The organism is Variovorax sp. GW821-FHT09D04 (assembly GCF_059416405.1).
This window is the reverse complement of the sequence record NZ_JBWKPA010000004.1, coordinates 336972-392686: the sequence shown is the minus strand read 5'-3', so window position 1 is coordinate 392686 and position 55715 is coordinate 336972. Positions and strand designations below refer to the sequence as shown.

The following is a 55715-nucleotide window of genomic DNA, read 5'->3' as shown; positions in this document are numbered from 1 at the left end:
GCACGCGCGCCCACCAGCAGCAGCGAGGCCACATCGCGCCCGAAGGCATCGGTGCCGAGCCAGTGCGTGGCCGAGGGGCCCTGCATCTTGTTCGCCATGTCCATCGCGTAGGGCGACCAGGGTGTCCAGACCAGGGAGAGCACGGCAGCGATCAACAGCAGCAGGCTCAGCACGCCGCCGATCGCGAAGCTGCGGTGGTGCAGGGCGCGGCGCCAGAAGCCCGGCACCTTGAGAACGACGGCGCTGGGAACGGTGGTCGTGCTCATACGTCGCTCGCCTTGATGCGCGGGTCGATGACGGCGTACAGCACGTCGACCACGAAGTTCACGATGACGACCATGGCCGCGAGCAGCATCACGCAGTTGCGCACCACGATCAGGTCGCGGTTGCTGATGGCCTGGAAGATCAGCCGGCCCAGCCCGGGCAGGTAGAACACGTTCTCCACCACGATGGTGCCGGCCAGCAACTCGGAGAACTGCATGCCCATGACGGTGATCACGGGGATCATCGCGTTGCGCAGCACGTGGGTCCACAGCACCATGCGCTGCGACACGCCCTTGGCGCGCGCGGTGCGAACGAAGTCTTCGCGCATCACCTCGAGCACGGCCGAGCGCGTGATGCGCGCGAGGATGGCCGCTTGCACCACAGCCAGCGACAAGGCCGGCAGCAGCAGCGATTTCAATCCCGCGAAGATGCCTTCACCCCAGCCCTCGAAGCCGCCGGCGGAGAACCACTGCAGTTGCACCGAGAACACGAGGATCAACAGGATCGCGAACCAGAAATTGGGAATGGCGATGCCGACCTGGGCCATGCCCATGAGGCCGACGTCGCCGAGCTTGTTGTGGCGCGCGGCGGCCGTCACGCCCACGAGCAATGCGATGACGACGGTGAGGGCCATGGCCATCACGGCCAGTGGCACGGTGAGCGCTAAGCGTTCCAGGATCAGGTCGATGACGGGCGAGCTGTAGGCATAGCTGTCGCCCAGGTTGCCGGTGAGCAGGCCGCCGATCCAGTGCCAGTAGCGCGTCCACGCGGGCTGGTCGAGGCCGAGCTTGGTGGCCAGGGCGGCGACGGCGTCGGGCGAGGCGTCGGGGCCCATGAGCATCTGCGCGGCATTGCCGGGCAGGATCTCGAGGACGAGGAAAACGATGACCGAGGCGCCGATCAGGGTGCCGATCAGCGTGGCGATGCGCTTGAATAGAAACAGACTCATGGGGCGGGCCGCAGCATAACTGACTGGTGCAACAACCGTGCCTTGGCTGTCAACTTTGTCGCTCCTCGCCGGACCGCCCTGACGCCGGCGGGGGCTCCGCAGGGTCTGCTGGGAGGCCTTCGCCCGGTCCGCCGATAATCGGGGGATGGCCCTCATGATCACCGACGAATGCATCAACTGCGATGTCTGCGAGCCCGAGTGCCCGAACGATGCGATCTACATGGGCGCCGAGTTCTACGAGATCGATCCGCACAAGTGCACCGAGTGCGTCGGCCACTTTGACGAGCCGCAGTGCGTGCAGATCTGCCCGGTGGCTTGCATCCCGGTGAATCCGGACCATGTGGAGACCCGCGAGACGCTGATGCAGAAGTACGTGCGCCTCACGGCGGACAAGGCGGCAGCGCCAGCTTCGGATGCCGCCTCGCCGTCGTCGTCAGCCGGCGCCCTCTGAGCCGGGCTTCTTCTTCATTTTCTTCTTGCCTGTGTCCTTCGGCGCCTCGTCGCCAGTCGAAGGGCTGTTGAAGCGCGCGCTCGTCGGGCGGGGCTCGGCCGTGTGCTTGCGCTGGCGGGCCTGGGCGGCTTGTTCGGCGGGCGTGAGCGGTTGTGCGCCTGAGGCGAAGCGCCCCGCATCGAAGGTCGTTGGATTGCGCCGGCCGAGCGCCTCCCGCTCCTGCGACTCCCGGTTGCGTGCCAGCCGACCCGCGCTGTGTTCGTTGCGGCGCGTGGCGTCTTCCGACGCCCTGCGGTCCGCATCGCTGCGCCGGTCGTCCACCTTCACGGTCCGCCCGCCTTCGCACGGCTGGTCAGAGTAGGTGTTGCCGCATCGCCAAGTCTGGGCTGAGGCGCCCATGCAGGCGGCGGACAGTGCTATTGAAAATATAGCAATTGCCGCTGTGCCTGCTGTCTTCTTGTTCTTCGTCGTCGTTCTTCTTTTTCTCATTTTTTGTTTGCTCTCCCTCCCTGCACTCCCGTGGCCGGCTAGGTGGCGGCAGGCGTCGTGCCTCCGTCGCCGGGCTCCCGCCTCGGCGGCTTGGGCCGCGGCGGTTTGCTCGTGTGAATCATCAGCGTGGCTTTTTCCATCTCGCCGGCCACCAGCGCGGGGGCGGCATGCAAGGTGCGCACGATGGCGTCTTCGATCGCTTCTCGTTGTTCCTTGAGCGGCTTCTTGAGCACCCAGTTGACGACCTCCGACTTCACGCCGGGATGGCCGATGCCCAGGCGCAGGCGCCAGTAGTCGCCGGTGCCGAGTTGCGCGTGGATGTCGCGCAGGCCGTTGTGGCCTGCATGGCTGCCGCCGAACTTGAGCTTGGCCTGGCCGGGCACCACGTCGAGCTCGTCGTGCACCACGAGGATTTCGTCGGGGGCGATCTTGAAGAAGCGCGCCAGTGCGGCCACCGACTTGCCCGACAGGTTCATGAAGGTCTGCGGCTCCAGCAGCCAGATGCTCTGGCCGCCGATGTTCGCGCGCGCCGCGAGGCCGTGGTAGCCGCGCTCGGGCACGAGGTTGAGCTTCCAGTCGCGCGCGAGGGCGTCGATCCACCAGAAGCCGGCGTTGTGGCGCGTGGCTTCGTACTCAGGGCCCGGGTTTCCGAGGCCGACAAACAGCTTGATCATGGCGGGAATTATCTCGCCGCCCCCCAAAGCAAAAGGCCCGCACGGGGCGGGCCTTCTGTTCGCGGACGGAAAGAAAGAGGATTACTTCTTCTTGGCCGTCTTGGCGGCGGGCTTGCCAGCGGCAGCAGCAGCGCCTTCGGCAGCAGCGCCTTCGGCGGCAGGTGCCGGCTCTTCCGAGACCAGCGGCGGCACGGCCGACACGATGACGGGGTTGGTCTTGCCGTGGCTCACGAACTTCACGCCCTTGGGCAGCTTGATGTCGTTGACGTGCAGCGTGGCGTTCTTCTTCAGGCCCGAGAGGTCGATCTCGATGAATTCAGGCAGATCGCTCGGCAGGCAGTTGATTTCCAGCTCGGTCATCACGTGGTTCACGAGGTTGTGATCCAGCTTGACGGCGTCGGACTCTTCTTCACCCTTGAAGTGAAGCGGCACCTTCATGTTCATGCGGGTCTTGGCATCGACGCGTTGGAAGTCGATGTGTTGCACCAGCTGACGGAACGGGTGGTATTGCACGTCGCGCAGCAGCACCTTGGTGACGGCGCCGGCGAGGTCCATTTCGAGGATCGACGAGTGGAAGGCTTCCTTCTTCAGGGCGTGCCACAGCGCGTTGTGATCGATTTCGATCAGTTGCGGCTGGGTGTCACCACCGTAGACGATGCCCGGGGTCTTGCCCGTGATGCGGAGACGGCGGCTCGCACCCGTGCCCTGCTTTGCGCGCTCATAAGCGACGAATTTCATAACTAGCTCCTGTGAGAGTCCACCGCGACCAGTGCGACTCCGGTTCAAAAAGGCCTCCGAAGGAGGCCTGCTTTTTCGTTCTCAGCTCAGAACAGGTTGTCCTGGTCCGAGAACAAACTCATCACCGACTCGCCCTTGGCAATGCGCTGGATCGTTTCGGCGATCAGCGGTGCCACGGAGAGCTGGCGGATCTTTCCGCACGCGACGGCCGCGTCGGAAAGAGGGATGGTGTTGGTGACGACCACTTCGTCCAGGGCCGTGCCCTTGGAGAGGCGCTCGATGGCCGGGCCCGAGAAGATCGGGTGCGTGCAGTAGGCGTACACGCTCTTGGCGCCGCGCTCTTTCAGCACTTCGGCCGCTTTGACCAGCGTGCCGGCCGTGTCGATCATGTCGTCCATGATCACGCAGTTGCGGCCGTCGATCTCGCCGATCACGTTCATGACTTCGCTGACGTTGGCCTTCGGGCGGCGCTTGTCGATGATGGCGAGGTCGCAGTTCAGTTGCTTGGCCAGCGCACGGGCGCGCACCACGCCGCCGACGTCGGGCGAGACCACGATCAGGTCTTCGTAGTTCTTCTGGCGCAGGTCGCCCAGCAGCACGGGCGAGGCGTAGATGTTGTCGACCGGAATGTCGAAGAAGCCCTGGATTTGGTCGGCGTGCAGGTCCATGGTGAGCACGCGCTCGACGCCCACGGTTTCCAGCAGGTTGGCGACCACCTTGGCCGAGATCGGCACGCGGCTCGAGCGCGGGCGGCGGTCCTGGCGGGCGTAGCCGAAGTAGGGAATCACGGCGCTGATCCGCTCGGCCGAGGCGCGCTTGAGCGCGTCGACCATGATCAGCAGTTCCATCAGGTTTTCGTTGGTCGGCGCGCAGGTCGACTGCACCACGAACACGTCGCGCGCACGGACGTTCTGGTTGATCTCGACGGTGACTTCGCCGTCGGAGAAGCGACCGACGCGTGCTGCGCCCAGCGAGGTGCCGAGGTTGTGCGCGATTTCTGCAGCAAGGCCGGGATTGGCGTTGCCGGTGAAAACCAAGAAGTCAGGGTGATTGGCCTGCATGAGCGCGTCCGGGCAGTGCAAATGGGCTTGCGGGAAAGCCGCCAAAGGTTTCGAGTCGTGGCGGCCTGTGTGGGCCGCCGATTATTGCAGCCGGTGGACTGCAAAAGAAGCACTGCGGCCATCAGGCCGCAGTTTGAGAGATTTGGCAGGGGAGAAAGGATTCGAACCTTTGCATGCTGGAATCAAAATCCAGTGCCTTAACCAGCTTGGCGACTCCCCTACACAGGTTGATGGTTTGCACCACCCACCGATATATGTCGCATCGAACCGCAGAGCGTTCCGATTATCTCTTCAGGCTGCCCATCCCCAGAGTGGATGAACTGCCAGATTGTCGCATTGTCGAACCTGCCATCCCCGGGGGGCTTCGAGCAGTTCCGCTTCCTGCGGCAATTGCGGCATCTTCGCGAACACCGAACTTCCGGAGCCGGTCATCCGGGCCTTCAATCCTTGCAGTCCGAGCCATTCGATGGCGTCGGTGACTGCGGGGCAAAGCCGTTGGGCAACCGGCTGCAGGTCGTTGTGACCGAAGTCGTAAACCCCGTTGCCGAGGTTTGTGGCTTCTAGCTGTTCGCTATCTGCAGCAAAGCCTGAGATTATAGCAACAGGAGTCGCCCGTTCCAAATCATCCGCAGAAAAAATTAATCGGGTATCGAGTCCCTCGGGTGGCTTGGCCACCACGAAGCGTGCCGGCGGCAGGTTCACGGGGGTGATTTCCTCGCCGATGCCCTCGACCCAGGCGTTGCGTCCGCCGAGGAAGAAAGGCACGTCCGCGCCCAGCTTCAACCCGATCTGCGCCAGGCGCGACAGCGGCAGGTTCAGGTTCCAGAGGCGGTTGAGCGCGAGCAGGCAGGTGGCCGCGTCCGACGACCCTCCGCCCATGCCCGCCTGCGCCGGCACGTGCTTGGCAATGCCGATGTGCGCGCCCTGGCCCGGCGCGGCGTGCGCCTGCAGCGCGCGGGCGGCGCGCAGCACGAGGTCGTCGGCCGGCAGCGGCGTGGTGAGGTCCTCGCGGCTGAGCTGGCCATCGTTGCGCAGTTCGACGTGGAGCGTGTCGCACCAGTCGATCAGCATGAAGACCGACTGCAGCAGGTGGTAGCCGTCGTCGCGCCGCCCGGTGATGTGCAGGAACAGGTTCAGCTTGGCCGGCGCGGGAAGGTCGTAGATCGCCTTCATGAGCGTTCGAACACGATGCGCAGGTCTGCCCGGGGCGCCGGGGATTCGCGGGTGGCCTGCAGGCGGCCGTTCGACAGCTGGCCCAGGTCGGCGCGCCAGCCGGGGACCGGGTCGGCGCGGCCATCGAGCCAGCCGAACAGGGCGCCCACCGGAATGGCGGCGCCGGTGGCGGCTTCGATCAGCGCGTCGACGGAGTCGTAGCGGCGGGTCTCGCTGCCGTTCTTCAGCAGGGCTTCACCCGGCGCCCAGTGCAGTTGCGCCAGCGTGCTGCCGATGGGCGTGGTCAGTGTCAGGTCGCCGGTCTCGGCCGAGCCGCGCAGCTCGAACAGGGCGGCAAAGGTCTGGACCGGTTCGCTGTCGATGCGCAGCGACATTCGCCCGCTCCAGCTGGCCGAACGTCCGGGCGCGGCAGCGGTGCCGCCCGAGAGCTGGGCGCAGCCCGCGAGCCACAGCAGCAGTGCGCTGCCGCCCGCGCCGAGCGCCGCGCGGCGGGTGAGGGACCCATCGCCCCGCGCGGGAGCCGTGTGCGTGATCGATGCCATTCAGGGTTTGACGCGCAGGCGCTTGAGGGTTTCCTGCAGCGTCTCGTTTTCGGCGTCCGTCAGCAGCGATTCTTTCCAGATCGCGACCGCGCGGTCCTTCTGGCCGACCGACCACAGGACTTCGCCGAAATGCGCGCCGATCTCGGGGTCGGGCCGAGTCTTGTAGGCCGCCTCGAGGATGCGGATCGCCTCCGCCGTGTTGCCGAGCCGGAACTCGACCCAGCCCAGGCTGTCGGCAATGAACGGGTCTTCGGGCGCGAGCTGCACTGCCTTCTGGATGAGCGTGCGGGCCTCGTCGAGCCGGATCTTGCGATCGGCAAAGGAGTAGCCCAGCGCGTTGTACGCGTTCTGGCTCTCGGGCTTGAGCGTCATCAGGCGGCGCAGCAGCCGCTCCATGTCGTCCAGGCGGTTGAGCTTCTCGGCCATCATGGCCTGGTCGTAGACGAGGTCGCCATCGTCCGGCGCGGCGGCCGAAGCCTGGGCCAGCAGGTCGTAGGCGGCCTGGTATTGCTTGGCTTCGCGCAGCAGCTGGGTTTCGGCGAGCAGTTTCTGCTTGCGTTCCTCCGCCGTGCGCTCGGGCAGCGCGCGCAGCAGCTCGCGGGCCTGGGGCAGCTTGCCCTGCTTCGCGAGCAGGCTGGCGCGGCGGCCCTGGATGGCGCTTTGGTTGTCAGTGCTGTCGATGCGCGTGATCCAGCGGTCGGCCGCCTGGAAATCCTTGCGCCGCTCGGCCAGCTGCGACAGCACGAGGTACGCCTGCGTCAGCCCGCGCTTGCGGTCGGCGACGTCACCGGCGTCCTGGCTCTGGCCCGGCGCCGTCATCAGGTCGACGTAGCGCTTGAGCGAGGTTTCGGCCGCCGCTTCCTGGCGGGCCTGCATCTGCAGGCTGCCGAGCAGCAGCCAGGGCTCGGCCAGCTCGGGGCGCGCGGCGGTCAGGGTCTGCAGCTGCGTGGTGGCGTCGCTGAAGCGGCGGTTCTCGACCAGCGTGCGCGCATAGGCGATGCGCAGGTCGGGCGAGGCCTTGGGGTTGTTCGCGAGGTAGCGCGTGACGATCGGCTCGGCCAGCGGCTGGCCCGGGTCGATGAGCTCGAGCGCCAGCGCCGAGGGCGCCTCGGACGACGGATCGATGGCTTGCCCCTTGCGCGCGGCGTCCAGCGCCCCCGAGGGGTCGCCGGCGTTCAGTCGCAGCCGGCCCACGGTGGCCCAGGCCAGTCCGCCGGTCGTCGGGCTCTTGAGTTCGTCGACCAGTGCCTGCTCGACCACCGAGGCGGCCAGCTTCTTGTCGGCGGCGCGGCCGTAGGTGCGTGCGATCACCGCCATCAGCAGGGGGCGCTCGATCTGCGAGGTGGCAGCCACTTCGGCGCGCAGCGGTTCGACGGTTTCGCTGATGCGGTTCAGTGCGATCAGGATCTGCAGCTCGATGCGCCGGGCATCGCGCGAATTGGGCAGTGCTTCCTGCCAGGCGCGTGCCGCGGAAATGGCGGCGTCGCCGGAGCGCGACTGCAGCGCGATTTCGACCGCGCGCTGGAACAGCTTGCCATCGCGCAGGCGCCGGGCGGCGTCGAGCACCAGCGAATAGCCGGAGCCGGGATCGCCGGAGCGGGCGGTGATCTCGCCCATGAGGATTTCGTAGAACAGGTCAGCCGTCAGCGCCGACGGCTGCGCGGCTTCGGCGGCCGGCTTGGCGGCAGCAGGGGTCGTCCGGGGGCGCACCGGCGGCTTCGGCGGTGCCGTGCGCTCAATGGCGGGAGGCGGGTTGCCGGCGGCGGTGGGTTCAAGAGACTGTGCGTGCGTTGTGTAGGCAAGCAGCACGAGAGACGCGGCCGCCGCAAGGCGGTGACGGCGGGGCGATGGGTTCATCTGACCATAATAATCCAGCCATTTGAACGAGCGCCGCATGGGGCTTCGTCGCTGCCGGAGTTTTACTTTTCATGCCTGAACTACCCGAAGTCGAAGTCACCCGACGCGGCTTTGCCGACCGCATCGCCGGTGCGCGCATCGAGTCCGTGCGCATCGGCAAGCCGCTGCGCTGGGCGCTGATGGTGGTGCCGCAGGCGCTGGTCGGGCGCCGCGTGCGCGAGGTGCGCCGTCGCGGCAAGTACCTGCTGATCGACCTGGACCGCGGGCTGCTGCTGCTGCACCTGGGCATGTCGGGCAGCCTGCGTTTCGACATCCACCTGCCGGAACCCGGCGTGCACGACCACTTCGACCTCGTCACCGAGCTTGGCACCCTGCGGCTGAACGACCCGCGCCGCTTCGGTGCCGTGGTCTACGTGGACGATGAAGAGGCGCCCTGGGCGCTGAAGCTGCTCGGCGGGCTGGGCATGGAGCCGCTGGGCGATGCCTTCGACCTCGACGCCTTCCATGCTGGACTGAAGAAACGCCGCACGGCCATCAAGCAGGTGCTGCTCGCGGGCGACGTGGTGGTGGGCGTGGGCAACATCTACGCGTCGGAGGCGCTGTTCATGGCCGGCATCCGGCCGACCCTGTCGGCGGCGCGCATCAGCCGGCCGCGCGCGGCCAAGCTGCATGCGGCGGTGCGCGACATCCTGGCGCGGGCGGTGGAGAAGGGCGGCAGCACCCTGCGCGACTTCTCGAACGTGGACGGGCAAAGCGGTTACTTCCAGCTCGAAGCGACCGTCTACGGCCGCGCGGGCGAGCCGTGCCGGGTGTGCGGCACGCCGATCCGGCAGCTGAAACAGGGGCAGCGCTCTACTTATTACTGCCCCCATTGCCAGAAATCCTAGGGAAGGCGGGCCCCGTGGCGGCTGCTTCGGGGCAAACTCCTGTTGGTACCCCGTTCGCCATGTGGCGATGTTATATTTGTAAATTCTTACTTACATCTTCCCCTTGAGCCGCTCTTTCAACCAACAGCTCGATCAGCACGGCGCCTGGCGGAGCAACTTCGCACGCCGCCTTCAGTGGCTGTCCCGTTGGCTGACCGACAACGAGCTGCTCGACCAGGCCGTGGCCGAACGGCTGCGCGCACTCGAAGACCAGATCCGCACCAGCAAGGTCATGGTGGCCTTCGTGGCCGAGTTCTCGCGCGGCAAGTCGGAGCTGATCAACGCGATCTTCTTTGCCGGCTACGGCCGGCGGATCATGCCGGCCAGCGCCGGGCGCACCACGATGTGCCCGACCGAGCTGGGCTACGACGCCGCCCTGGCGCCCAAGCTGCGCCTGCTGCCCATCGAAACCCGCCTGGAACCGCATTCGCTCGCCCACTGGCGCGAGCGGCCCACGCGCTGGACCGAGTTGCCCATCGAGGTGGGCGACGCCGAGCAACTGGCCCGCGCCATGGGCAAGGTGGCCGAAGTCCGCTGGGTGAGCAAGGACGAAGCCCGCGCGCTCGGCTTCTGGAACCCCGAGACGCCCGACGACAACCCGGTGCAGGACGCCGAAGGCCGCGTCGAGATTCCGCGCTGGCGCCATGCGGTGCTCAACATGCCGCATCCGCTGCTCGAGCAGGGCCTCGTGATCCTCGACACGCCCGGTCTGAACGCGATCGGCGCCGAGCCCGAACTCACCGTGAGCCTGATCCCGCAGGCGCATGCCGTCGTCTTCATCCTGGGCGCCGAAACCGGCGTGACCCGCTCTGACCTGTCGATCTGGCGCGAGCACCTGATCACGGGCGACGAGAGCCACGACACGCGTTTCGTGGTGCTCAACAAGATCGACACGCTGTGGGACACGCTGAGCACCCCGGCGCAGATCGCGCAACAGATCGAGCGCCAGCGCGAAGGCGCGGCCCGGCTGCTCGAGGTGCCGCTGGCGCAGGTGCTGCCGGTGTCGGCGCAGAAGGGGCTGCAGGCCAAGATCGGTCACGACGCGGCCCTGCTCGACGCCAGCCGGCTGCCGGCGCTCGAGGCGCTGCTCGGCGAAGGCGTGCTCGGCAAGCGAGAGACCATGCTGCGGCTCGCCGTCGATGCCGGCATGACCGCGCTGCGCACCGAGGCCGAGCGCCTGCTGAAGGTGCGCCAGCGCGACCTGTCGGAGCAGGCGCTCGAGCTGCAGGGCCTGCGCGGCAAGAACGTGTCGGTGATCCGCCACATGCGTGCGCGCATCGACCAGGAACACGCTGAATTCGAGGGCAGCAACACCCGCATCCTGGCGCTGCGCTCGGTACAGGGCAAGCTGCTGCGCGAGGTGTACGCGGTGCTCGGGCGCACGGCGCTCAAGGCCGACATGGTCAAGCTGGCCGCGGCGCTCAAGCGCCCCGGCGTCAAGTTCAACGTGCGCAAGGTGTACGGCGAAACCTTCGATGCGCTGCGCAACAACCTGCGCGAAGTGCAGGCGACCACGGCCGAGATCCAGTCGATGCTGCACGCCACCTTCCGCCAGCTCAACGCCGAGCAGGGCTTCACGCTGCAGGCGCCGGCCGAGCCCGACCTGAGCGGCTTCGAGCAGGAGCTGGGCCAGATCGAGCGCAGCCACATCCACTACCTGGGCGTGGGCAACCTGATCAAGCTCGCGCAGGCCGACTTCTGCGACAAGCTCGTGCGCGCGCTGGCCAGCCGGTTGCGGCTCGTCAACGAAGCCGCCATGACCGAGGTCGAGCGCTGGAGCAAGGGCGCCAGCGCGCAGATCGATGCGCAGCTCAAGGAGCGCCGCCGCAATTTCAGCAAGCGCATCGAGGCGATCGAACGCATCCAGAACGCCGCGGGCAGCCTCGACGACCGGCTGGCCGAGATCGCCGCGCAAGAAAGCCACCTGGCCGCGCTGCAGGAGCGGCTGCACGAGTTCACCTCGCTGATCGCGCAGCACGGCAGCCAGCCGCCTGCTGCGGCCGCCGCCATCGCGGGCGAGCAACTGCGTGCGGCCTGAGCGCAACGCCGCGCGGGCGGCCGTCTCTCCTTCCCTGTCGCTGCCCCCCGATTTTGCGGCACAGGTCGTGCGCTGGCAGCGCAGCCATGGGCGCAGCGAGCTACCGTGGCAGAACACGCGCGATCCGTACCGCGTCTGGCTTTCGGAGGTGATGCTCCAGCAGACCCAGGTCACGACCGTGTTGGGCTACTTTGCGCGCTTTCTCGAGCGTTTCCCGGACGTGGCGGCGCTGGCCGCCGGCACCGAGGACGAGGTGTTCGGCCTGTGGAGCGGCCTCGGCTACTACAGCCGCGCGCGCAACATGCACCGCTGTGCGCAGGAGGTGGTTGCGCGCTTCGGCGGCGCCTTTCCGCACACCGCCGCCGAACTCGTGACCCTGCCCGGCATCGGTCGTTCGACGGCGGCCGCCATCGCGGCCTTCTGTTTCGGCGAGCGCGTGGCCATCCTCGACGGCAACGTGAAGCGCGTGCTGACGCGCGTGCTCGGCTTCGACGGCGATATGTCGTCGGCGGCGCAGGAGCGCGCGCTGTGGGACCTCGCCACGCAGCTGCTCCCGCCCGACGGGCAGCGCGAGGCGGTGGCGCACTACACGCAGGGCCTGATGGACCTGGGCGCCACGGTCTGCCTGCCGCGCAAGCCCAGTTGCATGATCTGCCCGGTGAACGCGAGCTGCGTGGGCCTGCGCCAGGGCGCGCCCGAGCGCTACCCGGTGAAGACGCGCAAGCTCAAGCGCAGCGCCCAGTCGCTGTGGGTGCTGCTGGCGCGCGACGCGCAAGGGCGCGTGTGGCTGGAGAAGCGGTCGGCCAAGGGCATCTGGGCGGGGCTGCATTGCCTGCCGGTGTTCGACAGCCACGACGACCTGCTCGCGGCCCTGCCGTCGGGCGCGGCGCACGACATGCAAGACCTGTCGCCCTTCGTGCACGTGTTGACCCACAAGGACCTGCACCTGCACCCCGTGCTGCTGCAGGGCGTCCAGCCGCAAGGCGAGGGCGCGCGCTGGGTCGAGGCGCAGGAGTGGAGCCGGCTGGGGCTGCCCGCCCCGATGCGCAAGCTGCTGGAAACCGCCGAGGCCTGAGCGGCCTCCGTCGTCAGGCGTCGAGTTCGCGGTGGCGCTTGAGCGCGCCCCAGCGCGCACCGAAGGCGCGTGCCAGTTGCTCGACCAGGAATACCGACCGGTGCTGCCCGCCCGTGCAGCCGATGGCCACCGTCACGTAGCTGCGGTGGTCGCGCGCCAGCGCGTCGAGCCAGTGCGTCAGGAACTGCTCGATGTCGTCGAACATGCGTGCCACGTCGTCGTGCTCGCGCAGCCATTCGATCACCGGCTCGTCGCGGCCCGTCAGTGCGCGCAGCGCCGGCACGTAGTGCGGGTTGGGCAGCATGCGCACGTCGAACACGTAGTCGGCATCGAGCGGCACGCCGCGCTTGAAGGCGAAGGATTCGAACACCAGCGTCAGCGCGTTCTGCGGCGCCGAGATCAGCCCCTTGATGTAGCTCTGCAGCTGCGCGGGGCGGATGAGGCTGGTGTCGATCACGTCGGCGCCATCGCGCAGGTCGGCCAGCAGCTCGCGTTCGAGTTCGATGGCCTGCACCAGCACGCGGTGCTGCTCAGGTACGTCGGTGCGGCTTTCCTGGCGCGAGAGCGGGTGGCGCCGGCGCGTTTCCGAATAGCGGCGCAGCAGCGCGTCGGTGGTCGCGTCGAGGAACAGCGAGCGCAGCGAGACGCCGTCGGCGCGCAGCGCTTCGAGCTGCTGCGGAACGATCGGCAGCGACACGCCGCTGCGCACGTCCATCGCGATCGCCACGCGCGTGGCTTGCTGTTCGTGCTGCAGCGCGATGAAAGCGGTGAGCAGTTCGGGCGGCAGGTTGTCGACGCAGTAGTAGCCGGCGTCTTCCAGCGCGTGCAGCGCCACCGACTTGCCGGAGCCCGACATGCCGGTGATGAGGACGAGGTCGAGATTCATGTTCATGGGGCGGTCGCCGGCGTCTTGTGGCCCAGCATTTCGCGCGCATGGGCCAACGAGGTGGCCGACACCTTTTCGCCGCCCAGCATGCGGGCGATTTCGCGGGCGCGGTCGTCGGCTGCCAGGCGCGACACGCCGCTTTCGGTGCGCGGGCCGTCCGTGCCGGCCGCCGTCGTCTGGCGCTTGGCGACCACGAGGTGGTGGTCGGCGCAGGCCGCCACCTGCGGCAGGTGGGTCACGGCGAGCACCTGGCGATCGCGGCCGAGCTGCTTCATGAGGCGGCCCACGGTTTCGGCCACCGCGCCGCCCACGCCGGCATCGACCTCGTCGAAGATCAGCGTCTGCGCGGCGCCCAGTTCGCTGGTCGTCACGGCGATGGCCAGTGCGATGCGCGAGAGCTCGCCGCCCGAGGCCACCTTGCCGATGGCGCGCGGCGTGCTGCCGGCGTGGCCGGCCACCAGGAACGAGATTTCTTCGAGGCCGGCGCGGCCGGGCTGTGCCAGCGGCTGTAGTTCGACGTCGAAGCGCCCGCCCTGCATGCCCAGGCCCTGCATCGCCTGCGTGACCGCCTGGGCCAGGCGCGGCGCCGCCTGCTTGCGGATCTTGCCGAGGGCCTTGGCTTCCTTCATGTAGGCCTGTTGCGTGTTCTGCTCGGCGCGCTCCAGACCTTCGAGGTCGCTTTGCGCGTCGAGCGCCTGCAACTCGGCCTGCCAGCCGGCCAGCAGCGCGGGCAGCTCGGCCGGCGTGCGCTTGTAGCGGCGCGCGAGCGACATCCACAGGCCCATGCGTTCGTCGAGTTCGGCGAGGGTCTTGGGATCGGTGTCGGTGTCGCGCAGGTAGCCGTGCAGCGAGTGGGCCGCGTCCGAGGCCTGCGCCACGCAGGAGGCCAGCACCTCGCCCAGCGTGCGGAATTCGGGCTCGATGTGCTCGCAGTTCTGCAGCAGCGTCGCGGCGCGCGTGAGGGCGGCGAGGGCGCCGTTGTCGTCGTCTTCGAGCGCCTGGCTCGCGCCCTGGGCGGCGTCGATGAGCGCCTGCGCGTTCGAGATGCGCGAGTGGTGGGCCGAGAGTTCTTCCCATTCGTCGGCGCCCGGCGCCAGCTTCGCGACTTCGGAAATCTGCCACTGCAGCCGCTCGCGCTCGCGCTGCAGCGAGTCTTGCGCCGAGCGTGCGTGCTCGAGCGCCGAGAGCGCCTGGCGCCAGCTCTGCCAGGCGGCGTCGAGCGCGTCGGTGCGCGCGCCCGCGTAGGCGTCGAGCAGGCCGCGCACGGCCTCGGGGCGGGTCAGGCTCTGCCAGGCGTGCTGGCCGTGGATGTCGAGCAGGCGGTCGCCGAGTTCGCGCAGCTGCGTGGCGGTGGCGGGGCTGCCGTTGATCCAGCCGCGGCTGCGTCCCTGCAGGTCGACCGTGCGGCGCAGCAGCAGGCCGTCGCCGGCCTCGAAACCGCCTTCGTCGAGCCAGCCGGCCAGGGCCGGGTCGGCGTCGAACTCGGCGCTCACGTCGAGCCGCTCGGCGCCTTCGCGCACGGCACCGGCATCGGCGCGGTTGCCCAGCGCCAGCTGCAGCGCGTCGATCAGGATGGACTTGCCGGCGCCGGTTTCCCCGGTCAGCACCGTGAAGCCGGCGGACAGGTCGAGTTCAAGGGACCGCACGATCACGAAGTCGCGCAGTGCGATGCGTCGCAAAGCCATCTCAGTTCGTCCTCAAGCTGGGGGCGTGGTCCTTCATTCAGGAGCCCCCTTCGTTCCAATGGAGTTTTTTCCGCAGCGTGTCGAAGTAGCTCCAGCCGCGCGGGTGCAGGAAGCGCACCCGGAAGTCGGAGCGGCGCACCACCACGCGGTCGCCGATAGCGAGCGAGGCGAGCGACTGCATGTCGAAATTGGCGCTGGCGTCGCGCCCGCTCACCAGCTCGATCACGATCTCGTCGGCGTCGGGCAGCAGCACGGGGCGGTTGGACAGCGTGTGCGGCGCGATCGGCACCATCACCCAGCCCGGCACCGCCGGATGCAGCAGCGGCCCGCCGGCCGACAGCGCGTAGGCCGTCGAGCCCGTGGGCGACGCGATGATCAGCCCGTCGGCGCGCTGGTTGGCCACGAAATGGCGGCCCACCGACACGCGCATCTCGACCATGCCCGAGGTGGCGCCGCGGTTGACCACCACGTCGTTCATCGCGAGCGCGTCGAACACCAGGGCCTCATCGCGGATCACCTGCGCGTGCATCAGGCTGCGGTGGTCTTCTTCGTATTCGCCGGCCAGCATCGGGATCAGCGTGGCCTGGTAGTTGTCCAGCGGGATGTCGGTGATGAAGCCGAGCCGCCCGCGGTTGATGCCGATGAGCGGGATGCCGTAGCACGCGAGCTGCCGGCCGATGCCGAGCATGGTGCCGTCACCGCCGACCACGAGGCCGAGGTCGCAGCGCTGGCCGATTTCTTCGACCGACAGCGCCTGGTAGCGCGGGTGGGGCGGTGCGTCGGTGTCCTCGCAGGACGAACGCTCCACGAACACCGTGCAACCCTGCGATTCGAGGAAGGCGCCGATGCCCTCCATCACGCCGTCGCGCGCATCGGCTTGCGCCCGGGCGCCGGAAGCCTGGTATTTGCCGATCAGGGCGACGTGACGAAAGCGTGAGGTCATAGCTCACAAATTACAACACTAAAATCTTGCAATGCTGGACGACCGTGCCAAGTTGCTGTTGAAGACGCTGGTCGAGCGTTACATCGCCGATGGGCAACCCGTCGGATCGCGCACGCTCTCGCGTTCGGCGGGGCTGGATCTCTCGCCTGCGACCATCCGCAACGTCATGTCCGACCTCGAGGCGCTGGGGCTCATCGCCAGCCCTCACACCTCGGCCGGACGCGTGCCGACCACGCGCGGCTACCGGCTCTTCGTCGACACCATGCTGACCGCGCAGCGCGAGCAGATGAGCACGCCGAGCCTGGCGGCCGACCAGCCGCAGAAGGTGATCGCCAACGCCGCGCACCTGCTGTCGAACCTGTCGCAGTTCGTGGGCGTCGTGATGGCGCCGCGCCGCGCCTCGGTGTTCAAGCAGATCGAATTCCTGCGCCTGTCGGAGCGGCGGCTGCTGGTGATCATCGTCTCGCCCGACGGCGACGTGCAGAACCGCGTGATCTTTCCGGAATCCGACTACTCGCAGTCGCAACTGGTCGAGGCCTCGAACTATATCAACGCGCACTTCGCGGGCCTGACGATCGAGCAGGTGCGCGACCGCCTGCAGTCCGAGGTCGAGAAGCTGCGCGGTGAAATCGCCGCGTTGATGCAGGCCGCGGTGCAGGTCAGCTCCGAAGTGCTCACCGATGCGCAGGCTGACGACGTCGTGATTTCGGGCGAGCGCAACCTGCTGTCGGTGACCGATTTTTCCAGCGACATGGGGCAGCTGCGGCGCGCCTTCGATCTTTTTGAAGAGAAGGCGCAGCTGATGCGGCTGCTCGACGTGTCGAGCAAGGCCGAGGGCGTGCGCATCTTCATCGGTGGCGAAAGCCAGGTCGTGCCCTTCGAGGAGCTGTCGATCGTCAGCGCCAACTACGAGGTGGACGGCCAGGTGGTCGGTACGCTGGGCGTGATCGGCCCGACCCGCATGCCGTACGACCGCATGATCCAGATCGTCGACATCACGTCGCGGCTGGTGAGCAACGCGCTGAGCCACCGCAAGTAAGCGGCTGCGCGCGGCGCATAGAATCGGGCCCGCGTGGGCCGTTAGCTCAGTTGGTTAGAGCAGCGGACTCATAATCCGTTGGTCGAGTGTTCAAGCCACTCACGGCCTACCACCACACATTCCCCCTCTGTAGACACTCCGACGAAGGCCGCATTGCGCGGCCTTTTTCCTTGCAACTGCGAGGGCGCGAGCGAGGCCTGTGGCCGCCGCCGATTTCACCTACGGCAAACACAGGATTCCTTCAGGTTGCAATGCAACATCGAAGGCAGAATGCACCATTTGAGTGCAAATGTAACGAGCCGGGTGATCCCTGCGCGCGCCGCACTGCGATTCCCGATGGCCATGACCCCGCTTTTCAAGCTCCTGCTTCCGATGTCCCTGCTCGCGCTCGCTGCATGCGGCGCCAAGCAGGCTTCCACCACCGATGACGCGCCGCCCGAAGTCGGCGTGGTGGCGCTGCACGCCAGCGACGTGGCCGTGCATACCGAGCTCGCGGGCCGCACAGCCGCCTACCGCGTCTCCGAGGTGAGGCCACAGGTCAACGGCATCGTGCGCAAGCGGCTGTTCGAAGAGGGCGGCATGGTCCGCGCGGGCCAGGTGCTGTACGAGATCGAGCCCGGCCCGTTCGAGGCCGCGCACGAGCAGGCGCAGGCCACGCTGGCCACCTCGCAGGCCACCATCGCCAGCCTGCGCGGCAAGGCCGATCGCTTTGGCGAACTGGTCAAGGCCAATGCCGTGAGCAGGCAGGAACACGAAGAGGCGCAGGCGGCGCTGGTGCAGGCGCAAGCCGGCGTGAAGGCCGCGCAGGCGGCCGTGAAGGCGGCGCGCATCAACCTCGACTTCACGCGCATCACCGCACCCATCGCGGGACGCATCGGCCGTTCCGCCGTGACCGAAGGCGCGCTCGTGGTGCCGGGCCAGGCGATGGCACTGGCGACGATCCAGCGGCTCGATCCGATCTATGTCGACGTGGTGCAGTCGAGCCTGGAACTGACGAAGCTCAAGCGTCGCTTCATCTCGGGCGACATGGCGCCGGCCAGCACCCAGGTCCGCCTGCGCATGGAAGACGGCCTGCCTTACCCGCATGCCGGCACGCTGAAGTTCTCCGAAGTGGCCGTCGACGAGGCCACCGGCTCGGTCACGTTGCGCGCGGAATTCCCGAACCCGCAAGGGCTGCTGCTGCCGGGCATGTACGTGCGCGCGCAGGTCGAGTCTGGCGTGGAGCGTCAGGCCATCCTGGCACCGCAGCGCGGCGTGGCGCGCAACGAGAAGGGCGAGCCGACCGCGCTGGTGGTGGCGCCCGACAACAAGGTCGAGCTGCGCGCGCTCGAAGTGCGCAGCACCGAGGGCGAGCACTGGGTCGTGACCCGGGGCCTGCGCGAGGGCGACCGCCTGGTGGTCGATGGCCTGCAGCGCGCACGCCCGGGCGAAAAAGTGAAGCCGGTGTCGGTGTCCACGGCGGGTGCATCGTCCGCCGCCGCGCCTTCCCCGGCCGATTGACGAGAAACCGCAACCTTCCGTGATCGCTCATTTCTTCATCCAGCGGCCCGTCTTCGCCTGGGTCATCGCCATCCTCATCATGCTGGCCGGCGGCGTGGCCATTCGCACGCTGCCGGTGTCGCAGTACCCGGACATCGCGCCGCCGACCGTGGTCGTGTCGGCCAACTACCCCGGTGCCTCGGCGCAGGCGGTGGAAAACAGCGTCACGCAGGTGCTCGAGCAGCAGCTCAAGGGCATCGACGGCCTGATGTACTTCAAGTCGACCAGCAGCGCCGCCGGCTGGGCCGAGATCAACGTCACCTTCCGCCAGGGCATCGACCCCGACACCGCGCAGGTGCAGGTGCAGAACAAGGTCAGTCAGGCCACCAGCCGGCTGCCGCAGGCGGTGCAGCAGCAGGGCGTGACGGTCGCCAAGTCGCAGAACAACTTCCTGCTGATCGTGGCGCTCTACGACGAGACCGGCCAGCGCACCGACACCGACATCGCTGACTGGATGGCCAGCAACCTGCGCGACCCGATCAGCCGTGTCGACGGCGTGGGCTCGGTGCAGGCCTTTGGCGCGGCGTACGCCATGCGCATCTGGCTCGACCCGCACCGGCTGGCGAGCTACCAGCTGATGCCGTCCGACGTCACGGCCGCCATCACCGCGCAGAACACGCAGGTGTCGGTGGGCGAGATCGGCGCGCGGCCGTCGGCGCCGACGCAGCACCTGAACGCCACCGTCACCGCGATGTCGCGGCTGCAGACGCCCGACCAGTTCAAGGCCATCGTGCTCAAGACGCAGGCCGACGGCGCCGTGGTGCGGCTGGGCGACGTGGCGCGCGTGGAGATCGGCAGCGAGTCGTATGCCGAGACCACGCGCCTGAACGGCCACCCGGCCGCGGGCTCGGCCGTGATGCTGGCGCCCGGCGCCAACGCGCTGACCACCGCCCGCGCGGTGAAGGCGCGCATCGCCGAACTCGAACGCTCGCTGCCTGCCGGCCTGCGCGTGGCCTACGCGGAAGACACCACGCGCTTCGTCAAGATCTCGATCCAGTCGGTCATCCGGACGCTGCTGGAGGCCATCGCGCTGGTGGTGGTCGTGATGTTCCTCTTCCTGCAGAACTGGCGCGCCACGGTGATCCCCGCGATCACCGTGCCGGTGGTGCTGCTGGGCACCTTCGGCGTGCTGGCGGCCTTCGGCTATTCGATCAACGTGCTCACGCTGTTCGGCATGGTGCTGGCCATCGGCCTGCTGGTGGACGACGCGATCGTGGTGGTGGAGAACGTCGAGCGCGTCATGCACGAAGAGGGGCTCGATGCGAAGGCCGCCACGATCAAGTCGATGAAGGAAATCACCGGCGCGCTGGTCGGCATCGCGGTGGTGGTGTCGGCGGTGTTCCTGCCCATGGCCTTCTTCGGCGGCTCGGTGGGCGTGATCTACCGGCAGTTCTCGGTGACCATCATCGCGTCGATGGTGCTGTCGGTGGTGGTGGCCATCGTGCTCATCCCGGCGCTGTGCGCGCGCTTCCTGAAAGCCGGCGTGCCGCCGCGCACGCGCGGCTTCCTGGGCGCGTTCGACCGCCGCTTCGACGCCGCGCAGGGCCGCTACGTGGGCGTGCTGGGCCGCATCCTGCGCAAGCCGCTGCGTTTCACGGCGGTGTACGTCGCCATCGTGGCCGGCATGGGCCTGCTGTACCTCAGCCTGCCCGGCGGCTTCCTGCCGGAAGAGGACCAGGGCAGCGTGATGGTGATCGCGACGCTGCCGGCCGGCGCCACTTCGGGCCGCACCGACGAAGTGAACCGCGCGATCGAAAAGCACTTTCTCGAGACCGAGAAGGACACGACCGACACCATCTTCACGCTCACCGGCTGGAGCTACAGCGGCTCGGGGCAGAACATGGGCATGGCGTTTGTCTCGCTGAAGGACTGGTCCGAACGCGCCAGTGCGGACAAGCGTGCGCACGCCATCGTCGAGCGTGCCGGCAAGGCGCTGGCCAAGCAGCAGCGCGACGCCGAGGTCTTCGGCATAGTGCCGCCGCCCATCGAGGGGCTGGGTGAGTCGAACGGCTTCGAGTTCTGGCTGCAGGACATCTCGGGCATGGGCGCCGAGCGGCTGTTGCAGGCGCGCGAAAAGCTGGTGCGCGAGGCCAACAAGGACCCGCGCCTGCAGTCGGTGCGCGCCAACAGCGTGGCCGGCACGCCGCAGCTGCAGGTCGACATCGACCAGCTGAAGGCCTCGGCCCTGCGGCTGTCGCTGGACGACGTGAACACCACGCTGGGCATTGCCTGGGGCGGCAGCTACGTCAACGACTTCATCGACCGCGGCCGCGTGAAACGCGTGTACGTGCAGGCCGATGCGCCGTACCGCTCGGCGCCGGACGACATCGGCCAGTGGTTCGTGCGCGGCAGCACGGGCGCGATGACGCCGTTCTCGGCCTTTGCCACCACGCGCTGGTCGCAGGGCGCGTCGCAGCTGGAGCGCTACAACGGCCTGCCCGCGGTGCAGATCCAGGGCGCGGCCGCGCAGGGTACGAGCTCGGGCACGGCCATGGCGGCCATCGAGACCCTCGCGAAGAAGCAGCGCGGCACGGGCCAGGCCTGGAGCGGCCTGTCGTACCAGGAGCGGCTGTCGGGCGGGCAGGCGCCGCTGCTGTTCGCGCTGTCGATCCTCGTGGTCTTCCTGTGCCTGGCGGCGCTGTACGAGAGCTGGTCGGTGCCGGTGTCGGTGATGCTGGTGATTCCGCTGGGCGTGCTCGGCGCGGTGATCGCGGCGGCGCTGCGCGGGTTGTCGAACGACATCTACTTCCAGGTCGGCCTGCTCGCGACCATCGGCCTGTCGGCCAAGAACGCGATCCTGATCATCGAGTTCGCGGAGGCCGCGCTGCGCCGTGGCGTGCCGCTGCTCGAAGCGGTGGCCGAAGGCGCGCGCCTGCGGCTGCGGCCGATCCTGATGACCTCGCTGGCCTTCCTGGCGGGCGTGATCCCGCTGGCGGTGGCCACCGGCGCGGGCTCGGGCAGCCAGGTCGCGATCGGCACCGGTGTGTTCGGCGGCGTGCTTGCGGCGACAGCACTGGGCATCTTCTTCGTGCCGCTGTTCTACCTGCTGGTGAAGCGCGTGGCCGCAAGGCTGATGGGGCGCAAGGCGGAGGAGGGCGGCGAACAAGTGGCCTGAGGCCGTCGCATCACAAGGCCGTGAAGCTTTTTTGAAGGCCTCGCCGGAACAGCGCTTTCGGCGGGGTAGAATTCAAGGCTGCGCGGCTGTAGCTCAGTTGGATAGAGTACTTGGCTACGAACCAAGGGGTCGTGGGTTCAATTCCTGCCAGCCGCACCATCTCTCGAATAGCCTGGAAGAGTTTCTCTTCCAGGCTATTTTCGTTTGGGCGCCTCGCAAAGAGGGGTTCGCTGCCCGCACTCGCTGCGCGGCAGGCACCCACAAAAAAAGCCGCCCGAGGGCGGCTTTTTGACGTCGATACGGACAGCTGCCAGGCCAGGCCTGTGCAGCGTCGCACCATGCGTCTTACTTCTTCTTGGCGACGGCCTTCTTGGCGGGAGCCTTGGCGACGACTGCCTTCGTGACAGCAGCCTTGGTGACAGCTGCCTTCTTCGGAGCGGCGGCCTTCTTGGCGGCGGGTGCAGCAGCGGCCTTTTCAGCCTTGCGCTTGGCGGCCTTGGGGTCGATGGCGGCCTTGAAGGCAGCGCCGGCGACGAACTTCGGCACCTTGGTGGCGGCGATCTTGATCTTGGTGCCGGCCTGGGGGTTGAAGCCCGAGCGTGCAGCGCGTGCGACTTGCTTGAAAGTACCGAAGCCGACCAGCTGGACCGAATCGCCCTTCTTCACGGCAGCGACGACGCTGCTGGTGATCGTTTCGAGGACGCGTGCGGCCTCGGCCTTGCTCAGGTTGTGGGTGGTGGCGATCTTCTCGACCAGTTCGATGCGGTTCATTCAGTATTCCTTGGATGGTATGGCGCCGTGTTGCCTACGGCGGCCCAGGCTTATTCCGGGCGGGGCGGAGTGTACCGGGTCGGAAGGGCCTCTTTGGAACGGCACGGGCCGGATGCGTTGCAACAGACCCCATGGCAGGCTGCCGTCGTCCGTATTTTCAGCTTTCGATCACAAAGGTTGGGACGGGAGAAAAAACACGCTATAATCGAAAGCTGTGCGGCTGTAGCTCAGTTGGATAGAGTACTTGGCTACGAACCAAGGGGTCGTGGGTTCAATTCCTGCCAGCCGCACCACTCTTCAAGGGTTAGCTCGTTTTTCGAGCTAACCCTTTTTCTTTGGCCGGTCATTGCGGCGTGCCCGCATCAAGGACGTGCCGGCCGTGCGTCCTTCCAGAGGCCGGCCCGCTTGGCCTTCGCTTCTTCCTCCGCAAATTCGTACTGCCCGCGCTCCTGGGGCGACAGGCGCTGCGCCTGCGCGGGCTGCCAGCGTGCCAATCCGACGGTCAGCAATGCCAAGCCTGCGTCGAGCGTCCTCGGGCCATTGGGGGCTGAATCCGGCGTGACCATCACGCGGCAGACGCGTTCGTGGGCGTGGGATGTGGGATCGTCGCAGTCGACGTCTGCCGGCTTCAGGCGAACCATGTCGTGCATCCTCTGCCGGGCCTGCTCGGCGAAGGGCTGCCCCGGCTTCGGCGCCTCGATGCCCTGCAGGCGCACGCGGCGCCACGCATCGGCGCTGGCTGCGTCGCCGCAGCGGGCGGTCATGGTGTCGCCGCTGTGGATGCTCACGACGAAGCAGGTCTGCGTCCTGGCGCGGGTGTCGAAGGGAAGAAAGCCCAGTACGGCAGCAAAGACCGCGAGAGCGTACAAATGAAGCCCCGCCGAGGCATGGCGACGGCAGGGGAAATGTCCGGTGGCGATCACGGGGGCTCCTGTCTCCTGGGCATGGAGGTTGCGGCAAACTCACCGGCTTGTAGGGCGCGGCAAGGGCGCCCAGTATTTCCGATTTGAAGGGCTCTGCATTGAACAAGGCATTCACCAAGGAGTCGGACGCCGATGCGGACGACGACGATGACGGCGCAGGCGGCGCCGCACCCGCGCTGCCGGCGGGCAGCAAGAACTACATCACGCCCGAGGGCTACGCGCGCCTGCGCGACGAACTGCTGCAGTTGATGGACGAGGAGCGCCCCAAGGTCGTCGAGGCCGTGCACTGGGCCGCGAAGAACGGCGACCGCTCCGAGAACGGCGACTACCTCTACGGCAAGAAGCGTCTGCGCGAGATCGACCGGCGCATCCGCTTCCTCGGCAAGCGGCTCGAGATCGCGGAGATCACCGACCCGTCGGTGCACCACGGGCGCGACCAGGTCTTCTTCGGCGCCACCGTCCGCTATGTCGACGAGACCGGCGAGGAGCGCAGCGTCACCATCCTCGGCATCGACGAGGCCGAGAGCGCCAAGTCGGAAGTCAGCTGGATTTCCCCGATCGCACGCGCGCTGCTCAAGGCGCGCGAAGGCGATGTGGTGAAGCTCGTGACGCCCGGCGGGGCGCACGAGGTGGAGATCCTGTCGGTGAGCTACCCGGCGCCACGCACGCCGGCGAACTGACGGGCGAGCGAACTCAGGGCGCCGGAATCGTCCGCGCCGCGGTCAGCACCGATGCGGTCCGGCGCGCAGCGCGCAGCACGGCATCGAGGTGCGTGCGGTCGCGCACCGCGATCACGAAGCGCAGGTCGGTCGAATCCTGCGGGGTCTCGTCGGCCATTTCCACGTGCGTGATGTCGGCCTCGGCGTCGGCCAGCGTGGCCGCCACGCGGGCCAGCACGCCCTTGTCGTTGCGCACGGTGATGACCACGCCGGTCTCGAAGGCACGCGTGGGCTCGTCGGCCCATTCGACTGCGAAGAAGCGCTCGCTGTCCTTGTTGCGCAGGCGCTGGCCGACGCCGCAGTCGTCGGTGTGCACCACCAGCCCTTCGCCGTGCCCGAGGTAACCGACGATCTGGTCGCCGGGAATGGGTCGGCAGCACTGCGCAAAGCGCACGGAAGAGTTCTCGCTGCCGTCGAGCGTCACCGCGCCTTGCGACACGGCCTCGTGCGAGGTGAAGCGCTCGCGGCTCAGGAGGAGGGCGTCGGGGCGCTCGCCGATCTCGGCCAGCAGCGCCATGAGCCGCTTGGCGACGATGCTCGCGATGCGCTTGCCCAGGCCGATGTCGGTCAGCAGCTCGGCGCGGGTGCGGTTGCCGGTGAAGCGCAGTAGCTTTTCCCACAGCGCCTGGTGTTCGTCGTCTTCCTCGGGCAGTTTGCCCAGGCCTTCGGCGCGCAGCGCCTGCGCCAGCAGTTTCTCGCCCAGGCCTTCGGACTCGGCATGCGCCAGCGTCTTCAGGTAGTGGCGGATCTTGGAGCGTGCCCGGCCGGTGCGCACGAAGCCCAGCCACGCGGGGTTGGGTGTGGACACGGGCGCGGTGATCACTTCGACCACATCACCGTTCTTCAGCTCGGTGCGCAGCGGCACCTGGTCGCCGTTGATGCGCGCGGCCGAGGTGTGGTCGCCGATGTTGCTGTGGATGGCATACGCGAAGTCGACCACCGTGGCGCCGCGCGGCAGCGCCATGATCTGGCTCTTGGGCGTGAAGACGTAGACGGCGTCGGGGAACAGGTCGACCTTGACGTGGTCCCAGAACTCGGCGGCGTCGCGTGTCTCGTCCTGGATGTCGAGCAGCGACTGCAGCCACTTGGTGCCCAGGCGGTCGTTGCTCGCGGCGTTGGGCTCGGCGGCCTTGTAAAGCCAGTGCGCCGCCACGCCCGATTCGGCCACGACGTGCATGGCCTCGGTGCGCAGCTGGAACTCCACGCTCACGCCGGCAGGGCCCACCAGCGTAGTGTGCAGCGACTGGTAGCCGTTGAGCTTGGCGATCGCGATGTGGTCCTTGAACTTGCCCGGCAGCGGCTTGTACATCTGGTGCAGGATGCCCAGGCCGGTGTAGCAGGCGATCACGTTCGGCACGATGAGCCGGAAGCCGTAGATGTCGGTGACCTGCGCGAAGCTCAGGTGCTTTTCTTCCATCTTGCGGTAGATGGAATAGAGCGTTTTCTCGCGGCCCGCGATGCGCAGCGTCATGCTGGCGGCGGAGAAGGCCGTCTCGACCTCTTTCTGCACCTTCTGGATCAGGTCGCGTCGTCGTCCGCGGGCCTTGGCGACGGCCTTGGCCAGCGTGGCGTAGCGCCAGGGCTTGAGGTGGCGGAACGACAGGTCCTGCAGCTCGCGGTAGGTCTGGTTCAGGCCCAGCCGGTGCGCGATGGGGGCGTAGATCTCGAGCGTTTCACGCGAGATGCGGGCCCACTTCTCGCGCGGCGCATCGGCCAGCGTGCGCATGTTGTGCGTGCGGTCGGCCAGCTTGACCAGGATGACGCGCACGTCGCGCGCCATGGCCAGCAGCATCTTGCGGAAGGACTCGGCCTGGTTTTCTTCGCGTGTGTTGAACTGCAGCTTGTCGAGCTTGGTGAGCCCGTCGACCAGCTCGGCAACCGGGGCGCCGAAGCGCTCGATGAGTTCCGGCTTGGTGACCCCGCAGTCTTCGATGGCGTCGTGCAGCAGCGCGGCCATGAGCGCCTGGGCGTCGAGCTTCCATTCGGCGCACTGCGCCGCCACGGCGATGGGGTGGGTGATGTACGGCTCGCCGCTGTTGCGCAGCTGCCCGAGGTGGGCTTCGTCGGCAAAGCGGTAGGCCCGGCGCACCAGCTCGGTGTCTTCGGGGCTCAGGTAGTCGAGGCGGGCCGTCAGCGCGGCAAAACTCGCGGCGGCCGCGTTCAGCGCCGCCGGACTCGGTTTCGGCGTGGGGGACGTAGGTTTGGCGACCGCGCTCATGGCTACCACTTTAGCGTGACCGCTCTGTGGGCGCGTCCAGACGTAAAAAAAGCACCGCAATGCGGTGCCTTTTCGTTGCAGGGCTGCGTCAGAAGATCAGCCCGGCACTTTCTTGAGCATTTCGATGCCGATCTTGCCTTCGGCGATTTCGCGCAGGGCCGTGACGGCGGGCTTGTTCTTGCTCTCGATCTTGGGGGCGTGGCCTTGGCTCAGCATGCGCGCACGGTACGTGGCGGCGAGAACGAGCTGGAAACGGTTCGGGATCTGAACGAGACAATCTTCGACGGTGATGCGGGCCATGATGAATTCTTTCGGTCGGTGAGCGGGGATTTCAAGGGATGTTCAGTGCGGCGAACGTATCGGCACGGGCTCTGCGCTGTGCGGAATACCGCAGCCGCTGCGCGTGGACGATCGCCTTGAGATCGAAAAGCGCGCGCTCAAATAACTCGTTGATTATAACGAAATCGAATTTCCCGGCCTGGGCCATCTCTTCGGCCGCGTTCTTCAGGCGCAGTTCGATCACCGCCGCGCTGTCCTCGCCGCGCCGTTCCAGGCGGGAGCGCAGCTCTTCCCAGCTGGGCGGGAGGATGAAGATCATGACTGCGTTGGCAAAGGTCTTGCGGATCTGCAGCGCGCCCTGGAAGTCGATTTCGAGGATCACGTCGGTGCCCAGCGCCACCCGCTCCTCGACCGCCTTCTTCGACGTGCCGTAGCGGTGGCCGTGCACGTGGGCCCATTCGACGAAGCCGTCGGCTGCGATGAGGGCGTCGAACTCGCTCGGGGAGGCGAAAAAGTACTCCCGGCCGTGCTTTTCCTGCCCGCGGGGGGGGCGCGTGGTGTGGGACACCGAGGGTTGAACGGCCGAGTCGAGCTCCATGAGCGCCTTGACCAGGCTCGATTTGCCAGCGCCGCTGGGCGCGGCGACCACGAAGATATTGCCGGGGTAGTCCATGGGGAGGCTCGTCGTCATTCGATGTTCTGCACCTGCTCGCGCATCTGTTCGATGAGGACCTTCATGTCCACGCCGATGCGCGTGAGTTCCAGGGCTGCCGACTTGGAGCCCAGGGTGTTGGCTTCGCGGTGCAGTTCCTGGATCAGGAAATCCAGCCGCTTGCCGATCTCGCCGCCCTTCTTGAGCAGCCGCTCGATCTCGTCGAGGTGCGAATTCAGCCGCGTGAGCTCTTCCGCCACGTCGATGCGGATCGCGAAGGCGGTGGCCTCGGTCAGGGCGCGGTCCTGGGCGGCTTCGGGCAGCGTGCCGCCCGTGCCGGCGGTCAGGCCCATGGCCTCCTGCCAGCGCTCCAGGAAGCGGTTGCGCTGCTGTTCGACCAGCTGCGGCACCAGCGGGCCAGCCTGCTGCACCAGGGTGCGCAGCTGCGCCAGGTGCGCTTCGAGCATCTTGGCCAGCCGGGCGCCTTCGCGCTGGCGGGCGGAGATCAGGGCTTCCAGGGCCTTGCCTGCCACGTCGAGCAGGTCGGGGCCCCAGTCGCCGCGCGTGGCGCCGTCGCTGCCGGCCAGGCGCAGCACGTCGGCAACGCTCAGCTCGCGGGCGTCGGGCAGCCAGGCACGGATGCCGTCCTGCACGCCGTTCAGCCGCTGAAGCAGCTTGACGGAGGGCTCGACCACGCCCGCCTGGGACGTGTTCTCGATGGCCGCGCGCACCTCGACCTTGCCGCGCTTGAGCTTGCCCGTGAGCAGCTCGCGCAGCGCGGTCTCATGCTGGCGCAGCTCCTCGGGGAGCTTGAAGGTGAGGTCGAGAAAGCGGCTGTTGACCGAGCGGATTTCGACCCCGAGTCGGCCCGCGGCGGAGGGCCGTGCATCGGCTTCGGAGTGGCTGCCTGCGGGGCCGTTCTGGCCGCTGGCGTAGCCGGTCATGCTGTAAACTGGCATTGCGCCTCACTGTGGTTTTGCTTGCAAGCACCGAGGCGTCGGTACAGCGTTCGCTTGCCGCACCATCGCCTTCGGGCGAAACTCCCGGATTATGTCAAAGGTCAAGCCTACGCCCCTGTTGCCCGATACGGTCATTGGCGGATATCGCGTTGTTCGCCGGCTTTCCGCGGGCGGTTTCGGCGTGGTCTACCTCGCCATCGACCCGAACGGCCAGCAGGTCGCCGTCAAGGAATACCTGCCTTCGTCGCTCGCCACGCGGGGCCCCGGCGAGCTGGCGCCGCAGGTGCCGCCCGAGAAGCTGTCGCTGTACCGCCTGGGGCTCAAGAGCTTCTTCGAAGAAGGCCGCTCGCTCGCGCAGATTTCGCATGCCTCGGTGGTCAGCGTGCTCAATTTCTTCCGCGAAAACGAGACCGTCTACATGGTCATGAACTACCTGGAGGGCGCGACCCTGCAGGATTTCGTGGTCACGGCACGCGACCTGAAGCGGCAGAAGGTGTTCCGCGAATCGACCATCCGTTCGCTGTTCGACGAAATCCTGCGCGGCCTGCGCATCGTCCACCAGTACAAGATGCTGCACCTGGACATCAAGCCCGCCAACATCTTCGTCACCGACGACGACCGCGCCGTGCTGATCGACTTCGGCGCCGCGCGCGAAGTGCTCAGCAAGGAGGGCATCTTCATCCGCCCCATGTACACGCCCGGCTTCGCCGCCCCCGAGATGTACCGGCGCGATTCGTCGATGGGCCCCTGGACCGACATCTACGCCATCGGCGCCTGCATTTACGCCTGCATGCAGGGCTATCCGCCCAACGACGCACCCCGTCGCATCGAGAAAGACCGCCTGAGCCTGTCGCTCTCGCGCCTGCGCGGTGTGTATTCCGACAACCTCATCGAGGTGGTCGAGTGGTGCATGTCGCTCGATCCGCTCTCGCGTCCGCAGTCGGTGTTTGCGCTGCAAAAAGAACTCAGCCGCGAAGGCGAGCGCCGCTACACCAAGCTCACGGTCGGCGAAAAGGTGCGCCTGTCGATCGACAACATCCGCTCCTTCGACAAGAAGAGCCTGCCGCGCGCCGCCGCGCCCACCACCCGTCCGGCCTGATCGACATGAAGTTCTCCGTGTTTCAGGTCAGCCGCAAGGGCGGCCGTCTCAAGAACGAAGACCGCATGGGCTACTGCTACACGCGGGAGTCGGGTCTGTTCGTGCTCGCCGACGGCATGGGCGGCCACCCTGAAGGCGAGGTGGCGGCCCAGCTGGCGCTGCAGACCATCGCCGCGCTGTACCAGCGCGAGGCCCGCCCCACCGTGAAGGACGTGAAGGCCTTCCTGGCCGAGTCGGCCATGTCGGCGCACCAGCAGATCATGCGGTACGCCAGCCACAAGGCGATGCTCGACACGCCCCGCACCACCGTGGTCGCGGCCGTGCTGCAGAACGCCACCGCCACCTGGCTGCATTGCGGTGACTCGCGCCTGTACGTCGTGCGCGACGGCCGCCTGCTGACCCGCACGCGCGACCACTCGCACGCCGAGCGCCCCAAGCCCCACGGTGCCACCGATGCGCCCGTCAACCGCAACCTGCTGCTGACCTGCCTGGGCTCGCCCACCACGCCGCTGTTCGACGTGTCGGCACCGCTGCCGCTGCAGCGCGGCGACCGCCTCATGCTGTGCTCCGACGGCGTCTGGGGCGTGCTCGACGACGCCGTCATCGTGCACACCCTGTCGTCCGGCAAGCCCGTGTCCGATGCCGCGCCCGACCTCGCCGAAATGGCGCTGCGCAAGGGCGGCGCCCACAGTGACAACGTGACGCTGATCGCGCTCGAGTGGGAAATGCCCGAGACGCCCGGCGACGACCGCGGCGTGTCCACCGAAACCATCGACGACGGCGTGTTCGCCTCGACCATCCAGGCCGGCATGCCGTCCGACAGCGAGATCGACGACCTCGACGAAGACGCCATCGAGCGCTCCATCGCCGAGATCAACGAAGCCATTCGCCGCTCTGCCGCCCGCAAGACCTGATCTCCTGATCGGGTCTCGCGGTTTTTCTTTTTCTTTTTCGGTTTCCTCCAGACACATGACTGCTTTCACACGAAGCGGCGGCCGCGCCGCCGACCAGCTGCGCCCCGTGCGCATCACCCGCGGCTTCACCATCCATGCCGAGGGCTCCGTGCTCATCGAGTTCGGCCAGACCCGCGTGCTGTGCACCGCCTCGGTCGAAGAAAAAGTGCCGCCGCACAAGAAGGGCAGCGGCGAAGGCTGGGTGACGGCCGAATACGGCATGCTGCCGCGCGCCACCCACACCCGCAGCAGCCGCGAAGCCGCCAAGGGCAAGCAGACCGGTCGCACGCAGGAAATCCAACGCCTCATCGGCCGCTCGATGCGCGCTGTGTTCGACCTCGCCGCGCTCGGCGAACGCACCATCCACCTCGACTGCGACGTGCTGCAGGCCGACGGCGGCACGCGCACCGCGGCCATCACCGGCGCCTTCGTGGCCGCACAGGACGCCGTCGACAAGCTGCTGGCCTCCGGCGCGCTCAAGACCTCGCCCATCAAGGGCCACGTGGCCGCCATCTCGGTGGGCATCGTCGACGGCACGCCGCTGCTCGACCTCGAGTACACCGAAGACTCGGCCTGCGACACCGACATGAACGTCGTCATGACCGGCGCCGGCCACTTCGTCGAAGTGCAGGGCACGGCCGAAGGCGTGGCCTTCACGCGCGACGAAATGAACCTGCTGCTCGGCCTGGCCGAGAAGGGCATCGGTGAACTCGTGAGCCTGCAGCAGCAGGCCCTGCTTTCGAACTGAACGACCGACGACCACAACCACTAGCTACTGGCGCCCGTTCATTCATCGGGCATCACAGCCATCTTTGACTTTCCATGAAACTGGTTCTGGCTTCCAACAACGCGGGCAAGCTCGCCGAACTCCAGCAGCTGTTTGCCGAGCTGTCCGTCACCCTGGTGCCGCAGTCGGCACTCGGCGTGGGCGAGGCTGAAGAACCCTTCCGCACCTTCGTCGAGAACGCGCTCACCAAGGCGCGCCACGCCAGCGCCGCCACCGGCCTGCCGGCCATCGCCGACGACGCCGGCCTGTGCGTCGACGCCTTCGGCGGCCTGCCGGGGGTCGACACCGCGTACTACGCCACGCAGTTCGGCTACGCCAAGGGCGACGCCAACAACGTGAAGGCGCTGCTCGAACAGCTCGACGGCGTGGTCAACCGCCGCGCCGCGCTCGTCAGCACGCTCGTCGCGCTGCGTCGCCACGACGACCCCGAGCCGCTCATTGCCGTCGGCCGCGTGGTTGGCGAGATCGCAAGCGCGCCCATCGGCGACAACGGCTTCGGCTTCGACCCCGTCATGTTCCTGCCGACCTTCGGCAAGACCTTCGCCCAGCTGCCGCCCGACGTGAAGAACGCCAACAGCCACCGCGGCCGCGCCGCGCAGGCCATGCTCGCCCTGATGCGCGAGCGCTGGTTCTGACCCATGGCCACCGTCTTCCCGATCCAGCCCGCCCAAGCCGGCGGCGCCCCCCAGGCCAATGACGTGCTGCACTGGATGCGCCCCGGCCCGTTGCAACTTGCCGCGCTGCCGCCGCTGTCGCTGTACATCCACCTGCCGTGGTGCCTGCGCAAGTGCCCCTATTGCGACTTCAACTCGCACGAGTGGCGCGCCACCAGTGAGGCCGACATCGACGGCCTTCCCGAAGCCGCCTACATCGACGCGCTGATCGCCGACCTCGACGCCGCGCTGCCGTTGATCTGGGGTCGCACCGTCCACACCATCTTCATCGGCGGCGGCACGCCCAGCCTGTTCTCGCCGCAGGCCATCGACCGGTTGCTCGGCGACGTGCGCGCGCGCCTCAAACTCGCGCCCGAGTGCGAGATCACGCTCGAGGCCAACCCCGGCACCTTCGAGCGCAACCGCTTCCGCGCCTACCGCGCGGCCGGCGTCACGCGCCTGTCGGTGGGCGTGCAGAGCTTCAACGACGAACACCTGACGGCGCTGGGCCGCGTCCACGACCGCGCGCAGGCCATCGCCGCGGTGGAAGAAGCCGCGAGCGCCTTCGACACGTTCAACCTCGATTTGATGTACGCCCTGCCGGGCCAGACCATGGAAGGCCTCGACGCCGATCTGACCCAGGCCCTGGCGCTCGCGCCGCCGCACATCTCGATCTACCACCTCACCATCGAGCCCAACACCTGGTTCGCCAAGTTCCCGCCCACGCTGCCCGAGGACGACATCGCCTACGCCATGCTCGACCGCATCACCGAGCGCACGGGTGCGAGCGGCATGTCGCGCTACGAGGTCTCGGCCTATGCGCGCGACGGGCACCAGTGCGCGCACAACCTCAACTACTGGCAGTTCGGCGACTACCTCGGCATCGGCGCCGGCGCGCACAGCAAGCTGAGCTTTGCGCACCGCATCGTGCGGCAGGTGCGCTATCGCGAACCGCGCCTCTACATGGAGAACGCACGCGCCGGTGCGGCCGTGTCGCAGAGCGACGAAGTGGCACTGGCCGACCTGCCGTTCGAGTTCATGCTCAACGCGCTGCGACTGAAGCAGGGCTTCACGCTGCCCCAGTTCAGCGAGCGCACGGGCCTGGCGATGACGTCGATCCAGCGCGGCCTGGAAGAGGCCGAACGCAAGGGGCTCGTCGCGCGCGACCTGTTCCGCGTGTGGCCCACCGAGCGCGGACTCGACTTCCTGAGCGACCTGCAGACGCTGTTCCTGCCCGACGACGAGTAAGGCCGCGCCGTCAGCTTAAAATCGACGGTTCCGGAGAGTTGGGTGAGTGGTTTAAACCAGCAGTCTTGAAAACTGCCGACGTGAAAGCGTCCGTGAGTTCGAATCTCACACTCTCCGCCAAGAATCAGTCTGAGCAAGTTTCAAGAAGTCCCGCGCAGTCCATGCGACGGGACTTTTTCGTTGGAAGAGGCGTCGCTTTGAGTCCGATGCTATCGGCCGCGGACTGCCCCTAGCCAGGTGCCAAACATGGCATTAGTCGTGGTATTTCCGAGCCAATGCCGTGGACCCTCACAGTTAAAGCTGCAAACCGCGCGAAAAGGCCTACAGGCTGACCGACGCGGCCGGCCTATATTTGTTCGCCTCTACGGCTAGCGCGAAGAGCTGGCGAACGAACGAACGACACCGTCGGCGGAAAGCAAAAGACGAAGACCTACGGCCAGTATCCTGCGGTGAACTTGGCAGATGCTCGAAAGGCTCACGCGCCTGCTCGTGAGAGACCGCCGGCCGCAGCCATGGCGCCGATCTTCGAGGCGGTAACGCGACTGGCTCAAGGCGAAGCTGCCGACCCTCTCCAATGGGAAGCACCAGATTCAGATGGAGAACACCTTAGAGCGCGATGCGTTCCCGGAGCTCGGGTCGCGGCCTATCAATGCCATACCGCGTTCGGAGTTGGTCACGTTGATGCGCGCCATTGATGGCGACGAAGACTCGGCGACTCGATTCGGCCTGCTGTTCCTAGCTGACACCTTCGTTCGTGTTGACGAACTGCGCGGGATGCTGTGGGGCGAGCTGAAAGAAAAGGGGATGGTGTGGGGGCCGGAGGTGCGCATGAAAAAAAGAGGGGCGCTAAGGGATCATGCAACTGGTGTTCAAGAGATACTCATGCTTCCATATTGCAGAGCGCACACAAATGTTCTATCAAGTACAAATCGAGACGAATGAAAAAGTCGGCAAGGCAGGAAAGTTTAGGCAGCTCTTTGAACTAGACAAGAATGATCTCAAGGATATTGAAGAGCGAGTTGTCGCTCCCTTTATCCGCGGCGATGATTTCCAGTTTGACGGTTACTTTCTTACCAAGAAGGAGGTCAAGCGTCTTGCAATCAAATCGACAGAGAAAACAACGGCCGAGCTGTCGAGTTTTGAGAATCAAAATATGCCTCGCGGCGTCATCATGTTCATATCGCCGAGTGACATAGTCAGCTACAAGAAGCATACAAAGGACATTACAAACGAGGTCTTTGACCGAGTGAAGGCCTCGATGGTCAGTGCTTCGGCGGCACCCGTGCCAGATAAAGCAGCCTCGAAGCTGGATCGCTCAAAGGTCTTTATCGTTCATGGGCGCGATGATTTGGCGAAGGTTTCTGCAGCTAGATTTATTGAAAGGCTTGGTCTGTCTGCGATCATCCTGCATGAGCAAGTTAGCGCAGGACAGACGATCATCGAGAAAATTGAAGAGCACACGAACGTAGGATTTGCTCTTATTCTGTACACGCCTTGCGACACTGGAAGCTTGGTTGGTGAGTCTCCAAGGCCGCGCGCAAGGCAAAACGTTGTGTTTGAACATGGCTACTTGGTCGCAAAGCTAGGACGACAAAACGTCTGCGCGCTAGTCAGGAATGGCGTGGAGGTCCCGAATGACATGAGCGGTGTCGTCTACGTTTCCCTCGACGATCATGGAGCTTGGCAAATCGCTATTGCGAAAGAATTGCGAGCCGCCGGCTTCATGATTGATATGAACAAAGTCGTGTAGGACAGCGACGAGCGGCCGCAGTGCCTTTGTCCCGAGGGGGATTCGGATCCAAGTCGGCTCTGTTGCAACTCTTTTAGCCGTCCTCCCATTTTCCAATGACCGTCCCCAACGTGCGGAGCGATTCGCGGATGGGTTCATTTGACGGATCTAGTGGCTGGAGCCGCCGTGGGTCATCTTCGCGAACGGGTGTCGATCTGGTCACCGCACGCTCGTTGGGCGATGCATTCACCGATGCTTGCCCCATCTACAACACCTTGAGACGGGGCGGGCCGATCGCGGCGACCGTCGCACTTCGCTGAGGAATCCTGATGAAAATCGAAGCTGCGATGCGGCCCGATTTTTTCGTACAGGGGGCTGGCGCGGCTGTCCGCCGAGCTCGGCGCCGCGTCGAAGCTACCTCCCCGACCCATACCGCCGCACCAGAATGCGCGTCCCACTCGCAGCCTCAAACTGCTGCCAAACCAGCACCGCATCCCCCACTTCATTCATCGCCAGATCAGGCGCCGCAGCAATTTCGTCCGTGCCCTCCTGAGCCACCGGCGTCCCCCAGCCATCCGCCAGCGTGTGCCGAGTCGCATAGAGATCGCTCGTCCCCACCCCATTGCCCTGCGCCCACGCCACCAGCGCATTGGTCGCATCGTCCACGCCTAATGCAGGCAAGCTCGCCAACGCCTGTGAAGCCGCTGCCCGCACCACACGGTCCGCGCCGAAAGCCGCCCCCGGTGCCGACGTCGCCGCCATGAGCGCGTTGTCCAGCCGCCCCCAGCTCACGACCGCCGCGCCCGCTGCATTCATGCGCAGCACGGGCGTGCTCAGCAATGCCTGCGTGGCGACGAACGGTGCACCCACCCGCGCGGTGCTGCTCTGCCACGCACCCGCCGAGAAGCGCTTGAACCACACGGCGCTCTCCCACTGGTTGCTACCGCCGGGCAGGTCGGCCTGGCCCCAGGCGAGCAGGGCGTTGCCGGCGGCGTCGATCGCCAGGTCGTGGGCACCGATCGAGTGGCCGGTGCCGGTGTCGGGCACGAGTTCGGTGGCCGTGGTCCAGGTGCCGCTTGCGTTGGCGCGGTTGGTCCAGAGCGAGGCGCTGCTGCCGTCGGAGCGCTTCCACACGGCGACCGATTCGCCCGCCCCCGCGACCACGACGGCTGGGTCGCCGTCGACGCTGCCGACGACCTCGTTGGTCTCGATGAGGGCGGCGGTGCCCCAGCCGCTGGCCGGGGTGTAGCGGTTGGCGTAGATGCTGAAGCGCGTGCTCGGCCCGATCTGCGACCACACGGCGACGGCGTTGCCGTTGGCGTCGATGCCCACGCTGGCGTTGCCGACGATGCCGGTGCCGGTTTCCAGCAGCGCGGGGCTGCCCCAGCCGCCCGCGGGGTCGACGGGCAGCGCCCACAGGTCGTAGCCGGTCACGGAGCTCAGCTGGGTCCACAGCACGACGGCGCGGCCGCTGGGCTTGTCGATGGCGATGCGGATGTCGCGCACGCCGCCGGCGTTGGCCTCGAGGCGCTGCGGCGCGGTCCAGCCGCTGCCGGGCAGGTAGCGGCTGCCCCACAGGCGGTCCACCTGCGGGTTGCCTTCGATCTGGCGCCACACGACCAGCGCGCGCCCCTGCGCATCGATCGCGGTCTTCGGCAGGCTGGCGCCGCCGGCCGACAGCGCCGACGCATCGCCCCAGCCGATCACCGGCGGTGCGGCGACGAAGGTGGCCGTCACGCCGAGCGCTGCGTCCATCCGCACGGTGCAGGTGCCGGCGTTGCCGCTGCATGCGCCGCCCCAACTGCCGAGCACCTGTCCTGCGGCCGGTGTGGCTGCGAGGACGACCTCGGTGCCCGCGTTGAAATCCGCACTGCAGCGGTCGGTGCAGTCGATGCCCGCGGGCTGCGATCCGACGCGGCCGTTGCCGGTGATGCCGACCTCCAGGCGATGGGTCACTGCCGCCGGCGGGGGCGCGGGCGGGAAGATGCCCAGCGGCGGCAGCGCGCCGCCGCCCGATCCCCCGCCACCACCGCCACAGGCCGCCAACAGGGCCAGCGCGCCTGTCCACACCATCCACCGTCCGTAGCTGCTCGTTTTCGTCATCTCCGTGTTCCTCCTCGTCCGCTGGCGCCGGGGCCCGGCGCCTTCTGTGCTTGTTCGTTCAAGAGGGCCGGATCGTAGGGACGGCCCCGCGTGCGGCCCATAGCACCTTCGGGCACCTGCCCTAAGGTGCTATGGGCTGGCGCAAGGTGTCCCGATAGGCTCCTTGCATGACCTCTTCACGAACGCGCCTGTGCTCGCCTTTGCTTCTCATCGCTGCCGCTCTGGCAGGCGGATGCGCTTCGCATGCCGTGACCGACGACGCCATCGTCACGAGCACCTCGCGTGCGTTGGGCCTGCCGCCGCAGGCCTTCACGATCTCGAATCGGGCCGACAGCGGCGTGCAGACGACCTTCCAGGCCCGCACCGACGGCGGGCGGGTCTACAGCTGCTACGTGGAGGGTTCGGTGTCGGTGGTGGGCCGGGTGGTCAGCGACGCCATCTGCCAGGAGATGCGCCAGAGCGACGCCCCCGCGTCCGCACGCCGCTCCGCCACGCGGCCGACGACCGCACCTGCGCCGGCCTGCAATGCGCTGCTGCGCGCCGCCGGCCGTTGCAACTGAGGCTTCGCGAAAGCCGGTGCGGCACCGATGCGCCGGCGTGGACAACAATGGCGCCCTACGAGGAGAGGGCGCGGGCCGGGCCCGCACCCGAGGATCACGGCACCATGAAACTCCTGCTTGTCGACGATCACCCGCTGTTCGGAGTCGGCTTTGCGCATGCGCTGACGCACGCCCGCCCCGAGTTCGAAGTGCAGACCGCGCTCTCGCTGGCCGAGGGCGTGGCGCGCGCCTCGCAGTGTGCGCCCGACATCGTGCTGATCGACTACCGCCTGGGCGGTGAAGACGGCCTCGAAGGCCTGCGCCTCTTCGGTGCCCGGCATCCGCTCGTGTCGCGACTGATGATCTCGGGCGACGAAGAGCCGGCACTCGCCGCACGCGCACGCGCCGCGGGTGCGGCCGGCTTCATCGGCAAGTCGCGCTCGGTGGCACACATCGCGGCGGCGCTGGACGAGGTGGCCGCGGGTGGCGAGTCTTTCGACGTGTTGACCTCGCGCACCGGCCTGCCGGTCGCGAGCCTCACGCCGCGTCAGCTCGAAGTGCTGCTGCTGGTGGCGCAAGGCCGCCAGAACAAGCAGATCGCCGCCGAGTTGGCGATCGCGGAGCGCACGGTCAAGCTCCACATCACGGCGCTGCTCGACACGATGGACGCGCGCAACCGCACCCACCTGCTGGTCCAGGCGCGGCGCGCAGGGCTGCTGCTGGAGCCGCGATGAAGCCTTCGGTGCCTGCCGACCTCGCATCGCCGCTGAAAGCGCCGCCTGTCCTCAGTGTTCCCGGTGTGCACGGCCGCATCGCCGCATGCCTGCGCTTCTCGGACCTCCAGCTGCAGCAGGTCGAGCAGATGATCCGCACCACGCCCTGGGCGTGGATGTTGGCCGCGCTCGGCGGGTACCTGTGCTACCGCGAATACGCGACGGGCGTGGACGGCGCGCGCATGCAGGCGTGGTTCGCCGTTTACTGCTTTCTCGTGGCCGTGCGGGGCGGCATCTGGGTGGCATGGGCGCTGCGGCCCGGCCTTCGATCGAACCTCGCGGCGATGGCGCTGCCCCTCATGGCCAGCAGCCAGAGCCTCGCCTTGTCGTGGGGCGTCTTGTGCGTCCTGCTGCAGAACGACGGGCCGGCGCAGGCCGAGGCCATCCTTCACATCACGATGGTCACCGTCTCGCTCGGTGGGGCGATCCGGCTCTCGACGATGGAGCGGTCGGCCATCGTCTATGTGGGTCTCATCCTCGGCCCGCTGGTGCTGCGCGACATCTGGTTCGGCGGCAGCTACCACCTGGCCATGGCAATGATCGTGACGCTCATCGGCGTCTACACGCTGCTGAGTTCCCGGGAGCTCTCGCGCGCGCTGCACGAGATTCAGACGCAGCGTCGGCGCAATGCCGAACTGGTGACCGCGCTGAGCGCCGAAAACGAGCGCAGCCGCTCGGCCCGCCAGACTGCCGAGGAAGCCGTCGCGGCGCGCATGCGCTTCTTCGCTTCGGCCAACCACGACTTGCGCCAGCCGCTCAACGCGATGGCGCTGCTGGCGCAGACGCTGCACACGGTCAGCACGCAACCGCAGGTGCAGGCGCTCTCGGAGCAGCTGGTGGCCTGCGCCGACGGCGTGACCGACGTGGTGGACGACCTGCTCGACATCACGCGCGCCGATGCCGGATCGATCAGCCCGCAGTGGTCGCGCTTCGCCATCGACGAGTTGCTGCGCGACTGCTGCCGGCCGCACCAGGCCGTGGCCGCGGCCAAGGGGCTGACGTTCGAGCTGGCCATCGACCCCGCCACCGTCCGCAGCGACCGCGCCTTGCTCACGCGTGTCGTCACCAACCTGCTGGCGAACGCCATCCGCTACACGCGCAAGGGCTCGGTGCGGATCGGCGGCCGGGTCGACAACGGCCGGCTGCGGCTGGCCATCGAAGACACGGGCATCGGCATCGCGCCCGAGCATTTGCCGCACATCTTCGACGAGTTCTATCAAATCGATAACCCCGCGCGCGACCGCCGCCTGGGCTACGGCCTGGGCCTTGCGACCGTGAAGCGATTGAGCGAACTGCTCGACCTGCGCGTGACCGTGCGCTCGCAGCCGGGGCAGGGCAGCGTGTTCGACGTGCAGGTGCCGTTGGCCGATGCGGCCGAGAGCGATCGGGCGGACGATGCCGAACGGCTCGCCGCGTCACCGACCGCCGCATTGGCCGCGCGCGTGCTCGTGCTCGACGACGACCAGAGTTCGTTGCAGGCGCTGCAAGGGCTGCTGGCCTCCTGGGGCGCGGAGGTCCGCGCCGCGAGCGACATGGCGGGTGCGCTGGGCTGCCTGCAGGCGGGCTTCCGGCCCGATGCGCTGGTGGTGGACCTGCGGCTCGGCCTGCAGGCGAGCGGCCTCCAGGCCATCGCGGACCTGCGCCTTGCGTTGAACGAAGTCGACCTGCCCGCGTTGATCGTGACCGGCGACGTCGGAGGCGATTCGCTGGCCGCGGCACGCGAGGCCGGCCTGCCGGTGCTCGTCAAGCCGGTGCGGCCTTCGCAGCTTCGCGCCTTCCTGGGCCATGCGCAGGCGTGGAGGCGGACTGGCGTCTCGAGCGAGTAGCTGAAAGCCCCGGGGCAACTCGCTTCGCGCCGGGTCTCATCCTCCCCATCCATTGCCCCGCCCGGTCAAGGCGCGGCGTGTGCGGTGGCGCGGGAAAACACCGAGAGCGCGTTCGTTGACTGGCCCACCCGCAATCCCTAAAGTTCATCCATATGATCAATTGAGCAGTTGAAGATCAAATGTTCACAAAATACACGACATGGACCCCGAACTGAGTCTTTCCATCCGCGCCGCATGGCTGGCCTACGTGGGCGGCCACACGCAGGAGCAGATCGCCGAGCGCCTCGGCGTGTCGCGCGTCAAGGTGCAGCGGCTGATCGCCTCGGCCATGCAGAGCGGGTTGATCAAGTTCTTCGTGGAAGGTGTGCCTGCCGAGTGCATGGCGCTCGAAGACAAGCTGGTGGAAGCCTTCGGCCTGAAGCGCTGCGTGGTCGTCCCGACCACCCAGGCCGACCTGGACGATGCGACCGATGCGATCCCCGCGCTGGCAGTGGCTGCCGCACGCCAGCTGACCCGTGTCCTCGACGCCGGCGAGGTGCGCACCATCGGTGTGGGCCACGGTCGCACGCTGGCCGCGATGGTCGAGCGGATGCCCGCGGCGAATCGCAAGGACACGCGCTTCATCTCGCTCCTGGGCAGCCTGACGCGCCGCTCCGCCGCCAACCCGTTCGACCTGATTGCCAAGCTGGCCGAACGCACGGGTGGCGAGTGCTACTTCATGCCGGTGCCGTTCCTGGCCGACAGCCGGGCCGACGCGCAGGTGCTGCGCGCCCAGCGTGGCGTGCAGCACGTGCTCGAGCTCGTGCGCGAGTGCCAGCTGTGCGTCGTCGGTGTCGGCGACCTGGGGCCGGACACCCATCTGCTGCGCACCCAGTCGGTCACGGCCAAGGAGCTGGCGGCACTGCGCAAGGCGGGGGCGGTGGGCGAACTCGCCGGCTGTTTCGTGGCGTCGAACGGCGAACCGGTGAAGTGCGAGATGAACGAACGCGCGGTCGGTGCGTCGCTGGACGACCTGCGCGGGCGCGACGTGCTCGCGGTGGCCGGCGGCACGTACAAGGCCGAGGCGATCTGCGCGGTGCTCAACACCGGCCTGATCACCGAACTCATCGTCGACGAGGCGACCGCGCAGCTGTGCCTGCGCCATCAGGCCGGTCAGCGCCGCTGACCGGGCCGCCATCTTCCGGCCGTCGGAGTCGGTGCCCGTAGAGCGCCAACGTCGACCGGAACACACAGGTTCAAGAAGATCAACAGGGAGGAGGTTCGCATGGGCGCCCAGCTCGAAATTTCCGCGCGCAGACCGTTCCGTCTGCGGACGTCGGTCTGCGTGTGGACGGCGGTGCTCCTGTTGCTGTTCGTGGCGATGGCGCTGGACACCAAGGCGGTCCGCATCGGCTCCAGCGAAGACGCGCGGGTCGACGCGTTCTCGGCCGAGGCCTACGGCAAGAAGGCATTCGCACCCATTCGGGCCCTGATCGAAAAGGCTGCCGTCGACGCCCCGGTGCTGGCGCAGGCCCTCGCAGCGGACAAGGCGGCCGCGGGCGACATGTACGGCAAGCCCGGAAGCGTCGGGCCGATCTTCCCGGTCCGGTTCACCGGGACCGTCGGCGAGGGCCGTGCGGGCATCTTCACGGTGGCGGTCGACGGCCTGCCGCAGGGGCTGCAGCTTCGCGTGCAGACCGGGCCGGCCCTCAACGGCACCGAGATGCGCGACGCCACGGGCACGGTGGCCTTCGGCCAGTTCACCAACCAGATCGACTACCAGGACGCGGGCTCGGCACTGAACAACGAGGTCAAGGCGCAGGTGCTCGGCACGCTCGACCGCGACACGCTCACCGGCAAGAAGGTCGACGTCGTCGGTGTGTTCCAGTTCATCAATCCGTCGAGCTGGCTCGTCACGCCCGTGCGGCTGGGCGTGCAATGAGCGCCGCTGGCATCGCCCGTCCTCCCGACAGCGCGATCGTGCTGTCGGCGCGGAACATCGCCAAGTCGTACGGCAGCGTGCAGGCGCTCAAGGGCGTGAACTTCGACATCCACCGCGGGCAGGTCACGACGCTGTTCGGTGAAAACGGCGCCGGCAAGTCCACGCTGATGAAGATCCTCTCGGGCGTGGTCACGCCCACGTCGGGCGACATCGTGCTCGATGGCGTGCCGGTCGTCCTGGCGTCGGCCGCGGACGCACGCGAACGCGGCATCTCGATCATCCACCAGGAGCTGAGCCTGGCACCGAACCTCTCGGTGCGCGACAACGTCTTCATGGGCCGCGAGCTGCGCGGCGCCACCGGTGTCGACTTTGCCGAAGAGGCGAGGCGCACGCGGGCGCTGATGGCGGAACTCGAGGAAGCGATCGATCCGTTGACCTTGGTCGAAGACCTGCGCCTCGGGCAGCAGCAGATCGTCGAGATCGCGCGTGCGCTGTCGGTCAACAGCCGCATCCTGATCATGGACGAGCCCACGTCGGCGCTCTCGGCGGCGGAGGTGAAAGCGCTGTTCAAGGTGATCCGCGACCTCACGGCGCGAGGGGTGTCCATCGTCTACATCTCGCACCACCTGGAGGAGGCGCTGCAGATCACCGACCACGCGGTGGTGCTGCGCGACGGTGCCATGACCGCCAGGGCGCCGCGCGCCGAGATCGATCTTGAGTGGATCGTGCGCCACATGGTCGGCGAGAACTTCGATCTCGGCAGCCCACCTGGCGGCTACGACTTCGGCGAAGTCGCGCTGGCCATCGAGGACGCCGTCCTCACCGAAAGCTCCGGCGCCGACGTCGTCGACCATGTGTCGCTCGACGTGCGGGCGGGCGAAATCGTCTGCATCTACGGGTTGATGGGCGCGGGGCGCACCGAGTTGCTGGAGGCCGTGGCCGGCCGGTGCGCACTCGACGGCGGGCGCGTGCTGCTCGAAGGACAGGACGTGTCGAGGCTGAGCATCGCGCAGCGCATCGCCAAGGGCCTGGCGCTGGTGCCCGAAGACCGCCAGCGCGACGGCCTCGTGCAGACGATGACCGTCGGCCAGAACCTCTCGCTGGCCAGCATCGGCGCCTTCGTTCGCGGGTGCTTCACATCGCCGGCCCGGGAACGTGCATGCGTCGACGAATCGATCCGGCGCGTCACCGTCAAGACCCGCGGCGGCCAGGCGGCCATCGGATCGCTGTCGGGCGGCAACCAGCAGAAGGTGGTCATCGGAAAGATGCTCGCCACGCACCCGAAGGTCCTGCTGCTCGATGAGCCGAGTCGGGGAATCGACGTCGGCGCCAAGGCCGAGGTGTTCCGCCTGCTCGCCGAGCGCGCGCGGCAGGGCCTCGCGGTCGTGTTCTCGACCTCGGAGGTGAGCGAATGCCTGGGTGTCGCGCACCGGATCGTCGTCATGCGACGGGGACGGATCTCGGCCCAGTTCGGCGCCGACGCCACCAAAGAAATGATCATGGCCGCCTCGGGCGAAGCCATGGTTGCCTGAATGAAGCCCTTCGAGCGGACATCACCATGAGCGAAGCCCCATCCCCAGCCCTGCCTTCCGGTCCTGCCAACGGCGGAGGCGGCGGCGGCATCGACATCGTCCGCCTCCTGCTCGAAGGGCGCGCCTTCTTCGCGTTGATCGCGATCGTGGCCGTGTTCTCGTTGCTGTCGCCCGTGTACTTCTCGACCGGCAACTTCCTGATCATGTCGTCGCACGTCGCCATCTTCGGGCTGCTGGCCATCGGCATGCTGATCGTGATCCTCACCGGTGGCATCGATTTGTCGGTCGGATCGACCCTCGGCCTGTGCGGGGTCGTCGCCGGCTACCTGATGCAGGGCGTCACGATCGACGCGCTCGGCCTGGTGCTCTACCCGCCGGTCTGGGTCGTGGTGCTGCTGACCTGCGCGCTGGGTGCCTTCGTCGGGGCCGTCAACGGCGTGCTGATCGCCTTCTTCAAGGTGCCGGCCTTCGTGGCCACGCTGGGCGTGCTGTACGTCGCGCGCGGCGTGGCGCTGCTGATCACCAACGGGTTGACCTTCAACAACCTCGGCGGCCGGCCCGAGTTGGGCAACACGGGCTTCAACTGGCTCGGCTTCGACCAGGTCCTGGGCATGCCGGTCGGCGTGCTGGTCCTTGCCATGGTCGCGGTGGTGGCGGCCGTGCTGCTCAACCGCACGGCCTTCGGGCGCTGGGTGTATGCGAGCGGCGGCAACGCGCGGGCGGCCGAGCTGTCGGGCGTGCCCGTGCGATTCACGACCGTCACCGTCTACGTGCTGTCCGGTGTCTGCGCCGCCATTGCGGGGCTGGTCCTGTCGTCGCAACTGACTTCGGCCGGCCCGACGGCGGGCAGCACCTACGAGCTCACCGCGATCGCCGCCGTCGTGGTGGGCGGCGCTGCGCTCACCGGAGGGCGCGGCAACGTGCGCGGCACGCTGCTCGGCGCCTTCGTCATCGGCTTCCTGTCCGACGGGCTCGTGATCATCGGCGTGTCTTCCTACTGGCAGACCGTCTTCACGGGCGCCGTGATCGTGCTCGCGGTGCTGCTGAACGCCATCCGGTACGGCCGTCGGCCTGCGCGTGCCGCGACCCCGACCGTGTCCGGCGTGTCCGGCACGCCCGCCCAGCCACGGCCCACGGCCTGAAAGATTCCCGTCCGCCGCAGCCGCGGCATCTGTCCAGAAGAAACCACCAAGGAGACGAAGTCATGTTGAACACCACCCGCCGCACGCTGCTTGCTGCACTCTCGCTCACGCCCCTGATGGCCAGCCCGGCATGGGCCCAAGGCAAGGGCAAGGGGCTGATCACGATCATCGTGAACGATCCCGCCAACCCCTACTGGTTCACCGAAGGCGAAGTGGCCAAGGCCACGGCGCAGAAACTGGGCTACACCGCGGTCGTCGCCGCGCACACCGGCGACACCAACACCGAGAGCCGTCTGATCGACACGGCCATCACCAACAAGTCGGTCGCCATCATCCTCGACCCGGCGAACGCGAGCGGCTCGGTGGGTGCCGTGCAGAAGGCGGTGGCCGCGAAGATCCCCGTGATCCTCGTCAATGCCGAGATCAACAAGGAGGGCCTGGCGCAGGCGCAGCTCGTGTCGAACAACGCCCAGGGTGCCGCCCTCGGGGCCCAGCACTGGGCCGAGCTGATGGGCAACAAGGGCAAGTACGTCGAGCTCGTCGGCGCCCCCTCCGACAACAACGCCGCGACCCGGTCGAACGGTTTCAAGACCGTGCTGAGCCAGTACCCGGACCTGGCCAAGGCCGGCTCGGAGGTCGCCAACTGGAACCGGACGCAAGGGCACAACAAGATGCAGTCGCTGATGCAGGCACACCCCGACATCAAGGGCGTCATCAGCGGCAACGACGAGATGGCCCTCGGCGCGATCGCCGCGCTCAAGAAGGCGGGCAAGTTCAACGGGGTCGTCGTCGGCGGGTTCGACGGTTCGCCGGACTCGGTGGCCTCGGTCAAGGCCGGCGAGCTGGCCTACACGGTGCTCCAGCCCGTCGCGGTGTTCGCCGCCGCTGCCGTGCAGCAAGCCGACTCGTTCATCCGAACCGGCAAGACCGGTGCCAAGACCGAGAAGCAGCTGTTCGACTGCATGCTGATCACCAAGGGCAATGCCGCCAAGTACTCCTCGCCGTTCGTCCTGGACAAGTAAGCCCACGCAACGTCACGACACCCCGGCATCGCAAGGTTCCGGTGGCGCTCGCCACGCGACGCCGCCGGTTGCGCAGCCGGTTCGAAGAAATGGAATGCACATGAAGATTGCCATTGCCGCGGACACCGCGGGCGCACCCCTTGCAGAGGTTCTGGCCAGGCACTTCGCCGGCCGGGAGGGCCTCGAGGTGACCCACATCGGCCTGCCCGAGGAGGACGCCGACTTCTTCTATGCCGATCTCTCCGACCGGGTCTGCCAGGGCATCCTCAGCGGCCTCTACGACCGCGCGATCCTGGTGTGCGGAACCGGCATCGGTGTCTGCCTCTCGGCCAACAAGGTGCCCGGCATCCGCGCGGCGCAGACGCACGACACCTACTCGGCAGAGCGCGCCGCGCTCTCCAACAACGCGCAGGTCATCACCATGGGGGCGCGGGTGATCGGGGCCGAACTGGCCAAGGCGGTGGCGCAGGCCTACCTGTCCTCCCACTTCGACCCCCACGGCACGTCGGCGCGCAACGTCCGCGCCATCGATGCGCTGGACGAGAAGTACCACGCGAAACACCGATGAACGCAACCCGTTCGTTCGACGGCCGGCACTGACGCGCATGGCACGCGACCTCATCATCGGCGTGGACGCCGGAACCTCGGTCATCAAGGCCGTGGCCTTCGACCTGCAGGGCCGGCAGGTGGCGGTGGCCAGCACGCCGAACCGCGTGCTGCTCGGCCCCGACGGCGCAGCCGAGCAGGACCTCGACGGGACCTGGACCGACACGGCCGCCACGCTGCGCGCGCTGGCCGCGCGCGTCCCTGGCCTGGCGGCGCGCGTGGTGGCCCTGGCGGCCACCGGCCAGGGCGACGGAACGTGGCTCGTCGATGCCGATGGCCGTCCGGTCGGGCCCGCGATGCTGTGGCTCGACGCGCGCGCCGGCCGTCACGTGCAGGCGCTGCGGGAGACACCGGCCTCGCGGCTCGTCGCCGCGCGCACCGGCAACGCGCTCAACCCATCGATGCAAAGCGGCCAGCTGCTGTGGCTGCAGGCGCACCAGCCCGAGCGCCTGGCACGGGCCGCATCGGCCATGCATTGCAAGGACTGGCTCTTCTTCCAGGCCACGGGCGTGCGTGCGACCAGCCCCTGCGAAGGCGTCTACACCTTCGGCAACTTCCGAAGCCTGGCCTACGACGACGAGACCCTGGCACTGCTCGGCCTGGGCGCCATCAAGCACCTCCTGCCGCCGATCGTCGACGGCACCCGCAGTCATGCGACGCTGACCCGCACTGCCGCCACCGAGACGGGGCTACCCGAAGGCCTGCCGGTGGTGCTGCCGCTCATGGACGTGCCGCTGTGCGTGCTCGGCGCCGGCGGCATGGCGTTCGATGCGCAGGGCGGGCTGCGGCACGTCGGCTGCTCGGTGCTCGGCAGCACCGGCATGCACGGCTGGGTCACCGACAACACGGCGGCCATCGAACCCAGCGCCGAAGCCGGCTACACCATCGCGATGCCCGCGCCGGGCCTGCGGGTCCGCCTGGTCTCGCACATGGCGGCGACGCTGAACATCGACTGGTTGCTCCGGCTGCTCGGCAGCGCGGCCGAACTGGCCGGCGGCGCGGCGTTGCCGCATGCGCAGATGCTGGAGCGGCTCGATGCGCTGGTGCTGTCCACCGCACCCGCACAGGCGGTCTACCACCCCTACATCGCGCAAAGCGGCGAGCGCGGCCCCTTTGTCGATGCGAGCGCCCGTGCGCAGCTCAGCGGCTTCAGTGCCACGCTGGGCGTGGCGGGCCTGTCGCGCGCGGTCTTCGAAGGCATCGCGATGGCCACGCGCGACTGCTACACCGCGCTCGGCACGCTGCCCGAAGAGATCCGCCTGTCCGGCGGCGCGGCACGCAGTCTGGCGCTGCGGCAGATGATCGCGTCGGTCACCGGGCGCCCGGTGCGCGTGTCGAACCGCGAGGAGTGCGGCGCCGCAGGCGCGGCCATCACCGCCGCGCTGTCGATCGACAGCCACGCCAGCCTTCACCAGATGCTGCCCCAGTGGGTCGATGCTTACCTCGACGAAGCGGTCACCTTGCCGGACCCGGGCCAGACCGCACTCTACGACCAGATCTACGGGCAGTACCGCGAGACCGCACAGCAGGCGAGGGCGCCCTGGCAGGCCCTGGCCGACATCCGGCGTGCCCACCTCGATGCCGCCGTGCAGGAGATTCGATGAACGACTTCGTCCCGCCCGCCATCCTGGCGCGGGCCTTCGAGCCGGCCGACGCGACCTGGCTCCATCCCGCGCAGCGGCGGCGCGACCTGGCCGAAGCCTCGCGCAGCGTGGCCGACGTGCTCGTGATCGGCGCGGGCGTGACCGGCGCGGGCGCCGCGCTCGATGCCATCGCGCGCGGACTCTCGGTGGTGCTGGTCGAGGCGGGCGACATCGCCACCGGCACCTCGTCGCGTTCGGGCAAGACCTTTCACGGCGGCCTGCGCTACCTCGAGCAGCTCAACTTCAAGCTGGTGGCGCACGCGATCGAGGAGCGCGACCTGATGGTCAAGGTCCTGTGCCCGCACATTGCCCGCCCGGAGTCTTTTCTCTATCCGCTCACCCGCGCCTGGTGGGAGCGGCCCTATGTCGGCGCCGGCGTGCTGCTCTACGACCTCTTCGGCCTGAAGGGCGGTGCCGTCCCGCGCCAGCGCCATTTCGGCCGGGCGGCGCTCAAGCGGCACATCCCGTCGATCGATGCGCGGCGCGTGGTCGGCGGTGTCCAGTTCCATGACGCGCTGATGGACGATGCGCGCCACACGCTCGCGGTCGTGCGCACGGCGGCCGGTCGCGGCGCCCGGGTCATCACGCGGGCGCCCATGGTCGAGTTCATCAAGGACGGCGAGCGGGTCGCGGGCGTCGTGGTGCAAGACACCCTGACCGGCGAACGGCATCGCCTGGCCGCCCGCGCGGTGATCAGCGCCACCGGCATCTGGGCCGACGACATCCAGCAGCGCGCGGGCGCCAACAGCTTCCGGGTGCAACCCGCGAAGGGCGTGCACATCCTGCTGCGGCCGGAGGCACTGCAGTCCGACACCGGCATCCTCGCCCGCGCCACCGACTCCGTCATCATCGCGCGCCGCTGGTACGGCTACTGGCTCGTCGGCACCACCGACACGCCGTGGCACGGCGACAAGTCGCAGCCGGTCGCCGAAGCGGCCGATGTCGACTACCTGCTCGACAACCTCAACGCCTACCTCGAACGCAAGGTCGGCCGTGCCGACGTGCTCGGCACCTTCGCCGGCCTGCGCCCGCTGCTGAAGTCGGTCGGCGCCACCGATTCGACGTCGGCACTGCTGCGCGACCACGCGGTGATCGACGGGCCGCCCGGCCTCACCACCGTCGTCGGCGGCAAGTACACGACCTACCGCCGCATGGCGGCCGACGCGGTCGATGCCGCGGTGCGGCCCCTGGGGGTGGGCACGCCATCGTCCACGGCCTCGCTGCCGCTGGTCGGGGCCGGCGACTGGGCCGCGGTGCGCGACAGCGCCGGCGACCTGGCGCGGCACTTCGGCATGGGCATCGGCGATGCGGGCCGCCTGCTGCAGCGGCACGGCGACCGGGTGCGCGACCTGCGGGCGCTCGCGCGGGCCAGGCCCGCGCTGCGCGCAACGCTGCCCGGCGCACCGCACTACCTGGTCGCCGAACTCGTGCATGCCGTCGTCGCCGAGGGCGCACACACGCTGACCGACGTGATGACGCGCCGCACCCACCTGTCGATCGAACTCGCCGATGGCGGGCTGGCCCTGGCCCCGTTCGTGGCCGGGTGCATCGCGCCGTACCTGGGCTGGTCGAGCGACGACATCCGCCGGCAGCTTGCGGCCTACCGCGAACTCATCGCGGCGGAGCGTGCGGCGCTGGGCCCCGCCGGGGCTGTTTCGTTGGCTGCGTCGCCTGCCGCTGCTTCTCTCGCTGCGGCCCTGTAGAGCCACATCTTCGCGCACGCCTTCGCGGGTCGCATTCGGCCCCGCCCTTACCCAGGAGACCTGCTTTATGTCCATGAACCGTGTCGTCAACCATCCCGATCGCGTCGTCGAGGACATGCTCGGGGGCTGGTTGCTGGCCCACGGCGACAGCGTCGAGGCACTGCCGGCCAACCCGCGTGTCGTCAAGCGCGCCCGGGCGCCCGAGCGCGGCAAGGTCGGTGTCGTGACCGGCGGCGGGTCGGGGCACGAGCCGGCGTTCCTCGGCTACGTGGGAGACGGCATGGTCGATGCCGTGGCCGTCGGGGAAATCTTTTCCTCGCCCACGGCCAAAAGCTTCCTGGACGCGATCCGCACCGCCGACGGCGGCGCGGGCGTGGCCTGCCTCTACGGCAACTACGCCGGCGACAACATGAACGTCGGCATGGCCCGCCAGATGGCCGAGCGCGAGGGCATCGTGGTCAGGACCGTGGTCGCCAACGACGACGTGCCCTCGGCCGCGAAGGGCGACGAAGCACGGCGCCGCGGTGTCGCGGGAGAGATCTTCATGTGGAAGGTCGGCGCCGCCAAGGCCGCGCTCGGCGCTTCCCTCGACGAGGTGATCGCCGCGGCGCAGAAGGCCATCGCGAACACGCGCAGCATCGGCGTGGGCCTGTCCGCCTGCGTGATCCCCGCAGTCGGCAAGGCCAACTTCCACATCGAGCCCGGCACGATGGAAGTCGGCATCGGACACCACGGCGAACCCGGCATCGACGTGCGGGCGACGGCGAGCGCCGCCGAGATGGCGCAGCTCATGCTCGATGTCGTGCTGCCCGACCTGCCGTTCAGCGCCGGCGACCGGGTCGCGGTGCTGATCTCGGGGCTCGGCGCCACGCCGGTGATGGAGCAGTACATCCTCTACGGAGAGATCGCGCAGCGTCTGCTGGCCAAAGGCATCACGGTGGCGTTCAACCAGGTCGGCAACCTCTTCACCTCGCTCGAGATGATGGGCGTGACGCTGACCCTCATGAGGCTCGACGACGAACTCGAGGCCTGCCTGAAGCATCCCTGCCGCAGCGTCGGGCTGAGCGTGCCCGGCGACGCCGCGCAGGGCCGCACCTACAGCGGGAGCGCCCGCATGAACCCTGCCGTGGCCACGGCGGCCGCGTCTTCGGGCGCCGGCGCGCGCGCACGCACGGTGAGCGGGGCCACGCTGGCCCTCGCGGAGGCGGGGCCCGTGGTGCGCGACCTCATCGACGCCATCGTCGCGAACCGGCAGCACCTGAGCGAGATCGACGGCCTGATCGGCGACGGCGACCACGGCATCAACATGGCCAAGGGCTTCACCGGCTGCGGCACGCGCCTGGACGCGCTCGGCCCGCGCGCCGCGTCGCTGCCCGGTGCCCTCGAGCAGCTGTCGCAGGCGCTGATGGACGACATCGGCGGCTCGATGGGGCCGCTCTATGGCCGCTTCTTTCTCGGCTTTGTCGACACCCTGGCGCCGCATGAACAACTCGATGCGGCGCTGTTCGGCGAGGCGCTGGCCGTGGCCGTGGCCAACGTGCAGGCGATGGGCAATGCCCAGGTCGGCGACAAGACGCTGATCGACGCGCTCGTGCCGGCGCGCGAGGCCTACGCCGCCGCGCTCGCCAGCGGCGCAGGCTTCGCTGCCTGCCTGCAGGCCATGGGCGCTGCCGCGCAGCAGGGGCGCGACGCCACCAAGGACCTGCAGGCCCGCATCGGCCGTTCGGCGCGGCTGGGTGCGCGCTCGATCGGCGTGCTCGACGCCGGCGCCACCTCGTGCTGCCTGATCCTGCAGACGCTGGCGGCTTCGCTGCAGCGCCGGCTGGCCCCCTGAATTCGACTGTCACACGCAAGGAAAGCCTTTTCATGACCACCATCCAAGCCGTCGTCTTCGACATGGACGGCATCCTCATCGACTCCGAAGTGCTCTGGCGCCAGGCCCGCGAGGAGTTCGCCGCAGAGCACGGCATGACCTGGAGCGCCGAGGACCAGGAAGCCACCATGGGCTGCAACACCCGCATGTGGTCGCGTCTCATGGTCGAGCGGCTCGACCTGCGCGCCAGGCTCGGCATGGACGAGGCCGCGATCGCCCGCGAAATCAAGGCGCGCCTGCTGGCGAAGTACGAGGTGCACCTGCCCGAGCGCGAAGGTGCGATGGCCGCGGTGCGCCTGGCGGCGACCCGCTACAAGGTCGCGCTGGCCTCCGGCTCACCGAACGAATTGGCGGCGCACGTGATGAAGGTGACGGGCCTCGACAAGGTCTTCCTGGCCACCACGTATGGCGACGATGTCGCGCACGGCAAGCCCGCGCCCGACATCTACCTCGACGTGCTGCAGAAGATCGGCGTGAAGCCCGAGCATGCCGTCGGCGTCGAGGATTCCGGCAACGGCATTCGTTCGTTGCATGCGGCCGGCATGGGCATCATCGCGGCGCCCGGGCCGGAGTTCCCGCTCGGGCCCGAGGTGCTTGCCCTGGCCGACGTGCGCATCGCCGAGCTGACGGCGTTCGACCTCGACCTCGTCGAGCGCGCCGGCGCGGCGCACCGGGCGCGCATGCGCTGACGGGCCGGGCAGCCCGAGGCCCGAAAGAAATCAGCGGCCCGCGACCGCGTGCCCCGCAATCGCATCGATCACCGGCGCCCACGTCACCTTCGGCAGCGCGTGGCCCATGCCCTCGATGGTCACCATCCGCGCACCGGGCACGTGGCGCGCCACGTCCTTCCCGCATTCGATCGGCACCAGCGGATCGACATCCCCATGGATCACCAGCGTCGGCGCCTTCAGCGACGCCAGCCGCTCCCTGCGGCTGCCGGACGCGATGATGGCCGCGAGCTGGCGTGCATAGCCGGCCGGGTGCAGGCCGCGTTCGAAACTGCGTTCCGCGCGCGCGGCATCGAGCGCCTCTTCGTCCGGATGCGAACCGGCGCGCAGCACCTTCATCACCTGCTGCTGGCGCGCGATGTAGCCGTCGCGGTCCAGCGGCGTGGGCGTGAGCAGCACCTGCAGCGCCTGCGGTTGGGGCGGCGGCAGGTCGGGGGCGCCGCTGGTGGCCATGATCGACACCAGCGTGCGCACGCGCGCCGGATGGCGCAGCGCGATCTCCTGGCCGATGGCGCCGCCCATCGAGGCGCCGACGATGTGGGCGCGATCGATGCCCAGTGCGTCGAGCAGGCCGACCGCATCGTCGGCCATGTGGGCCAGCGTGTACGGCACCTGGCTCGCGCTCACCGGCACGCCGGCCAGCGCCTGCCCGAGCAGCTTGGCCACGTCGGGAATACCCGCGGCGCTCAGGCGCGTGGACTGTCCGATGTCGCGGTTGTCGAAGCGGATGACGCGGTAGCCGCGACCGGCCAGGCGTTCGCAAAAAGCTTCGTCCCACGCAATCATCTGCGTGCCCAGGCCCATGATGAGCAGCAGCGGTGGCGCCGCCGGATCGCCGAAGCAGTCGTAGGCCAGCTCGATGCCGTTGGACGAAGCGAACGAAGGGGAAGAGGGGTCGCGTTGCATGGGGCGTGGCGGTGAAAAGGAAGGGGAGAGAAAGGAAGAGAAGCGAAAGGCAACCGTCGCGCGTTGCGCTTTGTGCCCTGCGGCCGGGACGGTGTTTCGTGGACGATCTTTCCGTGGGGCACCAGCGTGAGAAAGGTTCGTTCAGACCAACCGGGAGTGACTTCGGGACAATTTGGCGCTATCGGGAAACTCCGAGTCTGCGCGTGCAGAACGCTTCGATATCCTGCGACGACCTTGGAGTGCGAGGCCAGTGGCGGCCTCGCCATCGAAGGCATGTGTTCTGAAGGGATTGATCGTCGTGCATCGTTCGCCACCCGACTTCGCGTCACGCGTCTACGGACCCCAGCGCGTCGCAGCCATCGTCGCCACCCTGGTCGAAGAAGGCATCGCACCGGAACAAACCCTGAGCGGAAGTGGCCTGACGGAAGACCAGCTGCGCGCACCGGCGACGCGGATTTCCTACGAGCAGGCGGCCGTGGTCTTCCGCAACGCGGTGCGTCTGGCGCCCGGTCCCTCTATCGCCTTTCGCGCGGGCATCCGCATGCACCTCACGGCCTACGGCATGTACGGCTACGGGCTGCTCAGCAGCCCCACGCACGCCGACCTGATGGACTTCACCATCAAGTACAACCGCGTCATGGGCCCCGTGGCCGGGCCGGTGTCGTACACCTGCAGCGGCGGCACCGCGGTGCTGCCCTACGAGGTGCTGCTGTCGTCCGACCCGCAAGACCCGCTGTACCGCTTCGCGCTCGAGTTCGCCTTTGCGGTGCACCTGCGGCTGGGGCGCGATCTCTTCGGTTCGTCGTTCGGTCTTTCCGCACTGCACGTGCGCTTTGCCGAGCCCGAGGATTTGAGCGCCTACCGCACGCTGTTCTGCTGCCCCGTGGCGTTCGGCCAGCCGCGCGACGAACTGCATGTGGGCTCGCCGTGGGTGGGCCATCCCTCGCGGCTGCCCGACTCGGTCACGCATGCGATGGTGAGCGAGATGTGCCAGCAGGTGCTGGCCGACCTGCCGCGCTCGGGCGGTGTCTCGTCGGTGGTGCGGCGCACGCTGATCGACCACATGCCGTGGCGCTTTCCGACCATCGAGCCGATGGCTTCGGAGCTGTCGATCCATCCGCGCACCTTGCGCCGTCGGCTCGAAACCGAAGGCACGACCTACCGCGGCATCCTGGCCGACGTGCGCCGCGTGCTGGCCATCGAGTACCTGCGCACCACGCGCATGACCACCGAGGAAATCGCCGAGCGGCTGGGCTACAGCGACGCCTCGAACTTCCGCCACGCCTTCGTGCGCTGGACCGGCCGCAGCCCGCAGGACTACCGCGCGGCGAAGGCCTGAGCCGCGCTTTGGCGATGCCGCATCGGGCATCGTGAACCACCGCTGATTCGTATGCGCGCGCCTGCGTGCGGCGTTCGCGTGGCCGTCGATCCACACATCTGTTCGCAGTTGTGAGTCGCGCCTGCGCGGCGTTCGAACACACGTCCCGAAATCACCGCGAAGTGGTCGCATCGCACCTTTCCTTGTCGACGTCGCCGCGAAAAGATGGCGCCCAGAGCAACGACAACAAAGTGCCCGATCCGAGCCTCGCTGAAGGCCCGGACGAGGCCGACAGGAGACAACACATGGATGCACCTCGCGCGTGCCGGCATGCTCGGCACGGACTGGACGTACGCGGCGGGTTCACACCATGCATGCGTGCTGCCGCACAGGCCGGGCGCCGCCGTTGCGCGGCGCCGTCAACCCTTTTCCCCGACCTCGATCCTCTCTCGAACGACCGCCCGACCGGGTAGCCGTGTGCATCGCGTCTGCACGTCGGGCTTTTTCTTCGCCTCTCCTTTTTTCTCTTTCCCTTTCCCTCCACTCCCGAGATGACCATGACCGAATCTTCTTCGATGGCCCCGCCGTCCCGCCGCCTGCTGATGCTCGAGTGGCGCGCCGTGGCGGAGCTGTCCGCGTTCTTCACCATGGCCCCGATGCTGCGCATGGCGCCCGCGGGCGACGGGCATCCCGTGCTCGTGCTGCCCGGCCTCTCGGCGAGCGATGCCTCGACGCAGCCGCTGCGCGCTTTCCTGCGCGACCGCGGCTACCGCGCGCACGGATGGAAGCTCGGCCCCAACTTCGGCCCGCGCCCCGGCGTGGAAGACCAGATGCAGGAGCGCCTGGCCGAGCTGCACGAGCGCTACCAGCGCAAGGTGAGCATCGTCGGCTGGAGCCTGGGCGGCGTGTTCGCACGCGAGCTGGCACGGCGCGCGCCTTCGCAGGTGCGCAGCGTCATCACGCTGGGCAGCCCGTTCGCCGGCGAGCCGCGCGCGAGCAACGCGTGGCGGCTGTACGAGATGGTGAGCGAGCGCAAGGTCGAGGACTGGCCCGAGCGCGAACGCATGCGCACGCCGCCGCCCGTGCCGGCCAGCGCCATCTACAGCCGCAGCGACGGCATCGTGGCCTGGCAGGGCTGCCGCGAACGCGAGACCGCGACCTCGGAAAACATCGAGGTCGAGGGCAGCCACTGCGGCCTCGGCCACAACCCCGTGGTGCTCTACGCCATCGCCGACCGGCTCGCGCAGCCCGAGGGCGAGTGGAAGCCGTTCCGCCGCGAAGGCCTGCGCCGCCTGCTGTACCTCGATCCGCACCGCGACGTGCGCAAGGCCGCCTGACGCGCTTCGTCAGTCAGTCATTCACCCACCCGTTCACTTCCTGGAGACGCACATGAACAGCAAGCCCTGGCTGGCTTCCTACCCCGAAGGCGTGGCGTGGGACCACGCGATCACGCCCACCTCGGTCCAGCAGATCCTGGCCGACGCCGTGGCCGGTTTTCCCGACCGGCCGGCCATCGACTTCATGGGCAAACGCCTGAACTACCGCGAACTCGGCGCGCTGGTCGATCGTGCCGCCAAGGGCTTGCAGGCCCTGGGCGTGCGCCCCGGCGTGCATGTGGGCCTGTTCCTGCCCAACACGCCGCACTA

50 protein-coding genes, 5 tRNA genes and 1 pseudogene (2 of these 56 cut by a window edge) are annotated in these 55715 nt (G+C 68.1%); 35 read left to right on the top strand and 21 right to left on the bottom strand.

The features are described 5' to 3' along the window. A protein-coding gene (locus tag AC07O4_RS16155; RefSeq protein ID WP_495305090.1) for an ABC transporter permease crosses the window boundary here: on the bottom strand, positions 1-266 show its 5' end (the start). The gene continues 610 nt to the left of window position 1, outside the view; the window shows 266 of its 876 coding nt (coding positions 1-266); the start codon lies at positions 264-266; its stop codon lies beyond the left edge, outside the window. Beyond that, on the bottom strand, positions 263-1213 hold the full coding sequence (locus AC07O4_RS16150) for an ABC transporter permease (RefSeq protein ID WP_095746670.1): 951 nt from the start codon (positions 1211-1213) through the stop codon (positions 263-265). The genes AC07O4_RS16155 and AC07O4_RS16150 overlap by 4 nt, the downstream gene beginning before the upstream one ends. 145 nt (positions 1214-1358) lie before the next feature. Here AC07O4_RS16150 and AC07O4_RS16145 point away from each other — a divergent pair, with 145 nt between their 5' ends. Beyond that, entirely contained in the window at positions 1359-1664 is a 306-nt protein-coding gene (locus AC07O4_RS16145; RefSeq protein ID WP_095949170.1) for a YfhL family 4Fe-4S dicluster ferredoxin, read from the top strand. Here AC07O4_RS16145 and AC07O4_RS16140 read toward each other — a convergent pair. The 8 genes from AC07O4_RS16140 to AC07O4_RS16105 all read right to left on the bottom strand — a co-directional run bounded on the left by AC07O4_RS16140 (position 1647) and on the right by AC07O4_RS16105 (position 8198). Further along, positions 1647-2153, bottom strand: a complete 507-nt coding sequence (locus tag AC07O4_RS16140) for a hypothetical protein (RefSeq protein WP_495305089.1) — start codon at positions 2151-2153, stop codon at positions 1647-1649. The genes AC07O4_RS16145 and AC07O4_RS16140 overlap by 18 nt on opposite strands. A 38-nt stretch (positions 2154-2191) precedes the next feature. Then, complete coding sequence (pth, locus tag AC07O4_RS16135) at positions 2192-2827, bottom strand: aminoacyl-tRNA hydrolase (RefSeq protein WP_095949172.1); 636 nt, start codon at positions 2825-2827, stop codon at positions 2192-2194. Positions 2828-2908: 81 nt separating this feature from the next. Next, positions 2909-3565 carry a 50S ribosomal protein L25/general stress protein Ctc gene (locus AC07O4_RS16130; protein WP_062476274.1) on the bottom strand — a complete coding sequence of 219 codons (657 nt, stop codon included), beginning with the start codon at positions 3563-3565 and terminating at the stop codon, positions 2909-2911. An 86-nt stretch (positions 3566-3651) separates the two neighbouring features. Continuing rightward, positions 3652-4626: a ribose-phosphate pyrophosphokinase gene (locus tag AC07O4_RS16125; protein WP_062476346.1), complete on the bottom strand. Its 975-nt coding sequence runs from the start codon at positions 4624-4626 to the stop codon at positions 3652-3654. Between the two features lie 143 nt (positions 4627-4769). Next, positions 4770-4846 (bottom strand) — tRNA-Gln (locus AC07O4_RS16120). A 71-nt stretch (positions 4847-4917) separates the two neighbouring features. Further along, positions 4918-5799: a 4-(cytidine 5'-diphospho)-2-C-methyl-D-erythritol kinase gene (gene ispE, locus AC07O4_RS16115; protein WP_070061996.1), complete on the bottom strand. Its 882-nt coding sequence runs from the start codon at positions 5797-5799 to the stop codon at positions 4918-4920. Continuing rightward, positions 5796-6341: a lipoprotein insertase outer membrane protein LolB gene (locus tag AC07O4_RS16110; protein ID WP_495305088.1), complete on the bottom strand. Its 546-nt coding sequence runs from the start codon at positions 6339-6341 to the stop codon at positions 5796-5798. Before AC07O4_RS16110 ends, ispE begins: the two co-directional genes overlap by 4 nt. Continuing rightward, on the bottom strand, positions 6342-8198 hold the full coding sequence (locus AC07O4_RS16105) for a tetratricopeptide repeat protein (RefSeq protein WP_495305087.1): 1857 nt from the start codon (positions 8196-8198) through the stop codon (positions 6342-6344). A 71-nt stretch (positions 8199-8269) separates the two neighbouring features. On the opposite strand from AC07O4_RS16105, the gene mutM reads away from it, so the two are divergent. The 3 genes from mutM to mutY all read left to right on the top strand — a co-directional run bounded on the left by mutM (position 8270) and on the right by mutY (position 12237). Beyond that, positions 8270-9085, top strand: coding sequence for a bifunctional DNA-formamidopyrimidine glycosylase/DNA-(apurinic or apyrimidinic site) lyase (mutM, locus tag AC07O4_RS16100; RefSeq protein WP_095949174.1), 816 nt, complete (start codon positions 8270-8272; stop codon positions 9083-9085). A gap of 103 nt (positions 9086-9188) precedes the next feature. Beyond that, complete coding sequence (locus AC07O4_RS16095) at positions 9189-11162, top strand: dynamin family protein (protein ID WP_495305086.1); 1974 nt, start codon at positions 9189-9191, stop codon at positions 11160-11162. Between the two features lie 40 nt (positions 11163-11202). Beyond that, positions 11203-12237, top strand: coding sequence for an A/G-specific adenine glycosylase (mutY, locus tag AC07O4_RS16090; protein ID WP_495305142.1), 1035 nt, complete (start codon positions 11203-11205; stop codon positions 12235-12237). A 13-nt stretch (positions 12238-12250) separates the two neighbouring features. Here the strand turns inward: mutY and rapZ are convergent, their stop codons facing one another. From rapZ to AC07O4_RS16075, 3 genes are read right to left on the bottom strand one after another with little or no spacing between them, the layout of a single operon-like run. Beyond that, positions 12251-13123, bottom strand: a complete 873-nt coding sequence (gene rapZ / locus AC07O4_RS16085) for an RNase adapter RapZ (protein ID WP_062476353.1) — start codon at positions 13121-13123, stop codon at positions 12251-12253. A 2-nt stretch (positions 13124-13125) separates the two neighbouring features. Further along, the gene (gene recN, locus AC07O4_RS16080; protein WP_495268510.1) at positions 13126-14808 is read right to left on the bottom strand and encodes a DNA repair protein RecN; all 1683 of its coding nucleotides are present in this window, start codon (positions 14806-14808) and stop codon (positions 13126-13128) included. A 37-nt stretch (positions 14809-14845) separates the two neighbouring features. Further along, a complete protein-coding gene (locus AC07O4_RS16075) occupies positions 14846-15751 on the bottom strand; it encodes an NAD kinase (RefSeq protein ID WP_070062001.1) in 906 nt (301 codons plus the stop codon). Between the two features lie 31 nt (positions 15752-15782). On the opposite strand from AC07O4_RS16075, the gene hrcA reads away from it, so the two are divergent. The 5 genes from hrcA to AC07O4_RS16050 all read left to right on the top strand — a co-directional run bounded on the left by hrcA (position 15783) and on the right by AC07O4_RS16050 (position 21603). Continuing rightward, positions 15783-16790 carry a heat-inducible transcriptional repressor HrcA gene (gene hrcA, locus AC07O4_RS16070; protein ID WP_139702596.1) on the top strand — a complete coding sequence of 336 codons (1008 nt, stop codon included), beginning with the start codon at positions 15783-15785 and terminating at the stop codon, positions 16788-16790. A gap of 35 nt (positions 16791-16825) precedes the next feature. Next, a tRNA-Ile gene (locus AC07O4_RS16065) sits at positions 16826-16902 on the top strand. Positions 16903-17162: 260 nt separating this feature from the next. Then, the gene (locus AC07O4_RS16060; protein ID WP_495305085.1) at positions 17163-18290 is read left to right on the top strand and encodes an efflux RND transporter periplasmic adaptor subunit; all 1128 of its coding nucleotides are present in this window, start codon (positions 17163-17165) and stop codon (positions 18288-18290) included. Between the two features lie 19 nt (positions 18291-18309). Then, positions 18310-21444 (top strand): efflux RND transporter permease subunit, encoded by a 3135-nt coding sequence (locus AC07O4_RS16055; protein ID WP_495305084.1) that lies wholly within the window; start codon positions 18310-18312, stop codon positions 21442-21444. A gap of 82 nt (positions 21445-21526) precedes the next feature. After that, positions 21527-21603: transfer RNA gene (locus AC07O4_RS16050), tRNA-Arg, on the top strand. Between the two features lie 186 nt (positions 21604-21789). Here AC07O4_RS16050 and AC07O4_RS16045 read toward each other — a convergent pair. Next, the gene (locus AC07O4_RS16045) at positions 21790-22215 is read right to left on the bottom strand and encodes an HU family DNA-binding protein (RefSeq protein ID WP_062476298.1); all 426 of its coding nucleotides are present in this window, start codon (positions 22213-22215) and stop codon (positions 21790-21792) included. 216 nt (positions 22216-22431) lie between these two features. Here AC07O4_RS16045 and AC07O4_RS16040 point away from each other — a divergent pair. Continuing rightward, a tRNA-Arg gene (locus AC07O4_RS16040) sits at positions 22432-22508 on the top strand. A 69-nt stretch (positions 22509-22577) separates the two neighbouring features. Here AC07O4_RS16040 and AC07O4_RS16035 read toward each other — a convergent pair. Then, a complete protein-coding gene (locus tag AC07O4_RS16035; protein WP_495274588.1) occupies positions 22578-23138 on the bottom strand; it encodes a thermonuclease family protein in 561 nt (186 codons plus the stop codon). A 98-nt stretch (positions 23139-23236) separates the two neighbouring features. On the opposite strand from AC07O4_RS16035, the gene greB reads away from it, so the two are divergent. Further along, complete coding sequence (gene greB, locus AC07O4_RS16030) at positions 23237-23818, top strand: transcription elongation factor GreB (protein ID WP_307587260.1); 582 nt, start codon at positions 23237-23239, stop codon at positions 23816-23818. A gap of 13 nt (positions 23819-23831) precedes the next feature. Here the strand turns inward: greB and AC07O4_RS16025 are convergent, their stop codons facing one another. The 4 genes from AC07O4_RS16025 to AC07O4_RS16010 all read right to left on the bottom strand — a co-directional run bounded on the left by AC07O4_RS16025 (position 23832) and on the right by AC07O4_RS16010 (position 27965). Then, entirely contained in the window at positions 23832-26075 is a 2244-nt protein-coding gene (locus AC07O4_RS16025) for a RelA/SpoT family protein (RefSeq protein WP_495305083.1), read from the bottom strand. A 96-nt stretch (positions 26076-26171) separates the two neighbouring features. Next, positions 26172-26375: a DNA-directed RNA polymerase subunit omega gene (gene rpoZ, locus AC07O4_RS16020; protein WP_013543330.1), complete on the bottom strand. Its 204-nt coding sequence runs from the start codon at positions 26373-26375 to the stop codon at positions 26172-26174. Positions 26376-26406: 31 nt separating this feature from the next. Beyond that, a complete protein-coding gene (gene gmk, locus AC07O4_RS16015) occupies positions 26407-27027 on the bottom strand; it encodes a guanylate kinase (RefSeq protein ID WP_062476362.1) in 621 nt (206 codons plus the stop codon). Positions 27028-27041: 14 nt separating this feature from the next. Then, positions 27042-27965, bottom strand: coding sequence for a YicC/YloC family endoribonuclease (locus AC07O4_RS16010; protein WP_495305082.1), 924 nt, complete (start codon positions 27963-27965; stop codon positions 27042-27044). Positions 27966-28056: 91 nt separating this feature from the next. Between AC07O4_RS16010 and AC07O4_RS16005 the strand changes: the two genes are divergently transcribed. From AC07O4_RS16005 to AC07O4_RS15970, 8 genes and pseudogenes are all read left to right on the top strand, one after another. Next, the gene (locus AC07O4_RS16005) at positions 28057-29064 is read left to right on the top strand and encodes a serine/threonine protein kinase (RefSeq protein ID WP_056573330.1); all 1008 of its coding nucleotides are present in this window, start codon (positions 28057-28059) and stop codon (positions 29062-29064) included. A 5-nt stretch (positions 29065-29069) separates the two neighbouring features. Then, a complete protein-coding gene (locus AC07O4_RS16000; protein ID WP_062476311.1) occupies positions 29070-29978 on the top strand; it encodes a PP2C family protein-serine/threonine phosphatase in 909 nt (302 codons plus the stop codon). Positions 29979-30033: 55 nt separating this feature from the next. Further along, the gene (gene rph / locus AC07O4_RS15995) at positions 30034-30765 is read left to right on the top strand and encodes a ribonuclease PH (protein WP_492697481.1); all 732 of its coding nucleotides are present in this window, start codon (positions 30034-30036) and stop codon (positions 30763-30765) included. 74 nt (positions 30766-30839) lie between these two features. Next, a complete protein-coding gene (locus tag AC07O4_RS15990) occupies positions 30840-31439 on the top strand; it encodes a non-canonical purine NTP pyrophosphatase (RefSeq protein WP_495305081.1) in 600 nt (199 codons plus the stop codon). A gap of 3 nt (positions 31440-31442) precedes the next feature. Then, positions 31443-32705, top strand: a complete 1263-nt coding sequence (gene hemW / locus AC07O4_RS15985; RefSeq protein ID WP_495305080.1) for a radical SAM family heme chaperone HemW — start codon at positions 31443-31445, stop codon at positions 32703-32705. Between the two features lie 32 nt (positions 32706-32737). Beyond that, positions 32738-32825, top strand: a tRNA-Ser gene (locus tag AC07O4_RS15980). A 429-nt stretch (positions 32826-33254) separates the two neighbouring features. Next, positions 33255-33647: pseudogene (locus tag AC07O4_RS15975) on the top strand (phage integrase central domain-containing protein); the annotation flags it as partial. Further along, entirely contained in the window at positions 33616-34455 is an 840-nt protein-coding gene (locus tag AC07O4_RS15970) for a TIR domain-containing protein (protein ID WP_495305079.1), read from the top strand. The pseudogene AC07O4_RS15975 and the gene AC07O4_RS15970, both read left to right, overlap by 32 nt. 393 nt (positions 34456-34848) lie before the next feature. On the opposite strand, the gene AC07O4_RS15965 is transcribed toward AC07O4_RS15970, so the two are convergent. Beyond that, complete coding sequence (locus tag AC07O4_RS15965) at positions 34849-36537, bottom strand: InlB B-repeat-containing protein (RefSeq protein ID WP_495305078.1); 1689 nt, start codon at positions 36535-36537, stop codon at positions 34849-34851. A 248-nt stretch (positions 36538-36785) separates the two neighbouring features. Between AC07O4_RS15965 and AC07O4_RS15960 the strand changes: the two genes are divergently transcribed. From AC07O4_RS15960 to AC07O4_RS15900, 13 genes are all read left to right on the top strand, one after another. Further along, the gene (locus AC07O4_RS15960; RefSeq protein WP_495268505.1) at positions 36786-37097 is read left to right on the top strand and encodes a hypothetical protein; all 312 of its coding nucleotides are present in this window, start codon (positions 36786-36788) and stop codon (positions 37095-37097) included. 104 nt (positions 37098-37201) lie between these two features. After that, the gene (locus AC07O4_RS15955) at positions 37202-37810 is read left to right on the top strand and encodes a response regulator transcription factor (protein ID WP_495305077.1); all 609 of its coding nucleotides are present in this window, start codon (positions 37202-37204) and stop codon (positions 37808-37810) included. Next, a complete protein-coding gene (locus tag AC07O4_RS15950; protein ID WP_495305076.1) occupies positions 37807-39675 on the top strand; it encodes an ATP-binding response regulator in 1869 nt (622 codons plus the stop codon). The genes AC07O4_RS15955 and AC07O4_RS15950 overlap by 4 nt, the downstream gene beginning before the upstream one ends. Before the next feature lie 199 nt (positions 39676-39874). After that, entirely contained in the window at positions 39875-40840 is a 966-nt protein-coding gene (locus AC07O4_RS15945; protein WP_070062041.1) for a sugar-binding transcriptional regulator, read from the top strand. Between the two features lie 99 nt (positions 40841-40939). Beyond that, positions 40940-41596 carry a DUF2291 family protein gene (locus tag AC07O4_RS15940; RefSeq protein ID WP_495305075.1) on the top strand — a complete coding sequence of 219 codons (657 nt, stop codon included), beginning with the start codon at positions 40940-40942 and terminating at the stop codon, positions 41594-41596. Then, positions 41593-43128: a sugar ABC transporter ATP-binding protein gene (locus AC07O4_RS15935; protein WP_495305074.1), complete on the top strand. Its 1536-nt coding sequence runs from the start codon at positions 41593-41595 to the stop codon at positions 43126-43128. The genes AC07O4_RS15940 and AC07O4_RS15935 overlap by 4 nt, the downstream gene beginning before the upstream one ends. Before the next feature lie 26 nt (positions 43129-43154). Then, entirely contained in the window at positions 43155-44270 is a 1116-nt protein-coding gene (locus tag AC07O4_RS15930) for an ABC transporter permease (RefSeq protein WP_495305073.1), read from the top strand. A gap of 62 nt (positions 44271-44332) precedes the next feature. After that, positions 44333-45292 carry a D-ribose ABC transporter substrate-binding protein gene (locus AC07O4_RS15925; RefSeq protein ID WP_495305072.1) on the top strand — a complete coding sequence of 320 codons (960 nt, stop codon included), beginning with the start codon at positions 44333-44335 and terminating at the stop codon, positions 45290-45292. Positions 45293-45392: 100 nt separating this feature from the next. After that, the gene (gene derI / locus AC07O4_RS15920) at positions 45393-45860 is read left to right on the top strand and encodes a D-erythrulose-4-phosphate isomerase (RefSeq protein ID WP_070062045.1); all 468 of its coding nucleotides are present in this window, start codon (positions 45393-45395) and stop codon (positions 45858-45860) included. Between the two features lie 37 nt (positions 45861-45897). Continuing rightward, the gene (locus AC07O4_RS15915; protein ID WP_495305071.1) at positions 45898-47502 is read left to right on the top strand and encodes an FGGY family carbohydrate kinase; all 1605 of its coding nucleotides are present in this window, start codon (positions 45898-45900) and stop codon (positions 47500-47502) included. After that, positions 47499-49244 carry a glycerol-3-phosphate dehydrogenase/oxidase gene (locus tag AC07O4_RS15910; RefSeq protein WP_495305070.1) on the top strand — a complete coding sequence of 582 codons (1746 nt, stop codon included), beginning with the start codon at positions 47499-47501 and terminating at the stop codon, positions 49242-49244. Before AC07O4_RS15915 ends, AC07O4_RS15910 begins: the two co-directional genes overlap by 4 nt. Positions 49245-49311: 67 nt before the next feature. Next, complete coding sequence (gene dhaL, locus AC07O4_RS15905; protein WP_495305069.1) at positions 49312-51078, top strand: dihydroxyacetone kinase subunit DhaL; 1767 nt, start codon at positions 49312-49314, stop codon at positions 51076-51078. A 32-nt stretch (positions 51079-51110) separates the two neighbouring features. Continuing rightward, positions 51111-51806, top strand: a complete 696-nt coding sequence (locus AC07O4_RS15900) for an HAD family hydrolase (protein ID WP_495305068.1) — start codon at positions 51111-51113, stop codon at positions 51804-51806. Between the two features lie 30 nt (positions 51807-51836). Here the strand turns inward: AC07O4_RS15900 and AC07O4_RS15895 are convergent, their stop codons facing one another. Beyond that, a complete protein-coding gene (locus tag AC07O4_RS15895; protein WP_495305067.1) occupies positions 51837-52751 on the bottom strand; it encodes an alpha/beta fold hydrolase in 915 nt (304 codons plus the stop codon). Between the two features lie 298 nt (positions 52752-53049). On the opposite strand from AC07O4_RS15895, the gene AC07O4_RS15890 reads away from it, so the two are divergent. The 3 genes from AC07O4_RS15890 to AC07O4_RS15880 form a co-directional block, all read left to right on the top strand. Beyond that, positions 53050-54090, top strand: coding sequence for an AraC family transcriptional regulator (locus AC07O4_RS15890; protein WP_495305066.1), 1041 nt, complete (start codon positions 53050-53052; stop codon positions 54088-54090). Between the two features lie 536 nt (positions 54091-54626). Further along, positions 54627-55406 (top strand): esterase/lipase family protein, encoded by a 780-nt coding sequence (locus tag AC07O4_RS15885; protein WP_307587211.1) that lies wholly within the window; start codon positions 54627-54629, stop codon positions 55404-55406. A gap of 52 nt (positions 55407-55458) precedes the next feature. Further along, positions 55459-55715 carry the 5' portion of a long-chain-fatty-acid--CoA ligase gene (locus AC07O4_RS15880; protein WP_495305065.1) on the top strand. Its footprint extends 1456 nt past the window's final position, so 257 of the gene's 1713 nt are visible here — the first part of the coding sequence; the start codon lies at positions 55459-55461; the stop codon falls past the right edge of the window.

What these genes read in the sequence shown, in the direction of transcription:
- AC07O4_RS16150 (WP_095746670.1), bottom strand. Translation starts at nt 1,213, where the DNA reads ATGAGTCTGTTTCTATTCAAGCGCATCGCCACGCTGATCGGCACCCTG.
- AC07O4_RS16145 (WP_095949170.1), top strand. Translation starts at nt 1,359, where the DNA reads ATGGCCCTCATGATCACCGACGAATGCATCAACTGCGATGTCTGCGAG.
- AC07O4_RS16140 (WP_495305089.1), bottom strand. Translation starts at nt 2,153, where the DNA reads ATGAGAAAAAGAAGAACGACGACGAAGAACAAGAAGACAGCAGGCACA.
- pth (WP_095949172.1), bottom strand. Translation starts at nt 2,827, where the DNA reads ATGATCAAGCTGTTTGTCGGCCTCGGAAACCCGGGCCCTGAGTACGAA.
- AC07O4_RS16130 (WP_062476274.1), bottom strand. Translation starts at nt 3,565, where the DNA reads ATGAAATTCGTCGCTTATGAGCGCGCAAAGCAGGGCACGGGTGCGAGC.
- AC07O4_RS16125 (WP_062476346.1), bottom strand. Translation starts at nt 4,626, where the DNA reads ATGCAGGCCAATCACCCTGACTTCTTGGTTTTCACCGGCAACGCCAAT.
- ispE (WP_070061996.1), bottom strand. Translation starts at nt 5,799, where the DNA reads ATGAAGGCGATCTACGACCTTCCCGCGCCGGCCAAGCTGAACCTGTTC.
- AC07O4_RS16110 (WP_495305088.1), bottom strand. Translation starts at nt 6,341, where the DNA reads ATGGCATCGATCACGCACACGGCTCCCGCGCGGGGCGATGGGTCCCTC.
- AC07O4_RS16105 (WP_495305087.1), bottom strand. Translation starts at nt 8,198, where the DNA reads ATGAACCCATCGCCCCGCCGTCACCGCCTTGCGGCGGCCGCGTCTCTC.
- mutM (WP_095949174.1), top strand. Translation starts at nt 8,270, where the DNA reads ATGCCTGAACTACCCGAAGTCGAAGTCACCCGACGCGGCTTTGCCGAC.
- rapZ (WP_062476353.1), bottom strand. Translation starts at nt 13,123, where the DNA reads ATGAATCTCGACCTCGTCCTCATCACCGGCATGTCGGGCTCCGGCAAG.
- recN (WP_495268510.1), bottom strand. Translation starts at nt 14,808, where the DNA reads ATGGCTTTGCGACGCATCGCACTGCGCGACTTCGTGATCGTGCGGTCC.
- AC07O4_RS16075 (WP_070062001.1), bottom strand. Translation starts at nt 15,751, where the DNA reads ATGACCTCACGCTTTCGTCACGTCGCCCTGATCGGCAAATACCAGGCT.
- hrcA (WP_139702596.1), top strand. Translation starts at nt 15,783, where the DNA reads ATGCTGGACGACCGTGCCAAGTTGCTGTTGAAGACGCTGGTCGAGCGT.
- AC07O4_RS16060 (WP_495305085.1), top strand. Translation starts at nt 17,163, where the DNA reads ATGTCCCTGCTCGCGCTCGCTGCATGCGGCGCCAAGCAGGCTTCCACC.
- AC07O4_RS16045 (WP_062476298.1), bottom strand. Translation starts at nt 22,215, where the DNA reads ATGAACCGCATCGAACTGGTCGAGAAGATCGCCACCACCCACAACCTG.
- AC07O4_RS16025 (WP_495305083.1), bottom strand. Translation starts at nt 26,075, where the DNA reads ATGAGCGCGGTCGCCAAACCTACGTCCCCCACGCCGAAACCGAGTCCG.
- rpoZ (WP_013543330.1), bottom strand. Translation starts at nt 26,375, where the DNA reads ATGGCCCGCATCACCGTCGAAGATTGTCTCGTTCAGATCCCGAACCGT.
- gmk (WP_062476362.1), bottom strand. Translation starts at nt 27,027, where the DNA reads ATGGACTACCCCGGCAATATCTTCGTGGTCGCCGCGCCCAGCGGCGCT.
- AC07O4_RS16010 (WP_495305082.1), bottom strand. Translation starts at nt 27,965, where the DNA reads ATGCCAGTTTACAGCATGACCGGCTACGCCAGCGGCCAGAACGGCCCC.
- AC07O4_RS16005 (WP_056573330.1), top strand. Translation starts at nt 28,057, where the DNA reads ATGTCAAAGGTCAAGCCTACGCCCCTGTTGCCCGATACGGTCATTGGC.
- AC07O4_RS16000 (WP_062476311.1), top strand. Translation starts at nt 29,070, where the DNA reads ATGAAGTTCTCCGTGTTTCAGGTCAGCCGCAAGGGCGGCCGTCTCAAG.
- rph (WP_492697481.1), top strand. Translation starts at nt 30,034, where the DNA reads ATGACTGCTTTCACACGAAGCGGCGGCCGCGCCGCCGACCAGCTGCGC.
- AC07O4_RS15990 (WP_495305081.1), top strand. Translation starts at nt 30,840, where the DNA reads ATGAAACTGGTTCTGGCTTCCAACAACGCGGGCAAGCTCGCCGAACTC.
- hemW (WP_495305080.1), top strand. Translation starts at nt 31,443, where the DNA reads ATGGCCACCGTCTTCCCGATCCAGCCCGCCCAAGCCGGCGGCGCCCCC.
- AC07O4_RS15970 (WP_495305079.1), top strand. Translation starts at nt 33,616, where the DNA reads ATGTTCTATCAAGTACAAATCGAGACGAATGAAAAAGTCGGCAAGGCA.
- AC07O4_RS15965 (WP_495305078.1), bottom strand. Translation starts at nt 36,537, where the DNA reads ATGACGAAAACGAGCAGCTACGGACGGTGGATGGTGTGGACAGGCGCG.
- AC07O4_RS15955 (WP_495305077.1), top strand. Translation starts at nt 37,202, where the DNA reads ATGAAACTCCTGCTTGTCGACGATCACCCGCTGTTCGGAGTCGGCTTT.
- AC07O4_RS15950 (WP_495305076.1), top strand. Translation starts at nt 37,807, where the DNA reads ATGAAGCCTTCGGTGCCTGCCGACCTCGCATCGCCGCTGAAAGCGCCG.
- AC07O4_RS15945 (WP_070062041.1), top strand. Translation starts at nt 39,875, where the DNA reads ATGGACCCCGAACTGAGTCTTTCCATCCGCGCCGCATGGCTGGCCTAC.
- AC07O4_RS15940 (WP_495305075.1), top strand. Translation starts at nt 40,940, where the DNA reads ATGGGCGCCCAGCTCGAAATTTCCGCGCGCAGACCGTTCCGTCTGCGG.
- AC07O4_RS15935 (WP_495305074.1), top strand. Translation starts at nt 41,593, where the DNA reads ATGAGCGCCGCTGGCATCGCCCGTCCTCCCGACAGCGCGATCGTGCTG.
- AC07O4_RS15930 (WP_495305073.1), top strand. Translation starts at nt 43,155, where the DNA reads ATGAGCGAAGCCCCATCCCCAGCCCTGCCTTCCGGTCCTGCCAACGGC.
- AC07O4_RS15925 (WP_495305072.1), top strand. Translation starts at nt 44,333, where the DNA reads ATGTTGAACACCACCCGCCGCACGCTGCTTGCTGCACTCTCGCTCACG.
- derI (WP_070062045.1), top strand. Translation starts at nt 45,393, where the DNA reads ATGAAGATTGCCATTGCCGCGGACACCGCGGGCGCACCCCTTGCAGAG.
- AC07O4_RS15915 (WP_495305071.1), top strand. Translation starts at nt 45,898, where the DNA reads ATGGCACGCGACCTCATCATCGGCGTGGACGCCGGAACCTCGGTCATC.
- AC07O4_RS15910 (WP_495305070.1), top strand. Translation starts at nt 47,499, where the DNA reads ATGAACGACTTCGTCCCGCCCGCCATCCTGGCGCGGGCCTTCGAGCCG.
- dhaL (WP_495305069.1), top strand. Translation starts at nt 49,312, where the DNA reads ATGTCCATGAACCGTGTCGTCAACCATCCCGATCGCGTCGTCGAGGAC.
- AC07O4_RS15900 (WP_495305068.1), top strand. Translation starts at nt 51,111, where the DNA reads ATGACCACCATCCAAGCCGTCGTCTTCGACATGGACGGCATCCTCATC.
- AC07O4_RS15895 (WP_495305067.1), bottom strand. Translation starts at nt 52,751, where the DNA reads ATGCAACGCGACCCCTCTTCCCCTTCGTTCGCTTCGTCCAACGGCATC.
- AC07O4_RS15885 (WP_307587211.1), top strand. Translation starts at nt 54,627, where the DNA reads ATGACCGAATCTTCTTCGATGGCCCCGCCGTCCCGCCGCCTGCTGATG.